Origin of the sequence: Lactobacillus kefiranofaciens (assembly GCF_014656585.1) — a bacterium.
Taxonomy (GTDB): domain Bacteria; phylum Bacillota; class Bacilli; order Lactobacillales; family Lactobacillaceae; genus Lactobacillus; species Lactobacillus kefiranofaciens.
Map to the genome: position 1 here is coordinate 1 of NZ_CP061341.1, position 57,671 is coordinate 57,671.

General features: G+C 37.9%; 53 protein-coding genes, 1 tRNA gene, 5 pseudogenes and 1 riboswitch (1 of these 60 running past the window's edge). Of the genes and pseudogenes, 40 read left to right on the top strand and 19 right to left on the bottom strand.

Annotated elements, in window-relative coordinates; all coding sequences use genetic code 11:
- Positions 1 to 115: 115 nt before the first annotated feature.
- From dnaA to dnaB, 12 genes are all read left to right on the top strand, one after another.
- On the top strand, positions 116 to 1,483 hold the full coding sequence (gene dnaA / locus ICI50_RS00005; RefSeq protein ID WP_095342227.1) for a chromosomal replication initiator protein DnaA: 1,368 nt from the start codon (positions 116 to 118) through the stop codon (positions 1,481 to 1,483).
- A gap of 169 nt (positions 1,484 to 1,652) precedes the next feature.
- On the top strand, positions 1,653 to 2,783 hold the full coding sequence (dnaN, locus tag ICI50_RS00010) for a DNA polymerase III subunit beta (RefSeq protein ID WP_056940918.1): 1,131 nt from the start codon (positions 1,653 to 1,655) through the stop codon (positions 2,781 to 2,783).
- A 224-nt stretch (positions 2,784 to 3,007) separates the two neighbouring features.
- Positions 3,008 to 3,232 carry a S4 domain-containing protein YaaA gene (gene yaaA, locus ICI50_RS00015; protein ID WP_013854927.1) on the top strand — a complete coding sequence of 75 codons (225 nt, stop codon included), beginning with the start codon at positions 3,008 to 3,010 and terminating at the stop codon, positions 3,230 to 3,232.
- On the top strand, positions 3,232 to 4,359 hold the full coding sequence (gene recF / locus ICI50_RS00020) for a DNA replication/repair protein RecF (RefSeq protein ID WP_013854926.1): 1,128 nt from the start codon (positions 3,232 to 3,234) through the stop codon (positions 4,357 to 4,359). The genes yaaA and recF overlap by 1 nt, the downstream gene beginning before the upstream one ends.
- Entirely contained in the window at positions 4,360 to 6,324 is a 1,965-nt protein-coding gene (gene gyrB, locus ICI50_RS00025) for a DNA topoisomerase (ATP-hydrolyzing) subunit B (RefSeq protein WP_095342224.1), read from the top strand.
- 10 nt (positions 6,325 to 6,334) lie between these two features.
- Positions 6,335 to 8,815: a DNA gyrase subunit A gene (gene gyrA, locus ICI50_RS00030; protein ID WP_188891699.1), complete on the top strand. Its 2,481-nt coding sequence runs from the start codon at positions 6,335 to 6,337 to the stop codon at positions 8,813 to 8,815.
- 217 nt (positions 8,816 to 9,032) lie between these two features.
- Positions 9,033 to 9,329, top strand: coding sequence for a 30S ribosomal protein S6 (gene rpsF, locus ICI50_RS00035; protein ID WP_188891701.1), 297 nt, complete (start codon positions 9,033 to 9,035; stop codon positions 9,327 to 9,329).
- A 55-nt stretch (positions 9,330 to 9,384) separates the two neighbouring features.
- Positions 9,385 to 9,912 (top strand): single-stranded DNA-binding protein, encoded by a 528-nt coding sequence (ssb, locus tag ICI50_RS00040; RefSeq protein ID WP_188891702.1) that lies wholly within the window; start codon positions 9,385 to 9,387, stop codon positions 9,910 to 9,912.
- A gap of 25 nt (positions 9,913 to 9,937) precedes the next feature.
- Positions 9,938 to 10,174: a 30S ribosomal protein S18 gene (gene rpsR, locus ICI50_RS00045; RefSeq protein ID WP_013854921.1), complete on the top strand. Its 237-nt coding sequence runs from the start codon at positions 9,938 to 9,940 to the stop codon at positions 10,172 to 10,174.
- 131 nt (positions 10,175 to 10,305) lie between these two features.
- Positions 10,306 to 12,327 (top strand): DHH family phosphoesterase, encoded by a 2,022-nt coding sequence (locus tag ICI50_RS00050; protein ID WP_188891704.1) that lies wholly within the window; start codon positions 10,306 to 10,308, stop codon positions 12,325 to 12,327.
- Between the two features lie 13 nt (positions 12,328 to 12,340).
- Entirely contained in the window at positions 12,341 to 12,796 is a 456-nt protein-coding gene (gene rplI, locus ICI50_RS00055; RefSeq protein ID WP_013854919.1) for a 50S ribosomal protein L9, read from the top strand.
- Between the two features lie 26 nt (positions 12,797 to 12,822).
- Entirely contained in the window at positions 12,823 to 14,217 is a 1,395-nt protein-coding gene (gene dnaB / locus ICI50_RS00060; RefSeq protein WP_013854918.1) for a replicative DNA helicase, read from the top strand.
- 332 nt (positions 14,218 to 14,549) lie between these two features.
- Here dnaB and ICI50_RS00065 read toward each other — a convergent pair whose 3' ends face one another.
- Complete coding sequence (locus ICI50_RS00065; protein WP_188891706.1) at positions 14,550 to 14,711, bottom strand: hypothetical protein; 162 nt, start codon at positions 14,709 to 14,711, stop codon at positions 14,550 to 14,552.
- A 354-nt stretch (positions 14,712 to 15,065) separates the two neighbouring features.
- Entirely contained in the window at positions 15,066 to 15,653 is a 588-nt protein-coding gene (locus ICI50_RS00070) for an XRE family transcriptional regulator (protein WP_244964962.1), read from the bottom strand.
- 257 nt (positions 15,654 to 15,910) lie between these two features.
- Between ICI50_RS00070 and ICI50_RS00075 the strand changes: the two genes are divergently transcribed.
- The 5 genes and pseudogenes from ICI50_RS00075 to ICI50_RS00095 all read left to right on the top strand — a co-directional run bounded on the left by ICI50_RS00075 (position 15,911) and on the right by ICI50_RS00095 (position 19,550).
- A complete protein-coding gene (locus tag ICI50_RS00075; RefSeq protein ID WP_188892099.1) occupies positions 15,911 to 16,849 on the top strand; it encodes a phosphate/phosphite/phosphonate ABC transporter substrate-binding protein in 939 nt (312 codons plus the stop codon).
- 123 nt (positions 16,850 to 16,972) lie between these two features.
- Positions 16,973 to 17,912, top strand: a pseudogene (locus ICI50_RS00080) (DegV family protein).
- A 125-nt stretch (positions 17,913 to 18,037) separates the two neighbouring features.
- On the top strand, positions 18,038 to 18,916 hold the full coding sequence (locus ICI50_RS00085) for an ROK family protein (RefSeq protein WP_054640298.1): 879 nt from the start codon (positions 18,038 to 18,040) through the stop codon (positions 18,914 to 18,916).
- A gap of 157 nt (positions 18,917 to 19,073) precedes the next feature.
- Positions 19,074 to 19,241, top strand: coding sequence for a CsbD family protein (locus tag ICI50_RS00090; RefSeq protein WP_074484260.1), 168 nt, complete (start codon positions 19,074 to 19,076; stop codon positions 19,239 to 19,241).
- 48 nt (positions 19,242 to 19,289) lie between these two features.
- Positions 19,290 to 19,550: a GlsB/YeaQ/YmgE family stress response membrane protein gene (locus ICI50_RS00095; RefSeq protein WP_054640299.1), complete on the top strand. Its 261-nt coding sequence runs from the start codon at positions 19,290 to 19,292 to the stop codon at positions 19,548 to 19,550.
- 63 nt (positions 19,551 to 19,613) lie between these two features.
- Here ICI50_RS00095 and ICI50_RS00100 read toward each other — a convergent pair whose 3' ends face one another.
- The gene (locus ICI50_RS00100) at positions 19,614 to 20,837 is read right to left on the bottom strand and encodes a DUF2974 domain-containing protein (RefSeq protein WP_056940923.1); all 1,224 of its coding nucleotides are present in this window, start codon (positions 20,835 to 20,837) and stop codon (positions 19,614 to 19,616) included.
- Positions 20,838 to 20,930: 93 nt separating this feature from the next.
- The gene (locus ICI50_RS00105) at positions 20,931 to 21,632 is read right to left on the bottom strand and encodes an MgtC/SapB family protein (RefSeq protein WP_188891708.1); all 702 of its coding nucleotides are present in this window, start codon (positions 21,630 to 21,632) and stop codon (positions 20,931 to 20,933) included.
- A 169-nt stretch (positions 21,633 to 21,801) separates the two neighbouring features.
- On the opposite strand from ICI50_RS00105, the gene ICI50_RS00110 reads away from it, so the two are divergent.
- From ICI50_RS00110 to ICI50_RS00140, 7 genes are all read left to right on the top strand, one after another.
- Positions 21,802 to 21,874, top strand: a tRNA-Thr gene (locus tag ICI50_RS00110).
- A gap of 296 nt (positions 21,875 to 22,170) precedes the next feature.
- Complete coding sequence (locus ICI50_RS00115; protein ID WP_188891709.1) at positions 22,171 to 26,619, top strand: Eco57I restriction-modification methylase domain-containing protein; 4,449 nt, start codon at positions 22,171 to 22,173, stop codon at positions 26,617 to 26,619.
- Positions 26,619 to 27,542, top strand: a complete 924-nt coding sequence (locus tag ICI50_RS00120; protein WP_188891711.1) for a restriction endonuclease — start codon at positions 26,619 to 26,621, stop codon at positions 27,540 to 27,542. The genes ICI50_RS00115 and ICI50_RS00120 overlap by 1 nt, the downstream gene beginning before the upstream one ends.
- An 84-nt stretch (positions 27,543 to 27,626) precedes the next feature.
- Complete coding sequence (locus ICI50_RS00125; RefSeq protein WP_188891713.1) at positions 27,627 to 27,974, top strand: hypothetical protein; 348 nt, start codon at positions 27,627 to 27,629, stop codon at positions 27,972 to 27,974.
- 24 nt (positions 27,975 to 27,998) lie between these two features.
- Positions 27,999 to 28,331 (top strand): hypothetical protein, encoded by a 333-nt coding sequence (locus ICI50_RS00130; protein ID WP_188891715.1) that lies wholly within the window; start codon positions 27,999 to 28,001, stop codon positions 28,329 to 28,331.
- Between the two features lie 27 nt (positions 28,332 to 28,358).
- Complete coding sequence (locus ICI50_RS00135; protein WP_188891717.1) at positions 28,359 to 29,156, top strand: DUF2971 domain-containing protein; 798 nt, start codon at positions 28,359 to 28,361, stop codon at positions 29,154 to 29,156.
- 5 nt (positions 29,157 to 29,161) lie between these two features.
- The gene (locus tag ICI50_RS00140) at positions 29,162 to 29,845 is read left to right on the top strand and encodes a DNA methyltransferase family protein (protein ID WP_188891719.1); all 684 of its coding nucleotides are present in this window, start codon (positions 29,162 to 29,164) and stop codon (positions 29,843 to 29,845) included.
- Positions 29,846 to 29,853: 8 nt separating this feature from the next.
- Here the strand turns inward: ICI50_RS00140 and ICI50_RS00145 are convergent, their stop codons facing one another.
- Complete coding sequence (locus tag ICI50_RS00145; protein ID WP_188891721.1) at positions 29,854 to 30,042, bottom strand: hypothetical protein; 189 nt, start codon at positions 30,040 to 30,042, stop codon at positions 29,854 to 29,856.
- A gap of 185 nt (positions 30,043 to 30,227) precedes the next feature.
- Between ICI50_RS00145 and ICI50_RS00150 the strand changes: the two genes are divergently transcribed.
- A complete protein-coding gene (locus ICI50_RS00150; RefSeq protein ID WP_188891723.1) occupies positions 30,228 to 31,208 on the top strand; it encodes an IS30 family transposase in 981 nt (326 codons plus the stop codon).
- A 646-nt stretch (positions 31,209 to 31,854) separates the two neighbouring features.
- On the opposite strand, the gene ICI50_RS00155 is transcribed toward ICI50_RS00150, so the two are convergent.
- Positions 31,855 to 32,181: a hypothetical protein gene (locus ICI50_RS00155; protein ID WP_025084273.1), complete on the bottom strand. Its 327-nt coding sequence runs from the start codon at positions 32,179 to 32,181 to the stop codon at positions 31,855 to 31,857.
- A 58-nt stretch (positions 32,182 to 32,239) separates the two neighbouring features.
- Between ICI50_RS00155 and ICI50_RS00160 the strand changes: the two genes are divergently transcribed.
- A complete protein-coding gene (locus ICI50_RS00160) occupies positions 32,240 to 32,962 on the top strand; it encodes a hypothetical protein (protein WP_054640304.1) in 723 nt (240 codons plus the stop codon).
- Between the two features lie 632 nt (positions 32,963 to 33,594).
- Here ICI50_RS00160 and eno read toward each other — a convergent pair.
- From eno to ICI50_RS00175, 3 genes are all read right to left on the bottom strand, one after another.
- Positions 33,595 to 34,881: a phosphopyruvate hydratase gene (gene eno / locus ICI50_RS00165; RefSeq protein ID WP_013854899.1), complete on the bottom strand. Its 1,287-nt coding sequence runs from the start codon at positions 34,879 to 34,881 to the stop codon at positions 33,595 to 33,597.
- 72 nt (positions 34,882 to 34,953) lie between these two features.
- Positions 34,954 to 35,014, bottom strand: a riboswitch (Fluoride riboswitch).
- A gap of 96 nt (positions 35,015 to 35,110) precedes the next feature.
- Entirely contained in the window at positions 35,111 to 35,446 is a 336-nt protein-coding gene (locus tag ICI50_RS00170; protein WP_188891724.1) for a hypothetical protein, read from the bottom strand.
- Positions 35,433 to 35,831, bottom strand: coding sequence for a hypothetical protein (locus ICI50_RS00175; RefSeq protein WP_188891725.1), 399 nt, complete (start codon positions 35,829 to 35,831; stop codon positions 35,433 to 35,435). The genes ICI50_RS00170 and ICI50_RS00175 overlap by 14 nt, the downstream gene beginning before the upstream one ends.
- Before the next feature lie 223 nt (positions 35,832 to 36,054).
- On the opposite strand from ICI50_RS00175, the gene ICI50_RS00180 reads away from it, so the two are divergent.
- The 7 genes and pseudogenes from ICI50_RS00180 (at position 36,055) to ICI50_RS00210 (ending at position 43,097) form a co-directional block, all read left to right on the top strand.
- Positions 36,055 to 36,678 (top strand): hypothetical protein, encoded by a 624-nt coding sequence (locus ICI50_RS00180; protein ID WP_013854895.1) that lies wholly within the window; start codon positions 36,055 to 36,057, stop codon positions 36,676 to 36,678.
- 45 nt (positions 36,679 to 36,723) lie between these two features.
- Positions 36,724 to 37,140 (top strand): annotated as a pseudogene (locus ICI50_RS00185) (C69 family dipeptidase); the annotation flags it as partial.
- Between the two features lie 88 nt (positions 37,141 to 37,228).
- Positions 37,229 to 37,879: an IS607-like element ISLhe9 family transposase gene (locus ICI50_RS00190; protein ID WP_023062122.1), complete on the top strand. Its 651-nt coding sequence runs from the start codon at positions 37,229 to 37,231 to the stop codon at positions 37,877 to 37,879.
- The gene (locus tag ICI50_RS00195; RefSeq protein ID WP_244964963.1) at positions 37,833 to 39,395 is read left to right on the top strand and encodes an RNA-guided endonuclease TnpB family protein; all 1,563 of its coding nucleotides are present in this window, start codon (positions 37,833 to 37,835) and stop codon (positions 39,393 to 39,395) included. The genes ICI50_RS00190 and ICI50_RS00195 overlap by 47 nt, the downstream gene beginning before the upstream one ends.
- Before the next feature lie 346 nt (positions 39,396 to 39,741).
- The gene (locus tag ICI50_RS00200) at positions 39,742 to 40,728 is read left to right on the top strand and encodes a C69 family dipeptidase (RefSeq protein WP_244040393.1); all 987 of its coding nucleotides are present in this window, start codon (positions 39,742 to 39,744) and stop codon (positions 40,726 to 40,728) included.
- 141 nt (positions 40,729 to 40,869) lie between these two features.
- Positions 40,870 to 42,228, top strand: coding sequence for an Ig-like domain-containing protein (locus ICI50_RS00205; protein WP_188891727.1), 1,359 nt, complete (start codon positions 40,870 to 40,872; stop codon positions 42,226 to 42,228).
- A gap of 95 nt (positions 42,229 to 42,323) precedes the next feature.
- Positions 42,324 to 43,097, top strand: a complete 774-nt coding sequence (locus tag ICI50_RS00210; RefSeq protein ID WP_013854893.1) for a putative ABC transporter permease — start codon at positions 42,324 to 42,326, stop codon at positions 43,095 to 43,097.
- 47 nt (positions 43,098 to 43,144) lie between these two features.
- On the opposite strand, the gene ICI50_RS00215 is transcribed toward ICI50_RS00210, so the two are convergent.
- From ICI50_RS00215 to nrdJ, 4 genes and pseudogenes are all read right to left on the bottom strand, one after another.
- On the bottom strand, positions 43,145 to 43,705 hold the full coding sequence (locus ICI50_RS00215) for a cob(I)yrinic acid a,c-diamide adenosyltransferase (protein WP_056940993.1): 561 nt from the start codon (positions 43,703 to 43,705) through the stop codon (positions 43,145 to 43,147).
- Positions 43,705 to 44,155, bottom strand: a pseudogene (locus tag ICI50_RS00220) (ECF transporter S component). The gene ICI50_RS00215 and the pseudogene ICI50_RS00220 overlap by 1 nt, the downstream one beginning before the upstream one ends.
- A 3-nt stretch (positions 44,156 to 44,158) precedes the next feature.
- Positions 44,159 to 44,553 (bottom strand): annotated as a pseudogene (locus tag ICI50_RS00225) (DUF4430 domain-containing protein).
- Positions 44,554 to 44,574: 21 nt separating this feature from the next.
- Positions 44,575 to 46,809 carry a ribonucleoside-triphosphate reductase, adenosylcobalamin-dependent gene (nrdJ, locus tag ICI50_RS00230; protein WP_054640643.1) on the bottom strand — a complete coding sequence of 745 codons (2,235 nt, stop codon included), beginning with the start codon at positions 46,807 to 46,809 and terminating at the stop codon, positions 44,575 to 44,577.
- Positions 46,810 to 47,068: 259 nt separating this feature from the next.
- Between nrdJ and ICI50_RS00235 the strand changes: the two genes are divergently transcribed.
- Positions 47,069 to 48,106 carry an AI-2E family transporter gene (locus ICI50_RS00235; RefSeq protein WP_013854887.1) on the top strand — a complete coding sequence of 346 codons (1,038 nt, stop codon included), beginning with the start codon at positions 47,069 to 47,071 and terminating at the stop codon, positions 48,104 to 48,106.
- Positions 48,103 to 48,666, top strand: coding sequence for an SGNH/GDSL hydrolase family protein (locus ICI50_RS00240; RefSeq protein WP_013854886.1), 564 nt, complete (start codon positions 48,103 to 48,105; stop codon positions 48,664 to 48,666). Before ICI50_RS00235 ends, ICI50_RS00240 begins: the two co-directional genes overlap by 4 nt.
- Before the next feature lie 44 nt (positions 48,667 to 48,710).
- Here the strand turns inward: ICI50_RS00240 and ICI50_RS10685 are convergent, their stop codons facing one another.
- The 5 genes from ICI50_RS10685 to trpX form a co-directional block, all read right to left on the bottom strand.
- Complete coding sequence (locus ICI50_RS10685; RefSeq protein ID WP_074484274.1) at positions 48,711 to 48,893, bottom strand: hypothetical protein; 183 nt, start codon at positions 48,891 to 48,893, stop codon at positions 48,711 to 48,713.
- Between the two features lie 185 nt (positions 48,894 to 49,078).
- Positions 49,079 to 49,423, bottom strand: a complete 345-nt coding sequence (locus ICI50_RS00250; RefSeq protein ID WP_188891728.1) for a hypothetical protein — start codon at positions 49,421 to 49,423, stop codon at positions 49,079 to 49,081.
- A gap of 373 nt (positions 49,424 to 49,796) precedes the next feature.
- The gene (locus ICI50_RS00255; RefSeq protein ID WP_188891729.1) at positions 49,797 to 50,558 is read right to left on the bottom strand and encodes an ABC transporter ATP-binding protein; all 762 of its coding nucleotides are present in this window, start codon (positions 50,556 to 50,558) and stop codon (positions 49,797 to 49,799) included.
- Positions 50,555 to 51,451, bottom strand: a complete 897-nt coding sequence (locus tag ICI50_RS00260; RefSeq protein ID WP_013855067.1) for an ABC transporter permease — start codon at positions 51,449 to 51,451, stop codon at positions 50,555 to 50,557. Before ICI50_RS00260 ends, ICI50_RS00255 begins: the two co-directional genes overlap by 4 nt.
- Entirely contained in the window at positions 51,448 to 52,440 is a 993-nt protein-coding gene (trpX, locus tag ICI50_RS00265) for a tryptophan ABC transporter substrate-binding protein (RefSeq protein ID WP_054640489.1), read from the bottom strand. The genes ICI50_RS00260 and trpX overlap by 4 nt, the downstream gene beginning before the upstream one ends.
- Positions 52,441 to 52,787: 347 nt before the next feature.
- Here trpX and ICI50_RS00270 point away from each other — a divergent pair, with 347 nt between their 5' ends.
- Positions 52,788 to 53,495: a YjjG family noncanonical pyrimidine nucleotidase gene (locus tag ICI50_RS00270; protein WP_014562811.1), complete on the top strand. Its 708-nt coding sequence runs from the start codon at positions 52,788 to 52,790 to the stop codon at positions 53,493 to 53,495.
- Here ICI50_RS00270 and ICI50_RS00275 read toward each other — a convergent pair.
- Positions 53,492 to 53,743 (bottom strand): annotated as a pseudogene (locus tag ICI50_RS00275) (CorA family divalent cation transporter); the annotation flags it as partial. The gene ICI50_RS00270 and the pseudogene ICI50_RS00275 sit on opposite strands and share 4 nt — an antisense overlap.
- 47 nt (positions 53,744 to 53,790) lie before the next feature.
- On the opposite strand from ICI50_RS00275, the gene ICI50_RS00280 reads away from it, so the two are divergent.
- The 4 genes from ICI50_RS00280 to ICI50_RS00300 all read left to right on the top strand — a co-directional run.
- Positions 53,791 to 54,240 (top strand): helveticin J family class III bacteriocin, encoded by a 450-nt coding sequence (locus tag ICI50_RS00280; protein ID WP_250825618.1) that lies wholly within the window; start codon positions 53,791 to 53,793, stop codon positions 54,238 to 54,240.
- A 328-nt stretch (positions 54,241 to 54,568) separates the two neighbouring features.
- A complete protein-coding gene (locus ICI50_RS00290; protein WP_095342297.1) occupies positions 54,569 to 55,690 on the top strand; it encodes an SLAP domain-containing protein in 1,122 nt (373 codons plus the stop codon).
- 167 nt (positions 55,691 to 55,857) lie between these two features.
- On the top strand, positions 55,858 to 56,715 hold the full coding sequence (locus tag ICI50_RS00295; protein WP_188891730.1) for an aldo/keto reductase: 858 nt from the start codon (positions 55,858 to 55,860) through the stop codon (positions 56,713 to 56,715).
- 349 nt (positions 56,716 to 57,064) lie between these two features.
- A protein-coding gene (locus tag ICI50_RS00300; RefSeq protein WP_056940946.1) for a GTP-binding protein crosses the window boundary here: on the top strand, positions 57,065 to 57,671 show its beginning. The gene runs 1,319 nt beyond the window's last position; 607 of the gene's 1,926 nt are visible here — the first part of the coding sequence; it begins with the start codon at positions 57,065 to 57,067; its stop codon lies off the right edge, out of view.

Genomic DNA, 57,671 nt, shown 5'->3' on the forward strand with positions numbered 1-57,671 from the left:
TTCCATTTGTAAATATCCACAGGCTGTAGATACTGTTAATTTATTTTTCTCCTGTGGAAAACTTCTTCATCTCATGCTAAAATAAATATGCTTTTTATCAATGGGGGGATGCAATTTGTTCGACATCGAAAAATTTTGGCAGCATTTTAACGACGAAATGCGCGCTCGTTTTAATGAAGTAGCCTATAATGCATGGTTCAAAAACACCAAACCTATTTCTTACGATAAAAATACGCGTGAATTAAAAATCTTAGTACAAAATCCTGTTGCTAAAGGTTACTGGGAAAAAAATCTATCTTCTCAATTAATTCAATCCGCATATGGCTATGCTGGAATTGAACTATTACCTGTATTTCAAATAAGTGAAGATGGAGATAGTCCTGAACGGCTCGTTACTCCGCAACCGCAGCATGATATTCGAATTCAACGTGAAAAAAAGGAACAAGCAGCATTCACCAAGGACCTGAAATTAAATGAAAAATATACTTTCAATAATTTCGTTCAAGGTGAAGGCAATAAATTAGCCGCCGGTGCAGCATTGGCTGTCGCAGATAGTCCCGGTAGTTTTTATAATCCTTTATTTATTTTCGGTGGAGTAGGCTTAGGAAAAACTCACTTAATGCAAGCTATTGGACATCAGATGTTGGTTGAAAGACCTAACGCAAAAGTAGTTTATATACAGAGTGAGACTTTCGTTAATGACTTTATTAATTCAATCAAAAACAAAACGCAGGACCAATTCCGCGAGAAATACAGAACTTGTGACCTGCTTTTAGTTGATGATATTCAATTCTTTGCTAAAAAAGAGGGAATTCAAGAAGAATTCTTCCATACTTTCGAAACGCTCTATAACGATCAAAAACAAATCGTGATGACCAGTGACCGCTTGCCAACTGAGATACCCGATTTATCGGAGCGCTTAGTTTCGCGTTTCACTTGGGGCCTGCAAGTAGAAATTACGCCGCCAGATCTAGAAACCCGAATTGCTATTTTGCGCAGAAAAGCAGAAGCAGAAGGTCTCACAATTGACGATGATACGCTCGACTATATTGCGTCTCAAGTAGACACTAATATTAGAGAACTTGAAGGTGCACTAGTTAAAGTTCAGGCATATGCCACGATCGAAAAAGCAGATATTGATGTAAATTTGGCACGTGAAGCTTTAGTCGACTTAAAACTAGTACAAAAAAATAGGGGACTTCAAATATCCAAAATTCAGGAAGTAGTTGCTAACTACTTCCAAACTTCAACTGCTGAATTACGAGGTAAAAAACGGGTACGGCAAATAGTAGTGCCGCGGCAAATTGCAATGTTCCTTTCAAGAGAACTAACAGATGCCAGTCTACCTAAAATCGGTCAAGAATTCGGGGGCAAAGATCATACAACTGTAATGCATGCTTGTGATAAAATCAATAAGCAAATGAAAACTGATGCAGATATCAAAACTGCAGTCTTCGATTTGAAACAAATTCTCGAGCACTAAAAGTTTTCCACTGTGGATAACTCCACAAGTTTTTACACAAGTTTTTAACCGTTACAATTCCGTTATTTTAAGCTTCTTAGGAGTTTTCAACAAAAATCACAGGCCCTACTACTACTAATTAAATATATAATTAAAATAAATAAAGCTCACACAACCTTAGGAGGAAAAAATGAAGTTCACAATTAATCGTAATCTATTTATCGAGAACTTAAACAATGTAATGAGAGCCATCTCATCTAGAGCTACCATTCCTATTCTTAGTGGCATCAAATTAGCTCTAAGTGAAGATGAGTTAATCTTAACTGGAAGCGACACTGATATTTCTATCGAAATTAAAATTCCAGTAAATGAAGATTTGAATGTAGAATCTACTGGATCCATCGTCTTACCGGCTAGATTTTTTAGTGAAATCGTAAAAAAATTACCTGGTAAAGACTTTTCTTTTGAAGTTAAAGAAAGCTTTCAGACGCAAATTATTTCTGAAAACAGTGAATTCACCATTAATGGACTGGATGCCAATAATTATCCACGTTTACCCGAAATTTCAGATGCTGCCTCATTTAATATTTCAGGTAAAACGTTCCGTGAAATCATTAATGAAACGCAATTTGCTACATCCAATGATCAAACTAGAGCGATTCTAACCGGTGTTCGCTTCTTCTTTAACCCAGATCATATTAAGGCTGTAGCGACCGACTCACACCGTCTGTCACAAAGAAGTATTGCATTAGAAAACGGACCGCAAGCTGAGACTGATTTGATTATTCCAGGCAAGAGTCTGCAAGAACTATCCAGAATTATCGCTGAAACTGACCCTGAAGTTAAAATTTGCCCTGGGGAAAATCAGGCATTGTTTGTAATTGGCAACCTCTCATTCTATTCACGCTTACTTGATGGGAACTACCCAGATACTGATCGTTTAATCCCAACCGAAAAAACTACTAGCGTTGAGTTTGATATTCCTGAATTGTCTAGCGCATTGGAGCGTGCAAGTTTGTTAACCCATGCGGGTCGTAGCAATGTCGTTACCTTGACGTTGAATGTGGAAAACCAAACCGCGAAATTATCAGGTAAGTCAGCCGAAATTGGTAATGTGGAAGAAGATGTTAGTTTCAGAAATCTGGAAGGAAATGATCTAGAAATTTCTTTCAACCCAGATTATATGCGTGATGCGTTAAGAGCTTCAGTAACTGATTTCGTAATTATGAACTTTACTAAGCCGCTACGTCCACTCATTATCAATCCTGATAAGGAAGATGTTGATTTTGTTCAATTAATCACACCAGTAAGAACTTATTAATTCACGTGCATTATTTTTAGTTATTTAAAAAGTCGCTCTCTTGGGCGGCTTTTCTGTTTGCCTTTAGCTCTTAAGTCCATAAAATTGTCTCTCTATTATTTTGAGGCTAAATAGTGTGAAAAGACATGATGACCAAAAAAAGCTTAAATGGCGTTAAATAGCGTTTTAAGTTTGTTATTTACTTAAAAAACTAATATAATTAAATAGTAAAAAGAGTATTGAAGGTGAGCAGTATCAAGTATTTTATAATTAAGGGCGATTACATTACCTTAGGGCAATTCCTGAAAGAAGAGAGCATCATCTCATCTGGTGGACAGGCAAAATTTTATTTGCAAGACAGCCCCGTTTCTTTAAATGGAGCACCTGAAGATCGCAGAGGTAAAAAATTGCATGTCGGTGATCGTTTGGAAATTAACGGTCAAAAATATGAGTTTCGGCAGGAAAGCTAATGTATCTTGATCATTTGACGGTACAAAACTTTCGTAATCTGAAAAAGCTAGACATTGATTTTGATCCTAACGTGAATATCTTCATTGGCAAAAACGCTCAAGGCAAGACTAATCTGCTAGAAGCAATTTATTTTTTGGCATTGACTCGTTCTAATAGAACTAGCAGTGATCGAGAGCTGATTGGTTTTGGTGGGGAATACACCAATTTACTTGGGCATGTGCAAAAGAGTCAGGTAGATCTGACTTTGCGAGTGTTAATCACCAAGAAGGGCAAAAAAGTGTGGATAAATCGAGTGGAGCAGGCCAAACTCTCCAGATATGTGGGCCAAATGAATGCCATTTTATTTTCGCCTGAGGATCTGGAATTGATTAAAGGCGCGCCTGCGCTGCGTCGCCGTTTCATGGATCAAGAATTTGGCCAGATTAATGCGGAATATTTGTACTTTGTCAGTAAGTATCGTCAGGTCTTGTTGCAAAAGAATAATTATTTAAAGCAGCTTGCTAAGAAGCAGGCGAAAGACCTGGTTTTCTTGGATGTCCTTTCAGATCAATTAGCTGGAATCGCGGCGGAGGTTATTTCTCGCCGTTTTAAATTTCTAACTTATTTGAGTCATTATGCTAGTGATACTTATGCGCATATTAGCCTAGGCAGTGAAAGATTGACCATTGCTTATCATCCGTCAGTAAGCGACATTGAAGCTGGTGATACTACTGAAGAAATCTATCAAAAGATTTTAGCTAGTTTTCAGCGCAACAAGCAATCTGAAATACGCAAAGGAACTACAACTTCGGGGCCTCATCGAGATGATATTGAGTTCAAGCTTGATGATAAAAATGCTCATTTGTACGCCTCGCAAGGACAGCAGCGAACAATTGCCTTGAGTATTAAGCTAGCTGAAATTCAACTGGTTCATCAGTTAACTGATGAATATCCGCTGCTCTTATTAGATGACGTGATGAGTGAGCTTGATCATGGTCGCCAGAGTGCGCTGCTTAATTATATTCATGGTAAAACGCAGACTTTTATTACTACCACGGATTTGGCTGGAATTTCTTGGGAAATAATCAAGAAGCCGCGCGTGTATCACATTCAATCAGGCAAAATTAGTTTGGAGAAGGAGAATTAAATGGCTGATAATTCAAAAGAAAATCTTGAAAAGGTCAAAAAATATGAAAAAGAGGCCGACAAGTATAATGCCAGTCAAATTCAGGTCTTAGGAGGCCTAGAGGCGGTTCGTAAGCGTCCTGGTATGTATATCGGTTCGACTAGTTCTCAAGGCTTGCACCATTTGGTGTGGGAAATTATTGATAACAGTATCGATGAACGCTTGGCTTGTTTTGCCACCAAAATTGAGGTTACTGTTAATGAAGATGGCAGCGTAACTGTGCAAGATGATGGTCGTGGAATTCCTGTGGATATTCAAGCAAAAACCGGACGCCCTGCATTGGAGACTGTCTTTACTGTGCTACATGCCGGCGGTAAATTTGGCGGTGGCGGATACAAAGTATCTGGTGGTTTGCACGGTGTTGGTGCTTCAGTTGTTAACGCTTTGTCCACTAAGCTTGATGTTACCGTAATGCGCGATGGCAAGAAGTATTTTATCGATTTCGATCATGGCCGCGTTAAGGATGAAATGAAACAAATTGGTACAGTTCCTCTTGATGAGCATGGGACTATTGTGCATTTCTATCCGGACCCAGACATTTTTACCGAAACTACCACTTTCGATGACAAGATTCTGAAGAAGAGAATTCGTGAACTGGCCTTTTTGAACAAGGGATTAAAACTCACCTTTACTGACAAGCGCAAAGACAGTGCGGAAACTGATGTGTATAAGTTCGAAGGCGGGATTAAAGAATATGTTGCCTTTTTGAACAAGGGCCAAGAAGTATTATTTGACGATCCAATCTATGTAGAAAGCACTTATAACGGCATCGATGTTGAAGTGGCTTTGCAATATACTAATGGCTACAAGACGACTTTAATGACTTTTGCCAACAATATTCACACTTATGAAGGTGGGATGCACGAAGCTGGCTTTAAGACTGCGTTAACTCGTGTAGTGAATGATTATGCTCACAAAGCTAAGATCTTGAAGGACAAGGATGACAACCTTTCTGGGGAAGATATCCGTGAAGGGATGACTGCAGTTGTTTCAGTTAAACACCCTAATCCACAGTTTGAAGGACAGACTAAGACTAAGCTAGGCAACTCCGATGCTAGAACTGCTGTTGATAAGTCTTTCTCTGAAACTTTCGGTCGCTTCTTGATGGAAAATCCGTCAGTTGGGCGCAAGATTGTGGAAAAGGGCCAACTTGCTGAACGTGCTAGAACCGCTGCTAAACGTGCACGTGAAGTCACGCGGAAAAAGTCTGGTTTGGAAATTGCTAATTTGCCAGGTAAATTAGCTGATAATACTAGTAACGACCCAAGCATTTCAGAATTGTTCATCGTTGAGGGTAATTCAGCCGGTGGTTCTGCTAAGCAAGGACGTTCTCGTTTGACGCAAGCTATTTTGCCAATTCGAGGCAAGATATTGAATGTGGAAAAAGCTTCGATGGATCGAATTTTGGCTAACCAAGAAATCAGATCGTTATTCACAGCTTTAGGCACAGGCTTTGGTGCAGACTTTGATGTTTCTAAGGCTCGTTACCACAAGTTAATTATCATGACTGATGCCGATGTCGATGGTGCTCACATTAGAACGCTGCTCCTCACGCTGTTCTACAATTACATGCGTCCGATGATTGAAAAAGGATATGTTTACATCGCTCGTCCGCCTCTGTACCAAGTTCGTCAAGGCAAGGTAGTTAAATATCTTGATACTGATGAAGAATTGCATGATTATTTGGGCAGTTTGCAACCAAGTCCTAAACCGGTTGTTCAGCGTTACAAGGGGTTAGGTGAAATGGATCCAGAGCAATTGTGGGAAACTACCATGAATCCTGAAAATAGACGTCTCGACCGGGTCAGCCCAGAATATGCCAAGGATGCAGATGCTGTATTTGAATTGCTAATGGGCAATGAGGTTGCACCAAGACGCAACTTTATCCAAAAGAACGCTAAGTATGTTGAAAACTTGGATGCATAGGAGGTTTTAGATGGACGATAATCAAACTCAAGATCGTAGAATTAGAAACGTCGATCTGACCAGTATGATGCGTAGCTCCTTTTTGGACTACGCGATGTCAGTTATTGTTGCGCGTGCTTTGCCTGATGTTCGTGACGGCTTAAAGCCAGTGCAGCGTCGTATTCTTTATGGAATGAGTGAATTAGGCGTTACGCCTGACAAGCCATACAAGAAGAGTGCTAGAATCGTGGGGGAAGTTATGGGTAAATTTCACCCACACGGCGACTCCTCAATTTACTTAGCTATGGCCCATATGGCTCAAGATTTCTCATACCGTTACATGCTAGTAGATGGGCACGGCAACTTTGGTTCTGTCGATGGGGATGAACCAGCCGCAATGCGTTATACCGAAGCAAGAACGAGCAAAATCGCTGTGGAAATGTTGCGGGATATCAACAAAAACACCATTGATTGGCAAAGAAACTACGACGATACCGAAAATGAACCGGTTGTTTTGCCAGCTAGAATTCCTAACCTGTTGGTTAACGGTGCAAATGGTATTGCCGTTGGGATGACGACCAATATTCCGCCGCACAACTTAACTGAAGTAATTAGCGGTTTGCACATGTTGATGAAAAATCCGGATGCGACAACTAAGGATTTGATGAAAGTTATCCCCGGTCCAGACTTCCCAACCGGTGGTATTATTATGGGCCGCGGTGGCATTTACCGTGCTTATGAAACTGGAAAGGGCAACATTGTAGTTCGCGCTAAAACCAATATTGAAACCGAAAAGAGCGGCCGTGAACGGATTATTGTCAGTGAAATTCCGTACATGGTTAACAAGGCTGAATTGGTTAAAAAGATCGCGGATTTAGCCAGAGAGAAAATTATTGATGGTATTACCGGCGTGCGGGACGAATCTGACCAGACTGGTATGCGGATCACCATTGACATTCGTAGGGATGCCAGTGCCAGCGTGGTGCTAAATAATTTGTTCAAGCAAACGCAAATGCAAGCCAATTTTGGCATGAACATGGTTGCCATCGTTGACGGTGCGCCACACTTCTTAACCTTGAAGCAAATGCTGCAATACTACTTGGATCACCAAGAAGACGTAGTAACGCGCAGAACCAAGTTTGAATTGGCTAAGGCTGAAGCCAGAGCACATATTCTGGAAGGTTTAAGAATCGCGCTGGACAATATTGACGAAATTGTCCACATTATTCGTAGCAGTCATTCTAGTGATATTGCCAAGGCAACTTTAATTAGTCGCTTCGGGCTTGATGATAAGCAGTCTCAAGCTATTTTGGACATGCGCCTTGTTCGTCTGACAGGTTTGGAACGTGACAAGGTTGAAGCAGAATACCATGACTTACAAGTTAAAATCGCAGATTACAAGGATATTTTGGCTAAACCAGAAAGAATCAACCAAATCATCTATGATGAATTGCTTGATATTCAAAAGCGTTTTGGCGACAAACGTAGAACCGAGATCGGTGCTAGCGAGGTCGTTTCGATTGAGGATGAAGATTTAATCGAAAAGCAAAACGTTTTGCTAACGGTAACGCATAATGGCTACATCAAGAGAATGCCAATTCAAGAATTTAAGACCCAAAACCGTGGTGGTAAAGGGATTAAAGGAATGGGCGTACAAGATGACGACTTTATTGAACATTTGATTTATTCAAGTACGCATGACACGCTCTTGTTCTTTACCAATGCCGGTAAGGTTTATTCCAAGAAGGCCTATGAAATTCCTGAATATGGCAGAACTGCTAAAGGATTGCCTGTAGTCAACTTGCTCCAGCTGGAAAAGGGTGAAAAGATTCAAACTGTAATCAATATTCCAGAAGGAGCAGAAGACAATTATCTGTTCTTCATTACCAAGATGGGAACGGTCAAGCGCACCCACGTCAGCGAATTTTCTAATATTAGAAATAGTGGTTTGATTGCTTTAACCCTGCGTGATGGGAATGAATTGAGCAATGTTTTGACTACTGACGGTAAGCAGAATATCTTGATTGGTACTCATTTAGGCTATGCCGTTACTTTCAATGAAAATGATGTCCGAGCTATGGGTAGAACTGCAGCCGGTGTTCGCGGTATTAACCTGCGTGAACACGACTATGTTGTTGGTTCCGGCGTGTTAGGCAGTGATGACCAGGTATTGGTAATTTCAGAAAAGGGTTACGGCAAACGTACTTCTGCCGCTGAATATTCAGTCAAAGGTCGTGGCGGTAAAGGCATTAAGACCGCCAATATCACCGAAAAGAACGGTCCACTGGCTGGCGTAATTGTAATTGAAAAGGGTAAGGACATTATGGTCATTACCACGGATGGAATTATGATTCGCTTCCACACCAAGGATGTTTCTCAAACTGGTAGAAGCACCATGGGTGTACGTTTGATCAAAGTCAACAAGGGCAGTCAAGTTGCTAGCTTAACTATTGTTCCAACTGAAGAAGAACAAGATCAAACTGGCGATGATGACAACGAAAACAATGAGTAAATAATTAAATTTACAAAAAATTTGAACTTTTGAAAAAATTATCAAACTTTTTTGCGTAATAAATAGTGAGTGGTAAAAAACACTTGGATCACGTGAAAAACTGTTTGGTAATTTTTTATTTATATGCTAGAATTAGAAAGTGCGAGTAATATTTTCAATTACTCCTTGTTCTTGATTTTAGCAAGAACCATATAGTCCAAAAGGAGGTGCAATAGTCATGGCAACTACAAAGTACGAAGTAACTTACATTATCAAGCCTGATGTCGATGAAGACAGCAAGAAGGCCCTCGTAGAAAACTACGACAAGGTTATCGCTGATAACGGTGGTACTATGGTAGAATCCAAAGACTGGGGCAAGCGTCGTTTCGCATATGAAATCGAAAAGTATCGTGAAGGTACTTATCACATTATGACTTTCACTGCTGACAACGCTGACGCAGTTAACGAATTTGGCCGTTTGTCCAAGATTGACAACGCCATCTTACGTTCAATGGCCGTTAAGTTAGATAAGTAATTTTTAATTTATTATCTTGAATGATATGTGATTTAGGAAAGGAAGGTACATAAGTATGATTAATAGAGTTGTACTTGTTGGCCGTTTAACACGTGATCCTGAATTGCGTACTACTGGGAGTGGAATCTCGGTTGCTACGTTTACTCTTGCTGTTGACCGTCAATTTGCGAATAGCCAAGGCGAGAGAGGCGCAGACTTTATTAGCTGTGTAATTTGGAGAAAGGCCGCAGAGAACTTCTGCAACTTTACTTCCAAGGGTTCACTAGTTGGTATTGATGGCCGAATTCAGACCAGAAGTTATGATAATAAAGATGGGCAACGAGTATATGTCACCGAAGTTATTGTTGATAACTTCTCATTGCTCGAATCACGCAAGGATCGTGAAGCCCGCGGTCAAAATGGTGGTTACACACCGAATACTGGAAATAATAATGGTGCACCAAGCACTAATAATTTCCAAAATAATGGTGGATCGCAAAATAATAATCCACAGAATAATAACAATCAACAACATAAGGCGCAAGATCCATTTGCTGGTTCTGGCGATACGATTGATATTTCTGATGATGATCTTCCATTCTAATTTAATTAAGAAAGGATTCTAGAACATGGCTCAACAAAGAAGAGGTGGCCGTCGTCGTCGTAAGGTTGACTACATTGCAGCTAACCACATCGACTACGTTGACTACAAAGATGTCGATCTGTTGAAACGTTTTATCTCAGAAAGAGGTAAGATTTTACCACGTCGTGTTACTGGCACTAGTGCTAAGAACCAACGTAAAGTAGCTAATGCAATTAAGAGAGCTCGTATCATGGGCTTATTGCCATTCGTTGCTGAAGGCTAATTTAGATCGAATTTAACCAAGGGACAGGACATTAAGTTCTGTCCTTTTTTCGTATCTACTTTTTCAATCCCAGCACGTTATAAGGTATAATTGAAACTGATGTATTTCACCTTGTAATAGGAAGGATCTTCATGAAAGATTTTATACACAAGCTAGTATTGCCTGAATTTATCAAGGATTCCAGATTAACGGCTTCTGTAGCGATAATCTTAGCGCTGTCTTTGCTGGGCAGCATTATCGCGATGATCATGAATCCGTTATTCGGTTTAGCTATGGTGTTAATTTTCATTTTAACTGTAGCATTTGCAATTTATGGAACCTATATCTTAGCAGGCAATACAACCAACTTTGCAGTTAACCTGTCTTACAGGATAAAGCGTAGTGAGCAAGAAGCCATGATTAAGATGCCATTGGGGATCTTATTGTATGACTCAGATCACCAAATTCAGTGGGTGAACCCTTACTTGCAGCTTTATTTAAAAGATGATGATCTGGTTGGCCATACTATTGAGGCAGTTGACCCTAATTTAAACAAATTGCTTAATGAGGTACTGGCAGCTAAAACTTTAGAAAATCACCTTGTTGACTGGGACGGCCACCGCTTTGAGATGGTAGTTCAAGATGACTTGGGCGTCATTTATTTATTGGATATTACGCGCTATGCCAAAATTGAGGATAAATACAAGGCAGAGCGTCTGGCTATTGGGCAGATCTTTATCGATAATTACGATGAGTTAAGTGAAACAATGCATGACCAAGAATTGACTAGCATGAGTTCGTATGTGCAAAACACGTTGAGTAATTATGCTAAGAAATTTAAGGCTTATCTGAAGCGAATTGATGAAGACCATTTTTTGATCTTAGTGCATATGCAGGATCTAGCTGAGATGGAAAAAGATAAGTTTTCCGTCTTGGATAAAGTTCGTCAAGAAACGAGTCGTAATAACACGCCGCTTACCTTATCCATGGGTATTGCCTTTGGTAGCGACTCCTTGTCAGAGATTGCCAACCAGGCGCAGTCTAACTTGGATTTGGCCTTAGGTCGAGGCGGCGACCAGGTAGTTTTGCGTCAGCCGGGCAAGGATGCTCGCTTTTATGGCGGTAAGTCCAATCCGATGGAAAAACGAACTCGAGTCAGAGCTAGAATGGTTTCACAAGCAGTTAGCGAATTGTTCAAGGATGCCGATCGCGTCTTCGTTGTAGGGCATCAGCGTCCCGATATGGACTCAGTTGGTAGCGGAATCGGAATGGTAAAATTGGCGCGTCTGCATGGCGTGAAAGCTAATTTTGTCTTGGATACTAACAAGACGAATTATGATGTTGGCCGGTTAGTTACCCGAATGCAGCAGAAAAATCAGGATAAGGATATTTTTATCGATCCTGAGGTTGCGTTAGCGGAAGTATCGGATAAGTCGATGCTGGTCATGGTGGACCACTCTAAATATTCCATTACTTATTCGCAGAAATTGTACGAGCGGTTGAAAAATCGGATTATCGTAATTGACCACCACAGACGAGGTGAAGAATTCCCGGAGAATCCAATGCTGACGTATGTGGAGCCGTACGCTTCCTCAGCCTGTGAATTAGTTACGGAAATGATTGAGTATCAACAGCCAGCTAATGGCAAGCGGGTATTAACTGACCTAGAAGCCACGGCGATGCTGGCTGGGATTGTGGTTGACTCGAAGGAATTTTCACTTAGAACTGGTACCAGAACATTCGATGCGGCTAGCTACTTGCGCTCGATTGGAGCTGATTCAGCTGTGGTCAGCCTGCTCTTAAAAGAAGATATCGACAGCTTCCTTGAAAAGACGCATTTGGTAGCTACATTGAAGATGGTCAAACCTCATATGGCCGTTTTATGTGGACCGGATGATAAGATCATTGATCCGATTATTACCGCCCAGGCTGCTGATACGGCGCTTGATTTGGAAAATGTGGGTGCCAGTTTTGCCATTACGCGGCGCAGCTCTGATACAATTGGTATCTCAGCGCGGTCAATGGGCAAGATCAACGTCCAGATTATCATGGAAAAGCTTGGCGGTGGTGGACATCTTTCTAATGCGGCAACGCAGATCAAAGATGTTACTATTGAAGAAGCGAGAGCAAAATTGCTGCAGGCAATTGATGAATATGAACAAGAAAACGATTAGGAGGAAAAGAAATATGAAGGTTATTTTTACACAAGACGTTAGAGGTCGCGGCAAGCGTGGACAAGTTAAGAACGTGCCAGATGGTTATGCACAAAACTACTTGATCAAGCGTGGTTTAGCTAAGGCAGCCACTAAGGTCAATATGAACACCTTGAAGCGTGTAGAAGCTAATGAAAAGGCCGCTTATGAAGCTGAAAAAGCTGAAGCCGAGAAGATCAAGGCAGAACTCGAAAAAGACGAGACAATCGTTAACTTCAAGTCAAAGGCTGGTACTGACTCACGTTTATTTGGCTCAATCTCTAGCAAGAAGATTGTTGAAGGCCTTGAGAAGCAATACGGCATTAAGGTTGATAAGCGTAAGCTTAACTTGCCTGAACCAATTAAGACATTAGGCTACACCAACGTTCACGCTAAGTTGTTCAAGGGCGTTGAAGCAACTATTCGTGTTCACGTTACTGAACAAGATTAATTTAATTAAAAAAGTGGTTGTGATTGATGGATAATATCGTTTCTCAACAAATTCCGCATGATTCTGATGCTGAAAAAGCTGTTCTGGGTGCGATTTTTATCGATCCAGAAGCAATTGCCGATGCTAGTGCGGTAGTTCAGCCGGAAGATTTTTATGAGCGGGCTAATCAGATTGTCTTTCAAGCAATGCTGGAATTGTCTGATCGCGGGGATGCAATTGATCCGCTGACTCTGCAGGATGAATTAAAAAAGCGTAATCAGTTAGATGATATTGGTGGGATTGGCTATGTTTCAGAATTAGCCATGGCCACGCCAACGGCGGCGCATGTAACATATTATGCACAGATTGTGCACAGAAAGGCTTTGCTTAGGAGATTAATTTCTGCCAGTCAAAAAATTATTTCCACGGCAATAGACGGTTCAGATGATGTGACTGATATTCTTGATGACGCCGAAAGCGAGATCATGAATGTCTCTTCTGAAAATAATACAGGTGGCTTCAGGACGATCAAGGATGTCGTTAATTCTACATTAAGCGAGATCAACAGTATCCCTAATGATGGCAATGCAGTTACCGGGTTAGCAACGGGCTTTACTGAACTGGATAAGATGACTACCGGATTTCATGATGATGAACTGATTATTATCGCGGCTCGTCCTGGTGTAGGTAAGACTTCATTTGCGCTAAATGTGGCGCAATATGTAGGGCTGCATACTGAAAATACAGTAGCCATGTTTTCTCTAGAAATGAGTGGCGAGCAGTTGGTGCAGAGAATGCTGGCCTCTGAAGGGCTAATTGATTCTCAGCACTTGCGGACTGGTCAACTAGATGAAGATGAGTGGAAAAAGTTGGTTGTTGCAGCTGGGTCGTTAGCTAATACCAGTATTTTTATTGATGATACGCCAGGAATTAAGATGAGTGAGATCCGGGCAAAATCGCGGCGGTTGGCTAAGGAAAAGGGCAATTTAGGCTTGATCGTAATCGACTACTTGCAGCTGATTGAAGGACCAAGAAGCGAATCACGGCAGCAAGAAGTTTCCGCAATTTCGCGTCAGTTAAAGAAGCTGGCTAAGGAACTTCACGTGCCCGTTATTGCCCTTTCTCAGTTATCACGGTCAGTAGAGCAGAGACAAGATAAACGGCCTGTATTGTCCGATATTCGTGAATCTGGATCAATTGAACAGGATGCCGATATCGTCTCCTTCTTATATCGTGATGACTATTATCGTGATGAGCCAGAAGACGGTGAAAATAGTGGCAGTCAAGATGAAGTAGGTGCCGAAGACGATAATGGCGAAGTGGAAGTCATTATCGAAAAGAACCGTTCAGGTAGTCGGGGCACTGTTAAATTGATGTTCTCTAAGCCGTTTAACCGATTCTCAAATCTGGATTATGCGCATGATGATCCGAATGGTAATTAAATATTTAGGGGTGTTCAGTAAAATGAACGCCTTTTTTGATATGAAAATAAAAAGACTTGCAATAAAAAATTACTGCAAATCTTTTTAAAAGTTTAATCTAAGAGTGTTTGTGAAATTTTATTATTATCCAGTTAATTAGATAAAAAGTTGAAATTAAAATAAATTGAATTTTTAATTCCAAAATAAATAGTGGAAAGCAAAACAAAACGGAAAATAATAAGATAATTGCGTAGATTCCTTCTAGTGTTAGAAAAAACCTATTTCTTTTTCTATTTTTTAATATTGCTAGTACTGTTTTTTCATTCACAAGATCACTCCTAACAATTATGAAACTAAGACCAAGTTAAATAGGGAATGGTCCATCTAATTGGAACACCCAAAAGCCAATGGTCAGGGTTAATGACATTTTCCTTTAATACGACAGTTGCCACTATTGCAATAGTGGCAAATACTACTAATAAAATTAATAATGTGCTTTGTTTGATTTTTAACATAATTAATTATCTTCCTGATAGTTTTCAAAGCTTTTAGTTCTCAGCTGGGATGAGAATAGGTAATTGCCACCACATTACTGTGCAACCTCCTTTCTTATTACTACATGCTTAAATACTACTCCCAATGTTTTGAATAAATTATCTTTGTATCATATAGTGTACAAATTATTTTGGCCAAGTTTGAATTAAATCCTCGTAACCATATTTTTTCATTTCATTTCTAATATTCTGTGCGCCTTCTCGGTTACCTGAAAGTAAGTTTTTTAAGTATAGGCAGGCAATTTTATAAAGTAAAAAATGAATAGTAGGTTTCGAATCCATAATGAAGTCGATTATTTCTTTAATATGTGCTGTTTAAAATTGTTTTGGGGTAAGTTTTCTATCATAGCAGATGGATAAATAATTTTCGAAAATACGTAGATATCTTTCTTGCTCTAATTCAGAAGGATTTTTATTATTTTTAGCTCTAGCAAGTAGTCTATTGATGAAAAATGCTAAGCTTTCTTGATGCCATAATGGCATTGTATTCGTGAAGAGACGTAGTGATTCAGGATTAGTCATCCAATTTTGCTCGTCATTAAATTCAACGAGTAAATCTGCTTTTATTTGAGGATCAACTTGCTTTAATTCGTCTTTTAGATTAGCTACGGATATCATGGCTCTCAATTTCAAAATTTTGGAATGAGACTGCGATAAAATTTCTTGGTAGCATGATTCTATTTCGTCAATTTTTCCTCTATTAAAAGCTTGTTCCATTTTACTATTTAAATTTGATTCGATCTTTTTTTGCTTTGAAATATAGGTTGGTCGTAATAGTTGATAAAAGTAAGCGACATCAACATCATGTTCAAAAAGAATTTTTGCTAATTTGTCTGCACTAATTCTGCTTTTTCCTGCTTCAACTTTGGCATAAAAAGGACGAGTGACAATATCAGCCGCCATTTGTTTTTGAGTAAGATATAATTCTTATCTAATTTTGTGTAATGCTTGTCCTATAGTCATAAAAAATCCTTTCTAATCTATATTGATCATTATAAGCAATAAAATTATTTTTTATTTATCAATCCAGTATATATGAATATTTAAAGCAAAAATAATTATAATTGTTTGTATTTTATATTGAATAATACCAATTTTTCTGCTATACTTATTAGTATAAAATGTAATTCACGAATATACTTATGGAGGGAAAATAAGTGGTGAAATTCAAAAAAGTATTAGTTGGTGCGTTGGCAGTGTTAGCTACCGTTTCGCTTGCCGCATGTTCAAACAATAAGAAGAGTTCATCTTCATCAAATGAACCTAAAGAATTGAATGTTGAATTCGTACCAAGTACGCAAGCCAACAAGATGGAAGCCAAAGCCAAGCCATTAGGTACGCTGCTCCAAAAGCAACTTCATATTCCAGTCCACGTCACGGTCTCTACCGACTATAGCGGTCTAGTTGAAGCAATGTCATCTAAGAAGGTAGACGTTGGTTTCATGCCACCATATTCATATATTTTGGCGCATAAGCGTGGGATTGCAGATGTGCTTTTGCAAGCAGAACGTTACGGCTACGATGAACCATCAGGCAAGATGAACCATACTTTAATGCACAAATATCGCGGCATGATCGTTGTTAAGAAGGGCTCAAAGATTAAGTCCTGGAAAGATCTAAAGGGCAAAAAGATTGCCATCGGCGATCCAAGTTCTTCATCCGGTTATGTTTACCCAGTTGCGGAACTTTACAAGAAGGGTTTGAATGTCACCAAAGACTGCAAGCTCGTCAACATTAAGGGTGACGATCAGGAAGTTCTTTCAGTCTTAAACGGTGATGTCGATGCCGCATTTATCTTCTCTGATGCACGTAATATTGCTGCTAAGGATGACAAGAAGGCAATGACGGACGTTGTGCCAATCTACTTCACCCAGTGGATCCCTAATGACACTATTGCGGTTAGAAAAGATATGCCTGAAAAATTCAGAAAGAAGTTAGCTAAGGCATTTAAGAATATCGCTAAGTCGAAGAAAGGCAACAAGATTATTGAAAGTATCTACAACCACTACGGTTATGTTGATGCTAAGGATTCAGACTTTGATGGCTTGCGTGAATACCAAAAGATTGTCAACAAGGCTACCGGCACTAATAACAAATAAAAAACTGATTTGAAGTTAAAAGCCACTTTTTAGATCTATTCTAGAAAGTGGTTTTTGCAATCCTCTTTTTTCTTTACTAACTATCAAGTAGAATAGGTATAACGATCGAAGGGGGACTTATTTATGAAGATTGCCGTTTTAACAGATAGTTCGGCTTACTTAACCAAAGAGCAACAAGAAAAATACCAGATCGATGTTTTGCCAATTCCAATTATCTGGGACGGTAAAACTTATCGCGATTTGATCGATATTGGCTATGAGGAGTTTTATCAAAAACTAGCTCAAGCAACCAATTTGCCTACTACTTCTCAACCAGCAATTGGTGACTTAAAAAAGAAAATTGATGAGTATGTTGATCAAGGTTACACCGATGTGATTATTGTTAGCATTTCTAGTGGACTTTCAAGCTATTACTCTACTGTGATGAGCGTGGCTAGAGAAGAAAACAGAATTAAGATTCACCCATTTGATAGCAAGATTACCTGTGCTGGCGAAGCAGATTTTGCGATGCTAGCAGGGCGACTAGTTGAGGCAGGAGCGGACGTAGATCTGATTATGCATGATCTTATATCTTATCGATTTGCAAAAAACGATGGATGTGCGCTTTATGGTAGATGATTTGAGTCACTTGAAACGCACTGGCCGCTTATCTAATGCCGCTAGCTTTGTTGGAACCTTGTTCAAGATTAAGCCAATTTTATCAATGGACGTGCAGGGAGAAGGTCATATCTCTGCAATTGCCAAGGAACGCCAAACTAAGCGAGCTTATAAGCATATTCAAGATGACTTTGATAATCTGACTAAGAACATGCCCTATGAGATTCAATGCACGATCTTTGATTCGCTTGATCCAGAGCAAAAGAAAAAATGGGTTGAAGACTATAGTGCCAAGTCTCCGAAGTATAAGTTTGATAACAGCATCATTGGCCCAGTGGTCGGTGTACACGTGGGCCAAGGTACAATGGCGATGATCTGGTGCCGCGACCTCGATGATTATTTTGATGAAAATGGTCAACCTGTTAAAGATATTAAGTCAAAAGAAGTTGTGGATGAAACAAAATAAATTATAAGTAAACAAATCTAGTTACATACACATGAAAGCCCTTACACCTAAGGACTTTTTTCTTTATAATAAGTGCAGCACAAAAACTATTTGGAGAAAGAAACTTACAAGAAAAGGATGAGAATATGGCAGAAAAGAAATATGTCGGCAGTATTGAAGCCGGCGGTACCAAATTTATTGTAGCAGTACAAGATGTGGAAAGTGGCAAGGAAGTTGCCCGCGACAGAATTCCTACTACCACCAATAAGGAAACCTTGCAAAAGTCTGCAGACTTCTTTAAAAAGCACCCGGTAGATGCATTAGGCATCGGTACCTTTGGTCCCATTGACATCAACCCTAAGTCTCGTACTTTTGGTTATATTTTGGACACTCCAAAGCCAGGCTGGTCTGGGACTAATGTCAAAGGTTTCTTTGAAAAAGGACTCGGCATTCCTGTAGTAATGACTACCGACGTTAATGCATCTTGCTACGGTGAATATGTTGCCCGCGGCCGCGATGATTCTAAGAGCTACTTCTACGCAACTGTTGGTACTGGCGTAGGTGCCGGGATTGTACAAGCAGGCAAGCTTTTAGGTCTAAACAATCACCCTGAGATGGGCCACATGTTAGTGCGTCGCTACCCTGGCGATGACTACAAGGGTGCTTGTCCATTCCACAATTATGCTTGTGTTGAAGGAATGGCTGCGGGTCCAAGTCTTGAAGGCAGAACTGGTATCCCTGGTGAAAAATTATCTCGCGACAACAAGGTCTTCACTTACTCCGCATATTACATTGCTCAAATGCTTTTTAATGTTTACATGGCAGCACGTCCTGATGTAATGATTGTTGGTGGTTCAGTTTTAAACGAAGATGATCTGGTTAAGGTAAGAGAATTTTTCAATAAATTCAACAATAACTATGTAGCAACCCCAGATTTGAATGACCTGATCGTACGTCCAGCCGTTGCTCACAACGGATCTGCTACCTTGGGCGACTTTGAGCTTGCTAAGAATTTGCTTAAGTAAAGATATATAAGAACTAACTAAGTATACAATAGAAAGACTCCACTTATTAAGAAAGACGTAAGGGAGTCTTTTTTTATATCCTTTTTTGACTTAATCCTGTAGTATAGACTATACAAAGCTAATAGATTTATCTGAATTATAGAAAGAAATCATGACAATGAATAAGACAGATAATGGCTTAAAAGATAAAGTTGTCGGCAAAGTGAAAGAAGTCGAAGGTAAGGTTACCGGCGACAAGATTCGCGAAGCCCAAGGCAAAGCTCAACAGGCAAAAGGCAAGATCAAAGATAAGGCTAAGAGGCTGAAGGAAGATCTTGAACATTAAAACATTGACAAACTAACAGAGCTATTAGAAAGAAAAAAGGTGATCCTCATGTTACACTGGATTTGGGTTTTAATTGTAGGAGCTATTATTGGCACTATTGCTGGTGCTATCACTGGCAGAGGCGGTGCAATGGGTTGGCTTGCTAATATTTTAGCTGGTTTAATCGGCTCATCTCTTGGTCAAGCAATCTTTGGCGAATGGGGACCAAACGTAGCAGGTATGGCAATCGTGCCATCGCTGCTAGGAGCAATTATTTTAGTGCTGGTTGTTTCATTCGTATTAGGGATGCTCAATAGAAGAACTGACTAAGAACTAAAATTGAATAATAAAAAAGGGCACGCAATGTGTCCTTTTTGTGTTTCATGTGAAACTTTACTTCTTTTTCTCTGCTTCTTTTTCTGCTATAAATCGTCTTTTGATCTCGTCAGGCAAAATGCTTGGCACCGTAGTGTCATAAAATTCAAAGAAAATCGGTGCCTTCTTTGAATCATTGCTCTTGGGATACATGGCAAAATCCGTCTCAGAAAATGGCAAACTAATGTTGCCACGAATGGCGTTGATAATTTCGCCGAGCATATGCAAAAAGTATTTTTGCGTTTCCGGTGGCAGCGACATAATTACTCGGCTGAAGCGAACGGTACCCAATAATTTGTGCGCAGTGATTTGAAAGACATCGGTAATGTTCAATTCATCGAAGGCTTGAAAAAGTGCGTCCCATAATTCACCGCGCTGCTTATCAGGAATAGTATGGTTAAAATCAATAAAGGAATGACGCAAAGAACGAGCTCCTGAAGATAAACTATCAGCTAAAACGAAGCTATCTCGACCCATGCTCCATCTGCGCGGATCGTGTTGCTGTACCATTGGTGCCGTGCTTTTAACAATAATTACGCGTTCAGGATGATCCAGCATGGTACCGATGATAGAGCTTTCTGGCAGATAAGTCTTCATCTTGGCTTCAGCGCGCACGAAGCCGGGGGCCTTCCAGACCTGGTGAAAAAATCCGGGTCCGTCAAAACTGAGTGCACGAATGATGCGGTCTTGCAACTCCGGTTCAGCCACGCTTAATGCATATTCGGCATAGTTGCCACCTTTAGAGTGACCAGCTAAGTAGATTTTGTCATTAGGATATTTTTGTGCGATTTCTCTCAGGTAATCAGCCGCCACGTCTTGACCGTAGACCTTAGGCATATAGTTCATGTTCATGTCTTCATTCCAACCGATCAATGAGCTGTCAGTACCGCGGTAGACAATGATGATCATATCGGCAGTTAAGCGAAAAGTGGCCGCGGTAAATTGAAGAGGATAAGGATCTGTCTCTAAGCGATTGGTCCAGTTTAAAATCTGGAGTTCGCCTAAACGAGGACTTTGAGGTAAAAGCAAGACTTGTGAGCCGGCTAAATCTTGCATTTGAACCTGAAATGAAGGTAAGATGCGTAGCTTTTCCGCTACTTCTTTTAAAGTGTGTCCCTTAGCCGTTCGATCTACTGGAAGGTAGATAATTGAGCAGAGCAAAGATGCGTCGACACTGTTGAAGGGCCTTTCAGCAAATGATAAGTCGCCGCGCCAACGCAAATAATCAAGAGTTCCTGCCATAATTTCATCCTTTCGAAAAGTTAATAATACTATTTTACAGGGGTTAAGAGAAAAAGAAAAATCTCGCATCTAATAAGAAACGAGATTTGATAATTATCTACCGCCACGCGTGTAACTGATTCGATCGATATCAGGGTACTTTCTTAAAGACATGACGATCTTATTTTCATCAAGCTTATTATTGATTACGCCGTCTACATAGAATACAATCCATTTTTCACTAACATCGAGAATCTTAATTGAGATATTCTCAACATGACTGTTCTCTAATTCTTTTTGAATACGAGAAAGAATCCGTGGTGTATTCGCGGCTTCAATCTGGATGTTGAAGCGAATGTGCGGGGTAATCTTGCTAATGATCACATCATCGTGGAAGAGCATCTGGATTAAGAAAAGCAGAGCCGTTGAAAGAATGCCCATGAAGTACATCCCAGCACCGATGGCCATCCCGATTGCGGCAGTGGCCCAGACGCCGGCAGCTGTAGTTAGACCAGAAATTTGTTCTTTTCTCACCAAAATCGTGCCGGCACCGATAAAGGAAATACCGGTAACGATCTGGGCGGCGATTCTTGATGGGTCCAGCGCGATATCTCGCATGTTCAATATGTCATTGAAGCCGTACTTAGAAACAATCATAAAAAGTGCGGATGCAATCGCTACTACAATGTGGGTTCGGATACCGGCGCTTTTTCTCTGAATTGCCCGTTCGTAACCAATCACGCCACCACAGAGGGCGGCAACAACAATTCTAAGTAGCCAATCCAATTCAGTAGAAATTGGAGCTAATGTCTGCATCAAATCACTCCTTATTTGGATAATCTATAAATGTTACATTATAATTCTAACGTAAATAAGTTGATTTGACAGTTTTCCAAACTTTTTTAACTTTTTTTGCAAAAAGACTTGCACAAGTCTAGCTCATATGGTTTAATAAATACTGTTGTTGATGAAGCAACACAGAGTTGCTGACTTAGCTCAGTTGGCAGAGCACCTCACTAGTAATGAGGAGGTCGGAAGTTCGAGCCTTCTAGTCAGCATTTTTTTGATGCATAAAATTATTCAAAGCCTTTCAAACAGTTTCAAAGAATACTGATTTGAAGGCTTTTTGCTTACTTTGAAGAATTATGTAATTTAAAGAAATAATGTGAAATAAACACACAAAAACACATAAATAGTATTTTTGGCAAGAAATTTATAATTTTAGAGAGTGTCAAATTGGTTTAATGGCGGGCAATAAAGCCCGCTTTTTTGTGTGTTTGTTAAAAGAAAACTGTGTGTTGTGTATCTTGTCTAGTATAATTAAAGTATATGAGTAAGCAGACAAGGTATAAAAATGCATAGTAACTTTGAATTTTTGAACAAGGATATCTTAACCGAACAGTTTTATAAACGTGCCTCAGAAGCAGAATTAAGCTACGTTATGGGACTTTATTCCAATGTCTTAGTGTCTGTCCGTGCTGTGGCTGAAAACATCGCTAAGGATGTTGCTGACCAAAACTACTTAAAAGTTGGTGAACGAGAAACTTTTGACGATATTCTTCAGCGCTTAAAACAAGGACAATATATTTCAAAGTATGCCTTGCAATTCTTTTATGATATTAAAGGTTCGGGTAATGTAGCAGCTCATAGTTTGCAAGATGCTACGCAACAAGAAGGTTTATTGGCCTTGAAACATCTTTACGCTTTGGCTGTATGGTTTGTAAATGATTATTACGATGGTAAGGTTGATCCAACTGATTTTAGGGAGCCACAAAAAGAGGAGTATTTATATCAAACCACGACCCAGCCGGTTTCTAAGGCAGAAAAAAATCTTATTTATATTCAGACTGCTGATGATTCGTCTGGTAAGTTTGCCGTTTACGAAGGTAATCAAAAAGTAGGTAAGACCGGTGTTGGTGATCTAGCCCAAGATAATTCAGATAATAGTCCTTATTTGCGAGCCTGGGCTAAAAAGAGAATCAGCCAATATATGAAGACATCAGGCGTGCCAGCAAAATTAGAATGGGCTGAACTAGCTTACCGTAAATCTGATGGCTGGTGGTTCTCTGATCATGATGTTCATTATGTTTTAGAAAGATCAGGGATAAAGCATAGTGAAGGCTTAGCTGGTAACGAATGGTTTGAGACAGATTTACCCACTGCTAAGAGAGCAATTAAAGCTGTTAAAGAAGGCAAAGATTCTCTTGATAAGGTAAATAGTTCCGTAAAAATTAAAATCGATTTACGACCTGAACAAAAAGATGCAGTAAAGAAGACAAAACAAGGTTTTAGAACAGGTAAGAAAATGCTATGGAACGCCAAGATGCGGTTTGGTAAAACCTTGACTGCCTTGAAATTAATTAAAGAAGAGAAATACCAAAAAGTTTTAATTATGACCCATCGTCCAGTTGTCGATGAAGGTTGGTTTGATGATTTTAATAAAATAGGGATGCCGGATGCTGGTTATATTTATGGATCAAAGAAGCAAGGCCATAAGAACATTAAAGATTTGGAAGATTCGGGTAAGCCTTATGTTTATTTTGCTAGTATTCAAGACTTAGCTGGTTCTGAAATTGCTGGGGGTAAGGTTTCAGATAAGAACCGAGATCTATTTAATGTAGATTGGGACTTGGTTATTGTTGATGAAGCTCACGAAGGAACCCAGACGGAATTAACACAAAATGTTTTAAAACTTGTTCTAAAAAAGAAGACTAAAGAACTTGATTTGTCCGGGACTCCTTTTAATATCTTATCGGATTACGATGAGGACCATGTTTTTACGTGGGATTATACGATGGAGCAGGAAGCCAAAAATGATTGGTCAAAAAATAACCCTGGTAAGGCTAATCCTTATGCAAGCTTACCTAAAGTGTCTATGTTTACTTTTGAAATGAATAAACATTTCAATGATCCTCGCTTTACGGGTGAAGGCTTTGACAAATATAGTTTTAATTTCAAGGAATTCTTTAGAACTGATGACCAGGGTAAATTCGTTTATGAAAATGATGTAAGACGTTTCTTGGATAACATCACTAATCCGGGTCCAACTAACTATCCTTTCTCAACGCGTGCATTTAGGAACAGGTTACGTCACACTTTATGGGTTATGCCGGGTATTAAAGAGTGTAATGCCTTAGAGGAATTATTAAAGCAGCATCCCGTTTTTGGCAAAGAATATAAGATTCTGAATGTGGTAAGAGGAGATAAGTCGGATACCGAACTGGGTACGGATAATGATGCAGAAGCAGAAAACAAGGAGATTGCTGAAGCTGACAGGGAAGGTAAGAAGACCATTACTCTGACAGTCAGAAAGCTCACCACCGGAACAACTATTCCGGAATGGACAGGAGTTTTATTCTTGTCTAATACCAACAGCGCTATGCAATATTTACAAGCAGCTTTTAGAGCGCAAACACCTTATTCATCTCCAGAATTTGGCAAAAAAGAGAACTGTTATATCTTTGATTTTGCTCCAGACCGTGCCTTAACAGTGATGGCAGAATCAACTAGTTTAGCTACTGGTGTTGGTAAGATTCAGACTAAAGAGCAGCGTCACCGCATGGCTAAGTTAATGAATTTTCTGCCTATTATCGGTGAGAGTAATCAGGAAATGAAGCCTTATAAGGTTGATCGGTTACTGTCTAAGATTAAAAGAGCTTACGCTGAAAAAGCCGTTCGAACTGGCTTTGACGATGATTCTATCTATAGTGATCAATTGCTTATGATCAGGGATGCTGATCTTGATGACTTCAATAATCTCAAAGGAATCATAGGTACCACTAAGAAAGAAAAAGCTGAGATGAAGGTTGATGTTAACCATCAAGGATTGACCGAGGATGAGTATGATAAGGCAGAAAAAGGTAGAAAGAAACCACCAAAGCAGAGGACGCCAGAAGAGCAAGCAGCAATTGACAAAGTTAAGAAATTAAAGAAGCAGCGGCGTACCATGATTTCTATTCTGCGAGGTATTTCCATCAGAATACCGATGATGATTTACGGGATGGACATTAAATTCGACGAGGATGTTTCTATTCACAAATTTGTTAATAATATTGATGATGTTTCTTGGAAGGAATTCATGCCGAAAGGTGTTACAAAAGAGCTATTCAATAAATTTATTAAGTATTATGATGCTGATGTCTTTATTGAAGCGGGCAAAATTATCCGCCGGAAAATCAAAGAGTTGGATAAATCTGATCCGCTTGATCGTGTAGAAAAAATTGCTGACATATTCGGTACATTTAGGAATCCGGATAAAGAGACGGTTTTAACTCCATGGCGAGTAGTTAATATGCACTTAGGTAAAACTATTGGTGGCTTGTCTTTCTTTGATAAAGATTATCAATATTCTTATGAAGATGGTAAAGTAGTCAGCCGGTGGATTAATACCGAATATACTAGTAGAACTCTAACTAGAAAGTCTCATATTCTTGAAATTAATTCTAAAACTGGCCTTTATCCTTTGTATGTCGCTACGTCTATTTATTGGCGAGAATTTCAAAAAATGAACGATCAGATGGCCGGAAAATTTAGCTTTGAAGATGAATTATTGCTTTGGCAGTCAATCTTGAGAGAAAATGTCTTCTTGGTCGCCAAAACACCGATGGCTAGAGAAATAGCTAGAAGGACATTAGCTGGCTACCATTCTGATTGGAATGTCAATGCCGTATACGTAGAGAATATCGTAAAAGATGCTAAGGTTAATGTTAAAAAAGAAGCCCAAAAAATTGAAGGGATGTTTGGCAAGATGAAATTTGATGTTGTGATCGGGAACCCACCTTATCAAGATCAAGCTCATGGTGATCAAAGTAATTTTACGGCACCTATTTATAACGAATTTATGGATTTATCTTATAAATTATCTGATTTAGTAACTCTTATTACTCCTGCTCGGTTTTTATTTGGTGCTGGAAGTACGCCAAAAGAATGGACGAGTAAAATATTGCATGACAATCATTTTAAAGTAATAGATTTTGAACAAAACAGCGATAAAATCTTCCCGCATACTGAAATAAAGGGAGGAATTGCAATTAGCTTGAGAGATATTAATCAAAATTTTGGATCTATTGCGAATAATTTTGCACCAGCAGGAATTTATATTGCTTCTAAACCTCTCATTGGGATTATGAGGAAAGTTACTAAAAATAACTTCAAAAGTTTTAGTTCCATCATATATGCTCGTAATATTTACAGATTTACTGATGTAATGCACGCTGAACATCCCAAGGCTATAGAAAAACTTAGTAAGGGACATGCTTATGATTTATCTTCTAATATTTTTAGAAGATTGCCAAATTTGTTTCTTGCTGAAAAGCCAAAAAATCATATTTCTAATTATGTTGGTATATTAGGCAGGTTAAATAATCAAAGGGTTATTAAATATATTAAAAGAAAATATATTAAACCAGTAGAAAATTTGGACAAATACAAAGTTTTCGTCCCTAAAGCGAATGGGACAGGAGCCTTAGGAGAAGTATTAAGTACACCCCTGGTTGGGGAACCTCTGATTGGGAGTACTGAAACCTTTATTAGCATCGGGGCTTTTAATAATAGATTAGAAGCAGAAAACGTTATGAAATATATAAAAACGAAATTTACAAGGACTTTGTTAGGAATTTTAAAAATTACGCAAGATAATACTTCAGAAAAATGGCGCTTAGTACCAATGCAAGATTTCACAGATAAATCAGATATTGACTGGTCTAAATCTGTTCCTGAAATTGACGCTCAGTTATATAAAAAATATGATCTTTCACCAGATGAAATTAGTTTTATTGAAACGAAAGTTCAGGAAATGGAATAATGAAAAATTATAATGACTTGAATCAATCAGACCAAGAATCATTTTTGATGTTACCTATCATTGATGAACTTAAAAAAATTGGCGGACAATCGTCTACGAAGGAATTGAAACGTTCAGTGGTAGCAAATAATGATGAAATTCCAGATAACATGCTTACTGATTTTAGAACCTCAAAGACGACGGGTGCAAAATATTTACCATTTGATTATGATTTTAATTTTTCTGTAAAACATTTAATCTTGGCAGGAATGCTTGAACGGCCACATATTGGGTTAGTAAGATTAACTGAGAAGGCAAGAAATTTTAAGGGAACTGGTTCTGAACTGAGCCGCGCGGTTTATAAAGTATCAATACCAATTTTTAAAGCTAATGCTAAGCAGAAAAAGAAACACAAAACTACTAAAGAAAAAGTAGAAGTAGATGATACTGAAGACATAGATAATTCTTCAGAAGAAGTAGGTTGGCGTAGTGAGTTATTGAATGCTCTTATGAATTTATCTTCGGCTAAATTTGAATTATTCTGTCGCGCATTAGTTAAGAAGATGAACGTTGATATTGATGAAACCATTGGTACTAAGTTAACTGGTGACGGAGGATTAGATGGTTATGGATATATTACTACCGATGACTTTAGAACTGCGAGGGTAGCTATTCAAGCTAAGCGATGGTCTTTATCTAACTCGGTTTCATCCCCTGAAATAGATAAATTTAGAGGAGCAATGGATAAATTCCGTGCTGAATATGGAATTTTTATTACGACATCTACCTTTACTAAAGATGCGGTTCGGACTTCTAGAACAGGGTCGCGTGTAATTACTTTAATAGATGGCGATCGCTTACTTGATTTGATAGCTAAATATCAACTTTATGTTACCCCGGTTACTACTTATAAATTGGATAAATTCTTTAAAGAGAAAGATTAATTTTAGAAAAGATAGTAAAATTGTTGATCGACTAAAGAATGTTGGTATGGCACGCACAGTTAAAGTGAAAGTAAAGGCTATAAAATGGCGAATAATTCGATAAATCCAAATACAATTGTAGTACTTTTCAAATTTATTCAAAATAAAGCTGAATATTTAAGGGATTTTAAGAATGGCAACTTGTATTTTAGCTCATTGCAATATTTTATAAAGCTAGAAGAAAATAACGGAAATCATAAAACCGGTGACATATATGAAGGAAATATTCATCAAAATATTAATGATTTAAGGCATCTTCATGTTGCAGATTTTGAAATTCCGGTTACAGATGTTAAGAGTATGTCTGTTGATCATGAAATGCCAAAAAGTCAAAAAGAAAATCTTGGAATTTGTAGTTTTTTTGCTGTGCAATTTAAAGATTTAGAAAAATAAAATAAAAATTCAAATAAATATAGATTGAAGTTTAACGTATTAAAGGATCTTTATAAAACTAAAGACGGAAACAGGGTATTGTTTGCTGTAAATAATGTTGCAAGACTTCAAAAAGAGTGCAGAGAAAATAGATTAGGCTATGGACTAATAAAATATTATGATCCTAATAATATTAATAATTTAATAGATCTACAGAAGCATAAAGAATTTTATAAATTGAAGAGGTATAGTTTCCAACATGAGTTTAGAATAGAGAAAAATCTTGCAGATGGAGGAAATTTTGAACATTTAGATTCTATTAGGGATGAAGGTTTCATGTGGAACATATTGAAGAATTATAAAAATAAAAGTAATTAAAAAAGCAAAACTACAGGGAATGAATTAATGAATCAAAATAAAAGACTATATCACTATACTTCTGTAGATGCTACTTTAAAAATATTGCAAACACAAAAATTAAGGTTGAATAATTTAACCGCCATGGATGATCCCGAAGAGGCTAAATCAGAAGACTCTTATAATGCAGGACGATGGGTTTTTACTTCGAGTTGGACTACTCTTAGAGATAACAAAAAAATGTTTCAAGCTTACGGGATGAGTGGGGAAGGTGTTTGTATTTCTTTGCCGGAATACCCCTTTTATACAATGTTTGGTAATCCCTTACAAAAAAATAAACTATTTATGCAATCAATTGGTGTGATAGAGCCAGTTTATTTTACAAGAGGTACAGAAATTTATACTGAAAAATATAATTTAATGTTCTTACCAGCAAAAGTTGAACAAATTTCTGTTATTTATACAGATTATGAAGATTTGTTGTATCCTAAGGTTTCTAATAAAACAAGTAAGGGTTTAAGCTACTTTGATGGATTGCTTGGTAAGTATAAAGATCTTAAATGGAGCTATCAAAAGGAAATCAGATATCGGCTTAGACCTACATTAATAAACAACATGCATCGACCATTAAATGAAAATGATTATGAACAAATGATGAGTGGGGTTATTTATGCTAAGATTAGTGAAAATTGTCCTGTAGATTATATTGATATTCCAATAAATTTAAGAAATATTGAAATTATTTTAGGCAGTAGAGTGGACAATGTCCAAAAATCAAAAATTCAAAAAGTGGCTAAAAGATATTGCCCTAATCCAATTTTTTTGAATAGTAATATTAATTGGTAATTAAAATGTCAGAAAAAATAATAAAGTCAGCTGATCGAGTAAAGGATATTGGTGAAGTCTTCACACCTAAGAAAACTGTAGACTTCATGTTAGATCAGCCAGAAATCAAAGCTAAAGTTAATTCATTAACGGCCACCTTTCTTGAACCTTCTGCTGGTGAGGGTGCTTTCCTGGTAGAACTATTACGGAGAAAATTAGTCTACGCCAAAAAGGCTAGTAAAAGTATTGCTGAAATGCAAAATAATTTTTTACTAGCTTTATCAACGTTATACGGTATCGAGCTTATGGAAGACAATGTGGAAATGTTGGTTATGAACATGAACAATGTCTTTCGTGACACCTATTTCAAAGCTTTCAATCCTAAAGAACGAAACAATAAGATTCTAAAGAGTGCCCAAACAATTATTTCTGCAAATATGGCCCAAGGGGATGCCTTGACCAAAAAGACAAGTACCGGTGCAGATATAGTCTTTAGCGAATGGAAATCTATTGGCAAAGATAAAGTTCAAAGAACAGAATACAGCTTTGCTGCTATTGCTAAAGGTGAAACTGCTTCAGGGACAGTACGCCCCCACTATGAGCAGCTTAGTTTGTTGGAACCTTCTCCTGATCAAACAGAATCTAAGCCACTAGAAAAGCATTATAAGCTTGTAAAATGGGAAGACATCTATAAGCAAATAACAGAATAGCTTTTGATCTAAAGAACTGAAATGAGTCCGATTAGCATGACTTGTTCCAGTTCTTTTTTGTTTGCTTGGTCAAGACTAAGGTCTGAGCGTAATTCGTTCATTAGCCGCTTAATAAGGGGAGAGCCTGATTTTATTTGATCAAGCCATTTTTCAAAATATGCCATAATGTCAATTTGTTTGAGATTGTTGCTGATCATTATCTTGTCTTTTTGCTGAAATTCCAATAAGGCAGTAAGAATCCAAGTAAGTTTTTTAATAGTTGTTTTTGAGTTGTTAATTCCATTTCCCGGATTTAAAATTGAAGTGCAACGCTAAGTGTTAAACAAAAAGGCCATGAAGACCTAAACTTGAAGTGACCAAAAATCAAGGAAGGTGAATCTTCATGACCAATTCAAATTCTAGCATCTCTAGACATTATCATCAATTAAATAGTGAACAACGAGGACAAATACAAGCTCTGCTTGATTCAGGCATAACTTCCTGTTCCGCTATTGCTCGAGAAGTTGGCTGTCACAAATCGACAATTAGCCGTGAAATCAGACGTGGCAGCGTCCTGCAAAGAGATCATAACTATCTGCTCTATGAGCATTACTATGCCGATACTGCGCAGATCTATCATGATAAGCGACGCAAGAACTGCTATAAGCGTGATCCGTTAAAACATTATGCTGTTTTTCTGAGAATGCTGTCTAAGCGGTTTAAAGCTAAATTTGATGCTACCAGCATTGATGAGTTTGTGGGTGAGTTCAAGCAGACGATGCCAGGCTATCCCTGCCCCAGCACGCCTACCGTTTATCGCTATATTGATCGCGGTTTGCTAGATATAAGCAATATTGATCTGCCAATGAAGCTTAAAAGACGCAGAAACAAACGGCATCATAGTCATGGTGGGCATGCTTTACACAAAAAGAATCTTGGCAATTCAATTGAGCAGTGGCCTAAAGAAGTTGAAGACAGGGCAACTCCTCTTCACTGGGAAGGAGATTTGGTTAAAGGCGTTAGACGTAAAAATCAACCTGCTTTGATGACTCTGACAGAAAGAACTACTCGTTTTGAGGTTGTCATCAAAATACCAGATTATCGAACAAGTACTTGTCAAAGACTGCTTCAAAAAGGAATAGACCAGCATCCTGATTGGTTCAAGACTATTACTTTTGATAACGGCTCTGAGTTTGCAGATATGACTAAAATCAAGAACTGTCAGATCTACTTTGCTCATCCATATTCACCTTGGGAAAGAGGCACAAATGAAAACTGCAACGGTCTTCTGCATCAATTCTTCCCTAAAGGCAAAAGCATGAAAGATAAGACAGCTGCATATGTTCAACAGGCAACTAATGCCATTAACCACAAACATCGCTGAATCCTCCAATATCACACAGCAGAAGAACTCTTCAAGCAATATATCTCTTCATAACCTAACTGTTGCACTTAAATTGACAATTCAGGAATTAAAAAAATCAATCTACGAGAAAGATTTATTTACACAAAAGATTTGACAGTTTCGGCCAATAATAGACCCTATGAAAAATGGTATGTTCAACAATATGAAAAATGGCTAGAAGAGTATACTAAGTAAAAATATTTGTAGCAAGTAACCTTGGTTTATCAGTATTATTTTTATGAATGTAAGTTATTTTGAGTAAGGACCAATATTTTTTTAATAAAAGTGCCTGAGTTATTTCTTCAGACACTTTCTTTGTTTTATTTACTGCTGATCTCACTAATATTCCTATTTAAAAGTAATCATATTGACCAACTCTAACGGTTTAAAGGCTCAGTCAATCCCGTTACATAACTCTTTAATTAGCTAAAGCCAAATTACTTAATATAGTTTTATTATCACGATTATTTGTGCAACCACACTTATAGCAAATATATTTATTATAATTGCTATGCAAAGTAACCTTTTCTTGACCAGTGTTAACATAACCAAAAGTAGTACATCTTTGTGTTGATTGATATGTTTTAGTAATAACTGTTTTTTCGGATTTTCATTTAGAAAGAGCTTATTGCCCTTTCTGAATGAAGATAGATTTAAGTTTTATTTTTCCATTACTTTTTATATATGTTACATCGAAATAATTATCATTAATTTTTTCAACGTAATATAGAGTATTACCGGATCCTTGATTGTCACTGACAATATCAATTTTTGGTTTATTTATTCGTTTTAAATAAACTAAAGTTTTTTTATTAGATGTAAATTCATTTTCTCGAATTTGTGTTTGTGTGATTTTTTTAAGGTTATATTCTGTGTATATTGTTTTACAGAAAAAACTTATTAATAATAAAGAAAATAGAGCAATTATAAATATTACATATTTTTTAACCATAAGACTTACTCCTTTTTAATAAATGTATTATAATACTCTCATAAATTAGGAATGAATCATGCATATTAAGCAAATTAAATTTTCAATTAGTCTTTTTCTTTTCACATTTGTAATTTTCCTTTTTACTTTAAAAGGTTTCACTACTACTGTATTGGCTGATGAAGATACTACGGTTGAAACTGTAGCTACTTATAATTATAATAAAGTGCCTGCTGATACATTGGCTACTATAAAAGATATAGTAGCTAATGATAACACTATTAGTATGAAAGTTAAGGATGGATACTTAATTCTTACAAAAGTTTATTCCAATTCTCCAGAGTTAGAAAATAATCTATTAGAAGCTTCACTTGTACAATTACCGGGTCATTCTGCTAATGTAAAAGTAGTTAATTTTAATCTTGCTTTAGCAAAAATGGATGCAGGAAATGCGTTAGAGAACATTCCTAATGGTTCACCACTGTTTATTTATGGACAAGAAGCATATGCTGGTCAAAGAAATGGTCAACATGTATCTGTAGGTACTCATGTACATTGTAATAGATTTAATGGTAAACATTCTGATCATAAATATTGGAAACATAGTGATCCACGTTCTTGGGTAGATTTCATTGGTAGTGACTGTGATTACCATGCACCAAAATATAATTGTAATATGTATGGACGCAATGTAAAGTGTGATGGACTTAATACTAAAGGTCACGGTGTACATAATTGTTCAAGTTGGAAAGGCGGTAGAGCACATAAAAACTGGCCTAAAACTTGCTGGTATAGAAACTAGTTAAGTTTTATATATCATATATTTTTTTAAAATTATATCAAGTGATATATTGTGAAATTGATTTCCTGATGTTTTATAAATTTGCTAAATAAAAATTTATTAAATAAGTAATAAAAAATGTTTTTTTGGAAATTCTGTTCTCATAATTTTTTACTAGTTCTTATTTGATAAAGAAATAATATCATGTTTATTTGACTTTTTATGCAAGAAATTAATCTTTTACCACAATATTTACCACAGTATTCTTACATGGAGGTTAAAAATCTTCGTTATAATACAGTTTGTTAATTTAGGGTTCTCTGCTTCTAGTCAGCATATATTTATGCTCATATTTAATTAAAGCCTATCAAATCACTTCTTAAAATGTTGATTTGGTAGGTTTTTTCTTTGTTTTAAACTGGAATGAAATGGTTTGAAATATAAAGAAATAAAATGAAATTAAGTGAAACAAACACATAGAAACACACAATAAGTTTTTATTGAGTAAATTTAGTATTTTAGAGAGTGTCAAAATGGCGTAAGAGCAGGCTTTAGGCTTGATTTTTTGTGTGTTTGAGGGATATAAAAAGGATTATCTTCAGTCTCGGAGATAATCCTTTCTTTGTGTTCGAGTTTTTTTGATGTTTTATTAATTAGTCCATATCTATATTATTTGGAAAGTGGGCTAAGCGTTCATCTTCAACGCCGATTTCATTTTCGATTTCAAGCAAACGATTGTACTTTTCAACACGTTCTGAACGAGCTGGAGCACCCGACTTAAGTTCGGCAGCATTAGTAGCTACAGTGAAGTCAGCAATGAAGGTGTCACCAGTTTCACCTGAACGGTGAGAAACCATTGTAGTGAAGTTGTTCTTTCTAGCTAAACGGATAGTTTCAAGAGTTTCAGTAATAGTACCAATTTGGTTTACCTTAATCAAAACAGCGTTGCAAAGCTTATCCTTAATTGCCTTACGTACAAGCTTTGGATTAGTACATACGTTATCATCAGCAACAACTTGAATGTTCTTACCAAATCTTGCAGTAAACTTCTCAAAGTTGTTCCAGTCATTTTCATCAAATGGATCTTCAGCGGAAATAATTTCTGGGAATTCCTTCAAAAGCTTGTCGTAGTAATCAAGCATTTGATCGCCATCCCATACATGACCTTCAAAGTGGTACTTGCCATCTTCTTTGTTATAGAAGGATGAGGCAGCTGCGTCAAAAGCAATAGCAATATCTTCACCTGGTTTGTACCCGGCTTTTTCAATAGCTTCATGAAGCATCTTAAGGGCTTCTTCTGAACTCTTTAAGTTAGGAGCAAAACCACCTTCATCACCTAAGCCAGTTTCAAAGCCTGCTTCTTCAATAACTTTCTTCAAGGTATGGTAAGTATTAACAATCTTTTCAAAACCATCTCTAAAGCTAGTCTTTTTAACAGGAGTAATCATGAATTCTTGGATATCGATACCATTGTCAGCATGCTTACCACCGTTAATAACGTTATGGAAGGTTTGTGGTAATTCTAAGTCGCAACCACCAAGGTAACGATATAGTGGTTCATGTTTTGAATGGGCAGCGACACGAGCTACAGCCATTGATACACCTAAGATGGCATTAGCACCTAATTTAGCTTTGTTAGGTGTACCATCCAATTCGATCATCGTACGGTCAATTTTAGCTTGATTATAAGGACTCATACCCTTTAAAGCATCGTTAATTGCACCATTAACATTTGCGACAGCCTTGGTAACACCTTTCCCACTTAAGTGAGAGCCACCATCACGTAATTCAACTGCTTCTTTTTCACCAGTTGAAGCACCTGATGGAACTTCTGCCTTGGCAACCGTACCATCAGATAAATATGCATGAACTTCTACAGTTGGATTGCCACGAGAATCAAAAATTTCCATCGCTCTAACTTGTTCAATATAAACTGTCATAATTTTTACCTCCTAAAGCAAAAAAGAGCAAAATTAAAAACGCCTACTATCAATACACACTAATTGTGTAGGTAAATAGTAGACGTCATTAGATTTTGCTCATTTAATGGCGAACGTCATCGCCTATTCATTTGACACTTTTAGTATACCGCTTTTTTAATTTTTGTAAAACTTTTTTGGGTATTACTATAAAAAATAAAGGCCTGAATTGTCAATTTAAGTGCAACAGTTAGGTTATGAAGAGATATATTGCTTGAAGAGTTCTTCTGCTGTAAGCTCTATCTTTAGCGGTAATCTTGTGGACGCTAAAGCCATAACCAGGAAGAGTGGTAGATTTTTTATCTGACTTGCTTACGCATTTAAAGTTTCCTGTTTTCTTGTTAACAGTGTAGTAGACAGAGTTAGATGTATCATAGCTAGTTTGGTAACCGATAATGTCTTTAAATGTAGGATTAAGAAAAACGAAAGCCTTGTTCTTTCTATGCTTTTTCATGCTAGATTTAGAGAAGAATAAGTAAATCTTGCGTTGATTTAATTGCTTAGCAAGTTTCCTATTCTTTGCCACTCTTGCCGCAATTATTCCTGCCCACTTGATAGATTTCTTCTGATTTTTCCTCCTTAAATGAAATCGGCTTTGAGTTATCCACCTGTTGATTAATTTTAAAAGCAAGATGCTTAATGACATCCGCGTTATTGTGCAAAACTTCTGTGGTTAAATCTGGACTTTGCGTTAAAAACCAAACAGCTTGAGCTCCTGCTGAGCTAAACTTATAAGTCTTAGCTAGGTTAGCTAGCTTGTCAATAGTATGTTCAATTGTAAAAGTGGATAACTTGGGAATTAAATTATGCTGTTGCGAGGAAGAATTAGCACTTCCCTGAGGAATAAAAGAGCGGGCAGTAGTATTTGAATAGCATGGTTTAATGTTGATCAAATTATTTTTTCTACTCATCATATTGCCTCTTTTCTGAAAAATACCAGAAGCTAATTTGTTCTGATAAAAGCATGATAGCACCAGAAAGGTAGCTTTGTTATTGAATTTATGGTAGTTTGAACGGCTTAGCTAAATAATTAATATTGGTGTTTTAGTCAGAACTTTTTTATTCAAAAATGAATAGCAATATTCAATTTATAAGTTTATAATAATCGATAAACTATTAGGGAAGAGGAAAAATATGACATATGACACAAATAATCGACTTAAACATGGTCTGATTAAAGCTTTAACTCTTAAACCCCTGTATGAGTTGAAAGACTTAGATGTGATTAACTGTGCAGAAGTGGCACCAGCGACTTTTTATAAGTATTATGCGAATAGAAAAGAGATATTAGACGACGTTGAAGAGTCACTAATTGCTGATTTTAAAAAAGCGGTTAGCGAAGATCTAAAAGTATGGTATGAATTGAAACATTCGCCATCTAAAAAAGATGTTGATCGTCTATTACGTGATAATATTACTAGTACATTAGACTTCTTTGCCAAGAATTCCGAGGATATTGTTATTTTAGTATCCAATAATGGCGACCCACTGTTGCGGAATAAAATGGTGGAAATATTATCCACACGTTTATCACATTTGTTCATTTATTACTTCAAAATTTATCAACAGGAAAAGATGCTTCAAAGCAAGCCAGTCCTCTTTCACTTCTTGTCCTATCGTGAAGCTAATGACATTGTCAACACGTTAATCTACTGGGTCAGATACAAGGATCAAATTACGATTAATGATGCTAGAGAGTATTTGCTGTTCACTTTGACTAAGTCTGCCTATGAAATTACAGCGCATGGTTTTAATTAAAAAACGTTACAATAGAGCTAAAGAAAAAATTAGGAGGATAAATTAATGCCATGTACAACAATTTTAGCCGGTAAAAAAGCTACGGCTGACGGTTCAACTTTAATTGCCAGAAACGAAGATTATGGTCATGCCTTTAACCCTAAGCGTTTCATCGTTGTTACGCCTGATCAGCAACCTAAGGATTATCAATCAGTAACTTCAAAATGCAAGGTGGATCTGCCCGATAATCCAATGCGTTACACCGCAATGCCTGAACTGGAAGCAACCGTGAAAAAAATGGGCTGGTGGGGCGAAGCTGGCATCAACGCCGCCAACGTTGCTATGTCTGCTACCGAAACCAGCACGACTAATTCACGCATTTTAGGCGTCGATTCGATGAATAAAAAGGGCATTGGTGAAGAAGACTTTGTCACAATTGTTTTGCCTTATATTTATTCTGCTCGTGAGGGTTATCAGCAGTTAACAAGATAAATACTAAAAAATGATATTATCTGTTAATTTATGTCAATAAGTGATATAATCTCCTTAACGAAAGTTGAGGAGTTTTTTTATGGCATCCAATAAACAATTACCCAAGTATTTATCTATCGGACAAGCTTCTAAATATTTAAATATCGCAATTCCTACTCTAAGGCTGTGGGAAAGAAAAGGAATTATTAAGCCAATCAGAACTGCTGGAAATCAAAGAAGATATACCCCGCAAATGCTGGATGATGCACTAGCAGGGAAAAAGCCTGCCAAGCCAGTATCCAAAGATAAATTGATAATTGGCTATTGTCGTGTCTCTTCTGCCGGACAAAAAAACGATTTAAAGCGTCAAATAGCAGTAGTTACTAATTTCTGTGAAATGCAAGGCAAGCCGTTTAAAATTATTTCTGATATTGGTTCAGGGCTTAATTATCACAAAAAAGGCTTAAAAGAGCTGATTCATCTGATCTGCACCCAGCAATGCAGTCAAGTAGTAGTCAATTATCAGGATCGTTTAGTTAGATTTGGTTTTGAATTAATTGAAGACATATGCCAAGAAAACGATGTTGAAATAACAGTTATTAATCAAACCAAAGCCGAAAGCTCTAATGAAGAGCTAGTAGACGATGTGCTTTCAGTTATTACTGTTTATTCTGCTAAGCTTTATGGAAAGAGAAGCCATCATAATGAAAAGATCATCAAAACCAATCAAGAGCTATTCAAAGACCGTTAGAGCATACTCGCTTAAGCTTGATGAAGATACTTATACTAAATTAGATCAGCTTTTTATAAATTATGGCAAATGTCGCAATATGTTTCTAAATCAATATTGTGGCATCAGTCATATGCTTGATGTTAAGCAGTATCGCAAATTACGTGATCAAATTAAAGGCTCTAAGCAAAACAAAAAGTATGTAGCCAAATACAATTTCTTAGATAAACATTGGTGTTACGCATTAAGCGATGCTTGTGCCAACATCAATTCGATGTGGAGTAATTTAGCTAACCAAATTCGTAGAGTCGTGCAAGCAAATGAGGCAATAGATAAAGATGAAAGACACTTGATCTACTATCTGCTTTCCATTAGAGAGTTGTGGTATTATGCCTTAACCAACAATCAAGCAGTACTTTTAGATTTGTCTCACGGATTGCAAAAGCACCTAGCAGAATTAGAAGAAGCTGTTACGCCTAAACAAAGAAAACATGCTTATTCATATTTAAGCAGATTAACTAGACGCTATAAATATACTCCTCGAAAGCATCATAGCTTAAATAAATCTATGACTTATGATGAAAGCATGTACAAGTTTACCGGCGATCAGCTAGAAGAGCTTGCCATTTCATCGCATGTATCAAGAAAGAGATTTAGTTTAAAGCTGACAAGTCCATGGCATTATCGTTTAAATGGCAATTTACAAATTATCTTAGATCGCGATAAAAAGCGGATTGAAATTCATAAGGTAATTAAAGTTAGACAAAAGAAAGAATATCAAGCAGGCACTAAACTCGGTATTGATAAAGGGCTTGCCACGCTGGTTTCTTGCAGTAGTGGTCGTGAATATGGCAAAGGTTTTAGCCAGTTTACTAGACCTGAAATTGAACAGGAAAGCCAATACTTAGCTAGACGCAATCCTTATTACGGTTATCGCTATCAATTAAAGAAAAAGCTTAATCAGCTAAAAAACGCCAATATACCTAAACAAATTATCAAGAAAAAGCAATTAACTAGGCAATTAAACAAGTTGAACGCTAATAATATTGGTCATAAGCGCAAAGATAAGCGCCACGCATCTTATCATGCTTGTCTTGAAAGCAAAATTAACCATGCAATTAAAACAATGATTAAGCTGGAAACACCAAGTTTGATTGTTAAAGAAGATTTGACCTTTACTAAGGAAAAAATAGCTAAGAAAGGCAGTAAATATGAACGCCAAGTTAGACGCAATCTTTCCTCATGGACTAAAGGAGTATTAAATGAACGTTTAGAGTATTATTGCCAGCAATATGGCATTGACTTTAAAGACGTTAACCCAGCCTACACTTCCCAATATTGTCCAAATTGCGGACGGCACTTTATCGTAAGATTTGGCAAGCACAATGAAAAGACCTTATGTCCTAATTGTGGAGAAATGGACTGTAATATCGCTGCATCAAAGAATATCCTAGCAAGAGCCACAGATAAAGAAATTACGCTTTATACGCCATATAAAAAAGTAAAAGCAATTCTTGATCAAAGAATTGCCAGTTAAGAAGAATTATTAAATAAGTCGACTGCCACAAAGCGAAAGGCGGAATGCCTCTCCTTTTATCAGCTAAGCTGAGGACATGTCGCAAAGGACTTTAAGTCCATTCTTAGAGCTAGGGAATGTTCCTAGGCTAAAGAAAAACAAGAATCGAAGAACCTTCATGTGGGGCAGATCAAAGCCAGTCCCTATTAATAGGGTAATAGAAATATTAACCGCGCCGCGTTCAACCGTACCCACAGAGCTTAACGCTTAAAAAAATCGCTCTAGCAAAAGCTAGGGTGAGTGAGACATGATAAAAGCTATTAGGAATATTAGTTTTTATTAGGTTTTATAATTCGGCGTGAAACTATTGGGCAAATATTTAGAAAAATATGGCACCTATGAATCTAACGGCGTCGCCTTCTCTGACAAAGATGAAGTCTGGTATATGGAAACGATTGGTGGACACCACTGGGCAGCTCAAAGAGTGCCGGATGATTGCTATGTTGCAGCACCAAACTGGTTTAGCATTACCGATTTTGACTTTGATAGCGATGATACGATGGCTTCAGCCGACTTGGAAAAGATGATCAAGAATTACCATCTAGATATTGATGGTACTGGCAATCCATACAATTTCCGTCATATCTTCGGTAGTCATGATGATTCAGATTATGAATACAATATCCCGCGGCAATGGTATATTCAGAAGCTTTTCAATCCAAGTGAAGAGCATGAGCCTGATGATCTTGAACTACCATTTGCTAAAAAGCCAGAGCATCTATTAACTATTGAAGATTTCAAGTATGCTTTATCTTCACGTTATCAACACACCAAGTATGATCCATATGGTCAAGAAGGTACAGACGCTGATCATCATGCCTTTCGTCCAATTGGTTTCCAACGTAATCAAGAATTGTCTATTTTACAAATTAGAAATGATGTTCCAGCTAAAATTGCTGGTGTGCAATGGCTGTCGTTGGGACCAAATGCCTTCAATGGTAGTGCGCCATATTACACGAACGTGCTTGACACGCCAGCAGCTTACCGCGATACGCATGAGCATTTCAGCATCCAAGATATGTATTGGTTAACTCATGTTATTGCTACAATTGTCGATGAGCATCCCTTCCGTTACAATGCCTCTATTGAAGCGATGAAGCAAAGTACGTTGGCTGCAGGTCGTCACATCTTGTTAGAAACAGATAAGGCTGTTCAAGACCTGGATGGCAAGCAATTACAGGAGAAACTCCAAACAGCTAATAACCAAATCGCTAAATCTACGTACGATAAAGCAATGAAATGCTTTGGCGAGTGCGTTGAAACAGGAGCTTTACAAATTAGATTAAATTATTAATGAAGCAAAAATGCATTTTTGTCGCTAGTCGAAAAAACAAAAGCGATGAAGTGCATTTTTATTTTGTCAAAATTCTGTTTTTCTTATTTCTTTTTCCGTAAAATTCTGATTAACAATTTGAAAATAAGAAAGGAAAGAAGAATGAAGAGATTCTTAGCTGGTTTAGCATTTTTGACTGTATTATTTTTAAATGCAGGGCTTAAGACAGTGCTGGCGGATGCAGTAGATCGCAGCGACAATTTTACTAAAATCTACATTGAGCAATCCGATCAACTTTTGCAGAATAATCAATTGCTAACGATCACCGCTGAATTTAATGATGGACGGCACAAATTCAAAAGCGGCGATACAATGACGATCTCTTGGCAGTCGCGTGCTAAAAAGGCTGACTTAGAAGCGATTGAGCAAGAAAAGGATCTTATTATAAAGGAGGTGAAAGTAGGAACATATACGGTTAAAAGTCATCAAGTTTTGGTTAAATTCAATGATAATGTGGAAAAGCTGAAAGACGTTTCTGGCAAGTTGGATTTTTATGCTCAAGTTCATAACTTAACACCGCAAAAACAAGAATTAGTGCTTCAAGCAGGTAAGAGGGAAGCAAAATTAATGCTTGCACCACGGCCTGAGAATAAGCTGCTTGCAGAATTTAATGGGCGCTTAAATATGACTGGCGATTCTATTGCCTGGGAAATCAAATTAAATCCGGATCAAAAAGAATTCGTTAATTCATTGATTCTGGCTACAGAGCTTCCTGAAGGGATGGAATTTGACGCACAACTTAAGGTGCTGGCCGATGGCAAGTTGGTAAATCTAGATCAATCCGATGTCCAATATAAAAACAATGGAGTAGCAATTCGTTTTAACAGTAAAAATTATTCTGGTAAAGCAATCACGGTATATCTCCAAACTAATATCCTTGATAAAAAAGCACTTAAACATTCCAATCAATTCTTACTAACTTATCAGCTTGCGAATAATCAACCAGCTAGAAAAGATATTTATGAAGGTACGATTACTAATGATCGGCAGGGAATAGAAGAAAAAGAAAACGTGGAAGGGACGCGTAAATACCGATCAGAGCGAGTAATTAAAGCCTTATCGAACTTAATCGAGTTAATTTTTGGCAAACGAGAAAAAGAAAAGGATTCAAAGCCTCAAGTTAAAACTGTCGCAGACACATACACACCAACTATCAATACGAAGACGGCAGAACAAGTTAATCCTAAGGGATCTAAGGGATTGACCGGCTTTGATAAGAATACACATAATGCTAAAAATTCAACCATTAAAGTAGCTAAGACAGCTAATTCTGACCCGATTGAAAAAGACGCGCCTAGTGAGACGCTTGCTAAAGCAAATTACCATGATTCTAAAGACGATACGCATCGTCGTGTAGATCATTTGCCTAAAACTGGAGAGACTAAATTAATAATTCTTAGTGTAGCAGGCTTGGGCATTTTATTTGTTGGAAGTATTCTTTGGAAGAAATCAATCAAATAGGTATATTTGGGCAGGAAATTCAGTTTTTTGATAGCTAAAATGTTTTCTTTCACGTATGATGTAGATATAGATTTGCATGATGAAAGAGACATGAGATGCCTTATACTATTTCAGAAATTATCATTTTATTTTTTACATATTCATTTATTGGATGGCTCTGGGAAACGTTTTATTGTTCACTCAAGGATCATCATTTCGATTATCGTGGCTTTTTATTTGGACCATATTGTCCTGTGTATGGCTTCGCGGCAACAACGATTCTGCTTTTAACGCGAAAAATTCAGAATAATCTATTCTTGCTTTTCTTAATAGGAATCGTTGTTGCTACAATATTTGAATTTGTTGCGAGTTTATTTCTTGAGAAGTTTTTTCATGTGAAGCTGTGGGATTATTTCAAATTATGGGGAAATATCCAAGGACGTGTTGCTCCAGCAATCTCGTTATTCTGGGACGTTGGCACAGTACTTTTAGTTAAGTTCGTTCAACCATTGTTGCAACGCCTAATTGATCTCGAAGAGCGCCAAACTCATGGCTGGTTGGCCGTTGGAATTACGCTTGTGATGGGAATCGATACAGTCTTGTCGATGATTAGTGTTGAGATATTCCATATGACAGCTAAGAAATGGGATAAGCATATCAATCGCTTCATTGAACGCGTAAGAGTCAGGGTCGAGAGCAGAATGCCAGAGAAGGGAAAGCTAAAAGTAGGAGACTGGCACCACTCAGTCATGCAGCATTTTAATGAATTAAGGCCCCAGCCTTTAAGCTGGAATCACAAACGGCTGCTTAAGAGTTTTCCTAAACTAAAGGTACTAGATGCTCCTAAATTTATGGAAATCAAAAAAGAGATCCTTAAAAAAGAAAGATAGAAAATCCATTGCAAAAGGGATGATCGCTTAATGATCATCCCTTTTCTTTAACCGTTTATTCGATTTTTAGCTCGTTTTTTGCTTTTTACTTCAGTGTAGCCATCTAATACATTGGCATATCGTCCTAGAGTGAATAGATAATCCGAGAGTCGATTCATGTATTCTAAATCGGCATCTGCTAGGTCCTGTTCGGTAGATAATTTAACTAAAGAGCGTTCGGCGCGTCTAGCTACTGTACGGGCATATTGCAGATTTGCTCCCGTAATTTTGCCACCAAGTAAAATAAATTCAGGAATATACGGAATCTTTGGTGTCAGTTCATCTATTCGCCGTTCGAGTTTAGTTACATTTTCCTGTTTAATCGTCTGGTGATGTTTAACCACGATATCTGCCTGTAATTCATAAAGATCACGTTGTACGTCCTGCAATTCTTTACTTAAGTTTTTACAAGCAGTAGATAGATTGGCGATTGTTACGCCTAAGTAAGACTGCAATTCATCAACGTTGCCTAAAGCCTCAATCTGGCTATTAAACTTAGGCACCATTTTACCAGTAACCTGCTTGGTTAAGCCCTTGTCACCAACTTTAGTATAAATTTTAATCGTCATTAGGCACTTCTCCTTTGATAATTCTTAAGAGCTAACGTAACTGGTTTGTACAAAACGAGGTAGAAGGCAAAATTGCCGATTGCGTGATAGGTATCAAAAGCAAAACTAGAAACTAGGTAGGCAATAAAGGCAGGCCAACCGCCAAAAATGTTCCCGCAAAGGCAAAACTTTAGCCAATAATGCTACTGTTAATACGCAGCCAGCATAAGCTAAAATCTGTGGGATAGTCCAAATGCCAAAACCGAGATAAATGTTAGAAATAAACATTGTCAGTGCGGCTAGAGTAATGCCTGAGCTAATTCCCATGTTTAAGGTCACAATCATCAAAATATCAGTGACTGGCTGAACATTGGGAATCGGAATAATTTTAAAAACACGCAGGACCACGCACATTGCTGTGAGCATGGCCATTAAGGCAATCTGCCTAATTTGTACTCGTTCAGTGACCATAAATTACTTCACCTTGTCTAACGTAAATTTTACCTTGTCTTTATTAGCAACTGCTTGTTTATCGGCACCTTTGGTTGCCCACTTGCCGTTAATAGTGTAAGTCCAATAGATCTTTTTCTTCGGATTTTGCTTTTTGCCGTCAATGGCAGTAATAAAACCTTTGTTTTCTTGCACTTTCCATGCTTTCTTCAAGCCAGTCATTACTTTAGCTTTCTTGGACATTTTTACTGTTTTAGAATCTACTGTTTTCTTACCTTCTTTTAGGGGGTATAATTTACTGCAATTTGCTTAGGAGCAGCTTTTTTAGCAGTGGAATTATTGGTAGAACACCCAGTTAAGGCTAATGTGAAAAATGCAATAATTGCGAAAAATAAGCTGAATCTGTTTTTGTTTTTCAATTTAATATTCCTCGTAAATAATTATTTGATTGGGCAAGCTCCGCCTTCACAGTCGGTTTGACCAACTAATTCTAGTCCCTTTTGATCATCATTTTGAGCTTCGAAGACTGCCTCAACATCGCCACTAATCATGGCTGCACGTTCTTCATAAGTCTTCTTGTCGATTGGCTCCTTGGGTGCTTGCTTGAGTGAACCGCCATAGTAAGGCAGCAGGGAAGTCGATTTAATGGTGTGTCTGTATTGACGCAAAAGTGGTGCAATTTGCTTGCTTTCATCAGATTGGAAGGTAACGGTACAACTAACTGCGTTGTCTGACCAGTAGGTTTGCAGAAATGCTTGGGTAGCAAATTGTTCACCAATAGAAACCGTTCCGGCTGAAGCAAAGTTTTTGCTGTCAGCATGAGCTGCACGTAGTGGAAATTCTACACAAATAGTGTTCTTAGTGTAAATATCAGGCTCAGTGTGGTAACCGCATTCTTTTAATGCTGGTAAAAGCGGATCACTAGCTTGGAAACGAATTCGTTGAATTAAGTAGCCGGCGTAGTGGAAGTGCATCCCTTCAGACACTCCAGCCAATTTAGCAACCGTACCAGAAGGTTTAACCGTGGTGTGCTTAATTGATGGATTAACGCCTAATTCCTTACTGTAGGCTTTATCAGCAGCCACAACAGCCTTATAAAGACCATCGACCATCTTGATTCCTTTTGGATCATAGATTGGTTTTTGGATCTTTTTACCAGTTTCCTGATCAGTAGCATCTTCAAAACCAGTTACGACTCTATGACCAAGATCGTTTAACAGCCAGTCTTGAATACCGGACATGGACACGCCGATCCGGCGATTCTTAGCAATTATCTTGCGTGATACTTCCCAATCATAGTGGCTAAAGGTAACGCGCTTAGTATAGCGAGCGGCTAAACTAAAGGCTTCTTTTAAATCCCAGTCTTGCATTTCGGCGATATATGGGAAGACTTCGAATAAGTTGCATGGTTCACCGTTAGCTAAAGAAATTTCACCACAAGGATTAGTTCCCTCGACATCGTCATCAATGCCTGGTTGGTAACCGTCGGCGATTCGGCCGTAATTGCGTGACAATTCCAAGTTAACGATGCCAGGTTCACCATTATGCAAAATACCATCGGCGATTGGACCATAGTCATTAAATTTAGAATTAATAGCTACACTGTTGTTAGAAGCCCAACGGTGGTGGTAAAGCTTTTCTTTATCTTGCTTCATCTTGATAAAGTCTTGATCATCACTTGAACCTAAGGCTAGTTCGGCTGAGCGACGGACGTTGCCGGCAACGACGGTTTTGCCGATCAAGTTGCAGATATCAGTTGCATCAACAGCAGTTAAGTTTTGACCAACGCGAGCGTTAATCACGTTGTTGATATCGATAAACATTTCAACCAATGGCATTGGACCTGAAGCAGTACCGCCAAAACCATGAATCTTAGCGCCATATGGACGGATGTCACTGATATCAAGAACTAATTTGGTCTTTTGATCTGGATTAAGTTCATTGAAATGCATATCGATCAACCGAGCATTGGCAAGTACCCAGCCTTCGCGGGTATCTGGCAATCTGTAGTAGATAATATTGCTTTGATCGGGATTTTGTTTTGCCCATTCATCTTTATCAACTGCACCGACCTTAATTGAGGCGTCGTGGGATTTGCTCTTCTTGTCGATGACGACAGTTAGGTCGATCTTGTCGTCAACCTTAGGAATTTGCTTAATGTTGTCATTAACAACAGAAAAACCAACGCCGCCACCTTTCATTAATTGGTCAAATAAGAATGAGAAAGGCATAGAAACGGCTTTTTGACGCTTGTCAATATAAGATGGCACAATGTGACTATCGCCATATGCTTGCGGGCGAATAGCGATGAACCAGCAGTTGTTTAATGAATCACCGTTGCGTTTTTGATAGTCGGTGCCTGAAATCCATAAGTTACGTCCGGATGGCGTAGCAGATAAACCATAAACAAGGCGGAAAAGCTTCTTGGCTTCATTAGATAGTTCATTAACTACTTCATCAGAAGGATTATCCTGCAAACGTGGATCGAGGTTGATGTTGCCTTCGATTACGCGCTTGACGGTTTCATCCCAGTTCTCGAATCTATTCTTCTCTGGCAGCCAACGTGCGTAGGTTCTCTTGTAAGTAACCCAACCAAGCTCGCCCCAGTGAGGTTTAATTTCATGTTTCACTTGATCGATAAAAGTTTGATCAAGGTTAATTCTAGTAGTTGGCATAATTTTCTCACTCCTGAATAAATTTCATTGTTTCACAAAACCACATCATGTGTGAATGCATATTTAAATGTACCACAATATCTTGTGGTTTGAAAACTTTTTATTGTAAATAGGTTTGACTTGTAAATTACAAGTAGCATCAGAGTGGGCTTAAGCAAAAAGAAAAATTTTTGAAAACTAAACGATATAGAAAATTTCTAGGAAAAGAATTTGAGCATGGTACAATTAAACTATGTGTTAGAAAAAACGAGGTTGATTTATGGATACGGCTTGGCAAAGATTTAAGAATAATATTCCTTTACGTAGGTTCGTGGTTCTTTTATTAGTTATTGCTTGTCTGTATGAAATGCGGGCAATGATGAATACGATCCTGTTAACGTTTATTTTTACTTATGTGATCGTGCATTTAATTCATTTGGTGCAGCGTTATGTTCCTAAGATGCCCACGGGTGTCATTGTAGTAGTCACGTATCTGATTATTATCGCGCTACTGTATTTTGTCATTACGGTTTACCTACCAATGTTGGTAGGACAGATTTCCAAGATGGTGAAGTCCGTCATGGCGTTTTATGAGTCGAATGAATCATTGCGCTTAATGTCATATGCGACGCATTATATTAGTAAAGCGGAGTTAATCACGCAAGCTAAGCGTGCTATGACCTTTGCCTTTCACACGGTAACTAATATTGGCACATTAACGGTGGCCACATTTATGTCGTTAATCTTGAGCTTCTTTTACACGATTGAATTAGAAAAGATGAAGGAATTTTCTAATTTATTTGTTAAGAGTGGCTACTTCAAATGGCTTTTTGAAGATTTGCGCTATTTTGGCAAAAAATTTACTAATACTTTCGGTGTAGTCTTAGAAGCTCAGTTTTTCATTGCAATCTGCAACACTGCATTAATGATGATCGGACTAGCTATTATGAAAATGCCACAGATTATTGCTTTAGGATTAATGGTTTTCATCTTAAGCTTAGTACCAGTGGCCGGGGTAATTATTTCACTAATTCCTTTGAGCATCATTGGCTATTCAGTAGGTGGTATTCGTTACGTGATCTATATTTTTGTGATGATCATGATTATTCATGCAATTGAAGCCTATGTTTTAAATCCAAAATTTATGGCCAGCAAGACGGAATTGCCTATCTTTTATACCTTTTTGGTGTTACTGGTAGCAGAGCACTTCTGGGGCACATGGGGTCTGATTGTCGGCGTGCCGATCTTTACCTTCTTACTTGACGTATTGGACATTAAATCTGTGAAAAAGAAGTCTAAAAAAGAGGTTATTAAATGAGACTTTTACTTACAGGCGACAGCATTATTTCACGTGCTGAGGGCAAAAATGAACCTCATATAAATTGGAATTTAAAGCAGCTTTTGCCTGAAATTAAAATTGAAAATACAGCGGTGTCTGGGATTAATTCTGGAGCATTTTTCGCTCGTTTAGGTGAATTAGTGCTAAATGTGAAGCAATGCGATAACTTGGTTATTTTACTGGGAACTAATGATTTACCTACACATAAGCAGGTGCCACTAAAGCAATTTAAGCAGAATATGGAGTTGATTGCGTCTGCGGTAATTTGTCAATATTATCCGCCTCATGTATTGCTTGTCTCGCCACCAGCAGTTGATGAGAAAAAGCAACGCGTGCGCAGTAATGCTTTAGTTAAAAAATATGCCAGAGTAGTTCAAGAAGTAGCAGATGAATATCATTTTGGCTATGCCGATTTATGCCAGGCGATGATTGAAGCGGGAGATTTGTCTGAGATTTCCCGGGGAATTAAAAATGATGGTCTGCATTTTGGTAATTTAGGCTATGACATCTTGGCTAAGCTGATTGTAGAAAATTTGTAGAGCATTTAAAAAAGAGACCGAAAGGTCTCTTTTAGTTTTTTCTGTTAACGAATGACTGCCCGTACGAGTCCGCCGATTGCTAGTAATGCTAAAAATGGGATGAGCAAGTATGCGCAAAATACAAAGATTAATCCGGCTGCGATTAAGAAGCCGAGGACTTTGATAATGCCGACTCCTAGTTTGAAGAAGAGCCAGATCAAAAAGATGATTAATAATAATGAAAGCATAAATTCATACCTCCAATTCTATGATTAGTATTTTACTACTGAAAGGTTAAGGTAAGATTAATGTAGCAACTAATTTTAGAAAAACTGAAGAAAAAAAGACTGCATAGTATGAATTACTACACAGCTTTCTTCATGATATTCATTATGTAAGAATTGTTAATTGAATTTAAATTGATCTAGAAGAATTAGTCCTTGACAACGTCTTTAACGTTCAACCATTGGATCTTAACGATCTTCTTGCCATTGGCCTTCTTAACAGCCTTAGCAGTGAAGGTTGAACCCATTGAAACTTTCTTGTTGGTCTTCTTGCCGTTAGCGTTTAAAACGCTAACTTTTTGGTTCTTAGTATCCTTAACAGTAACAAAGATCTTGTCGCCTTTCTTGATTGAAGGGTTAGTAGGAGCAACTTCTGAAACACCAAGCTTTGGAGCGTTGAAGCTAGCAGCTTGAGCAACTGAGCTAACACCTAACAAACTCATTGAAGCAACTGCAACTGAAACAACTTTAACTAATTTCTTTGAATCAAACATAATGAATACCTCGTTTTTTCTATATCGCTTTAATTGATTGGAACTTTTTGTTCCCTCATTCCTTACATCTTTATTGCATAACATATGCTATTAATTGCAAGGGAAAATTGAAACTTTTTTAAAAAGAATTCAAATGGCTCAAAGCCTTGCTATGATAACAAGCATGACGATTTTTGCTTTAAAATAGTCAAAAAATAAAAAACAAATTCTTTTGTAATTTAAATAAAAAAAGACAGATACTCAATTTGAATATCTGTCTCTTGGAAAATCCTATTATGACCACAACTTAATTGTAACTGTCAGTAATTTGTTTGCCTAGTGCTAATATTACAGCTACCGGATATATTAGGACACAATCTTAAAATACAGTCACTTAGTCAGCAAAATATTGCAAAATGTCTTCTTCAGTTAATTTCTTTTTGTCTTTGCCTTTCACATCAAGCACGATTTCACCACTATTTAGAATAATCGTGCGGTTGCCATATTTGATCGTATCCTTTAATTGGTGGGTAATCATGATGCAGGTCAAATGCTCTTCGCGGACAACCTTGTCGGTTAACTCCAATAGCTCGCGGCTGGTATTAGGATCAAGTGCTGCCGTGTGTTCATCAAGTAAGAGCAGATCTGGCCGTTTAATCGTGGCCATTAAGAAACTTAAGGTTTGACGCTGACCACCAGAAAGGTTACCCACGAATGTATTAAGCCGTTCGTTTAAACCATTAGGAAGCTGTGATGTTTCCTTTTTAAAATCGTCTAGGTGCTTATCAAGTCCGCGCAAATGCAGTCCGCGGTGGTGGCCTCGCTTAGTAGCTAACAATAAATTCTCAGCCACAGTCATTCTCGGTGCCGTGCCCATCTTAGGGTCCTGAAAAACTTGCGCGATGTATTTTGCGCGTTTTACTTCAGAGTCATTAGTCAAGTTGCGCTTTTTTAAAAATATTTTTCCAGTGGTAGGAAACAGCGAGCCGTTGATGATGTTGAGCAGGGTAGATTTGCCCGCGCCGTTAGTTCCAAGGAGAGTAACAAAATTGCCATCTTCCAGTTTTAAATTGATGTTTTTGAGAATCTTTTTTTCTTCATTCGTACCTGCATTAACCGTAGTCGAAATGTTTTGTAAATCTAAAATTGTACTCATGGCTTTGTTACTCCTTTTTTCAATAATTTGCGCGTATGAAATTTCTTTTCAAATAAGGGAAGCATCATACAAATTGCTAAGATGATGGCCGAGATCAGTTTGAAATCGTTGGTGCTGAAGCCTAATTGCAAAACTAAGAGCAGGATTAGGCGATAGATGATACTGCCGATAACCACTGCGATCAATCGCGCGGTTAGGCTTAAATCACCATAGGCTACTTCACCGATGATAATGGCGGCTAACCCAATAACCATCGTCCCGATTCCCATGTTAACGTCGGCGTAGCCACCGTTTTGGGCTAACAATCCGCCGGCTAACCCGATCAAACCGTTGGAAATCATCAAGCCCAGGATTTTCATATTATCTGTGTTGATGCCTAAAGATCGAGCCATGTTTTCGTTATCACCGGTCGCAATGAAGCTTTGACCAAGATCGGTGTTAAGGAAAAGGGCTAACAATAAAATAATTAAGATTGCGGCTAAGAGTCCGATCACAATCGTAGGAAAGTTAGCCGGCAATTTTTGCAATAATTTGCCATTGAGCAAAGTTGCTTTATTGAGCAGACCCACATTGGCCTTGCCCAGGATTCGTAAGTTGATAGAATAGACGCCTGTCATGGTTAGGATTCCGGCCAGTAGTACTGGAATTTTACCCTTGGTATAAAGCAAGCCAGTCACTAGTCCGGTAAGCATCCCGCCTAAGAATGCTAAAATCGTGGCCAGCATGGGATCAACGCCGTGGACCAATGCACTGACGCAGATTGCTGCGCCGAAGGGGAAAGTGCCCTCGACCGTCATGTCGGGGAAGTTCAAAATTCTAAAGGTGAGGAAAAGCCCTAAGGCTAAGACGCCCCATAAGAGGCCTTGTCCGATGGTAGAAGTAATAAGACTCATTTGATGATCCGTCCTTTCTTGTGCGCTGCTTGCAATACCTGATTTGGAATATGAATATTTAGTTCATCGGCAGCTTTTTGATTGATGACTGTTTCGTAGCTAGTAACACGCTTAACTGGCGTAGTTGCTGGATTTTTGCCTTTTAAAATTTGTCCGGCCATTTTGCCAGTTAAGACGCCCATGTCGAATTGACTGACACAGCGCGTTGCTAAACCGCCTGACTTGACCATGGTGTCGGCAGCTGGGAAGACTGGAATCTTGGCTGCGTTCGTAGCTTTAAGCAAAGTAGCGATTCCGGAAGCTACGGTGTTGTCAGTTGGCACGTAGACCGCCTGCACCTTGCCGGCCATCGTTTGGGCAACCTGCTCGATATCGTTGGTTGAGGTGATGGTGTAAGGGCGAACCGTGATGCCTTGGGCTTCAGCTAGCTTTTTAAATTCATGGTATTCAGCAGTAGATGAGTCATCGCTTGAGGTATAGATGACGCCGATTTTTTTAGCTTTAGGCAAAATCGTTTGCAATAATTTTAGTTGAGCTGGAATTGGTTGCCTATCTTGCACGCCGGTAACCTTGCCGCCGGGACGTGTCATGCTTTTTACTAAATGTGCTCCAATCGGATCACTAACTGCACCCATGATGACCGGGATGTTGCCAGCTTGATTGGCCAATGATTGCACTGCTGGAGTCGCAATCCCAATTGTAAGGGCGGCATTTTCTTGTTTAAAATGATCGCTCATCGATTTCAAATTGCTTTGGTCGCCCTGCGCATTTTGAAAATCGATCTTCACGTTTTTATTTTCAACATAGCCTTCGTCTTTTAGCCCTTGAATGATTCCTTGATGGATCTGATCCAAGGCCGGATGACTCAGCGTTTGTAGAATTCCCACAGTTGGTCTCTTTTGCTCGGCCGTTTGCTTATTATTTTCAAAAACAAAAGCAGCAACCAGAAAAGCAAACAGAGCGATGATGGTTCCGATTAATCTTTTCATACTTAAACTCCTCTAACAAAAAAGGCATTTCCGTTTGACGGGAAATGCCTAAAACAAAAACCCGCACGTCTTATATTCCGTGCGGGTAATAATTCTTGAAGATTTATCATACCAGCACAGACGCGAAAAATTTGAGTCGCATCTGTGCCAATATAAGCGTGCAGAAACAACTCTAGTGCTGGTTTTGCCAACGATTGATTACTACATTCTTAAACATGATAAATTCTTCCTTTCTTTCAATTGATGATTGATTGACCTAAATTTTATTCGCTTGTTTAAAAGATGTCAATAGAAATTTTGAAATCTGCTATAATTAAGAATCCCAGAAAAATAGAAAGGACCTACTTATGCGCTATCAACAAATTATTTTTGACGTAGATGATACGATTATAGACTTTGCGGCTACAGAAGATTTCGCTTTACACAGCCTGTTTAATGCTCATCATTGGCCTTTATCACCGGAATTGCAGCGCCAATATCACTCCTATAATCAGGGCTTGTGGCGCAGGCTTGAGCAGGGTGAAATCACTTATGAAGAATTAAGTGAAATGACTTTCCACGACTTTATCAAAAAGAATCTTGGCTTAGAAATTGATGGCATGAAAGCGATGGATGAATATCGCTCTTACTTTGGCGAAGCCCATCAATTATTGCCTGGGGTTGAAGATACTTTGAAGTTTGCTAAAAAGCAGGGCTATAAGCTGACTATTTTGAGCAATGGTGAAAAGTTTATGCAAAATCACCGATTAGAGTTGGCTGGTGTGAAAAAATATTTCGATCTAATCGTTACCTCGGAAGAGGCACATTATTCTAAGCCGAATCCGCATGCCTTTGATTATTTCTTTAGCCGCACGGAAATTGGGCCAACCGAGACCGTCTTTTTTGGCGATGGCCTGCAATCAGATATTTTAGGTGCGGAAAAATATGGTTTCGACAGTATCTGGTATAATCACCGTCACCGTAAAAATACCTTGCATTTACATCCCAAGTTTGTGGTAGAGACTTATCCAGAATTGGTTAAATTAATGCAAAATGATTTTCAGAAGAAGTATTAATCATTGTATTTTTTTCTCTTCAAGAAAATACCCCAGCCAATAGTTAGGACACTAGCGACAATCATTAAGATTCAGAAACCATTTTTATCTTCTTTACCAGGTAAACCACCGACGTTCATGCCCCAGATGCCACTGATTAAAGCCGGAACAGCGATGACTAAGGCGGCTGAGTCAAGGTATTTCATTAAGTGGTTCAAATGGCTGTCCATCATGGCGGTAAAGAGGCCACTGATGGAATTGAGCAGGTCGGTGGTTTATTGGTGTCAAGCCAAATAAAAATCATTGGGCAAAACAAATTGCGCGTGTAGATTCTAAAGATTTTAGAACAAAGCCATATATTTCTAATACTTCCTTTCCACGTTTAGCATATTTAGATAGAGCAGGTAAGTTAAAAGATCAGTGTTCAAGTCCTTCTGATTTAAAAAGAGCTGAAGTAGCTTTATCTCCGGATTATAGTCAATTTTTGCTTGCAACAGTCGAATATGATGGCACTGGGCATTTTATTCTATATGATGCTGATGTTATTAATAACGAACTTGATAAAGTTGCAGCTGGTAAGGGATATGTTGATTTACGTAATGTATCATTTGAAGATAGTTTTACAATTCCAGGATTAACCTTAAATAAAGGTGGAATTTTGAATTCGGTTCAGGGATATGACTTAGATAATCAAGGTAATATTTATATTTCTAGTCAAAAATCACCTGACCTTGAGAAAAAAAGTATTATCATAAGGAGATTTTAAAGATACCATATTATTCTCGTGATATTAATACTTCTAGTCAATGGCCAAGAGTAAATCTTAGTCATCCACAAATTATTGATATTCATAATTTGCACTCAGAGGTAGAGGGTATTCAGATTATTGGTGAAAACCACTGTTATCTAACGGTAGCATATCATGGTTGGAGTGGTGAGAAACCTAAAACCACTTTAAATATGATTTATGAAATTGAATGGGATTAACCTAAGTTAGATAAAAAAGCATTGAATTTGATTCAATGCTTTTTATTGTTTAAAATTAGTATCAAGAAGATAGATTAAAGTATAGAAATTTTGAAAAGGATGATTAGATGAAACGTAAAATCATGCTAATTTCTACAGTTGCATTAATGACCGTAGTACCAATGATTGTTACATCAACTAATGAAGTTAGAGCTACAGTTAATTCAGCCAAAAAAACAGTAATGCATACTGCAATTGCTTATGATAGAGACGACAATAGTACAGGTCGGAAATACTATGCTTATGATGTAGTTACCGTTGATCCGAAAAAAGTAACTATAGATGGTAATCTATACTATAAGGTTTTTGGTAAGAACCAATATTTAAAAGCTACTAATATTGATGGTGTGACTAGACGGATGACTCATAATGCTTATATTTACAGATCATCTAATCGCCGTACTTCATTCAATGGTAAATGGAAATTATACAGAGGCCAAACTGTAACTACTTATGGTGGTTCTTATAAGTTTAAGAATGGCAAGCGTTACTTCAGAGTAGGTGGACCACATAAGCAATATATTAAATCATATAATTTAGGTCCAGTAATTAATACTAATACAGCTGCTTCAACAGATAGTGGTGAAGAAACTACAGTGACTGTAAAGTATGCTTATAATGTAAATATCTATGATAATCAAGGCAGGGTAATAAAAAAGAATATACCTAAGGGAACTAAGTTTGTAGTTGATCGTCTTGAAAAAACTTCTTTTGCTGACCAGTTCATTCCTGAATGGGCCAGTGATGGTTTCTATAGAATTAAGGGGACGACCCATTGGCTTGTCGCTGTTCTTGTAAAAGCAGATAAAAAATTGCCTTTGCGAGATCCACAGAGGGAAGAAAATTTGAATAAATATGCTTATATTACTTTTTCTAAAGATACAAATGTTTACAATGCAGATGGAACAATCCAAAATCATAATGGTCAAAAGATTGTAAAGCAAATGGGGCAATTTAAAGTAGATAAATTGATGTATATTTGGGTTCCAAGTGAAAAGAAAGCTAATTTATTCTATCATTTGGTTGGAACTAAATTCTATGCTACTAATACGGGAACAAGTTTTTTCGATAAAATCGATGTAGGACATGATGCTTATGTCAAAGCTGACGATGTGAAATTTGTTAATGGAGTACAATTAACTCCATTAAACACTGCCGCAGAAGCTCAAGTAGCTGCACAAAAAAAGTGAATATTGGATAAAGAAATTAATTTAGAGGGGAATCAAATTTAATTCGATTTGGTTCTCTTTTTCGATATAAACTTTGGTGGCAAACCTTTTTTCTCGCGTAAATCACCTAATCTAGCTTACAATTAAGAAAAAATATTTTTAGTAGCTATGATAGAAAGATGAAAAATATGGAATTACATTCACTTACTGATACTTATACTTTAAATAATGGCGTGAAAATCCCGGTGATTGGCTTCGGAACTTGGCAAACTCCAAATGGCGAAGTTGCGCAGGAATCTGTCGAAGCTGCATTGAACGCGGGCTATCGCCACATTGATACCGCTGCGGCTTATGGCAATGAGGAAAGCGTAGGCGAGGCAATTAAGAAGAGTGGCATTAACCGTCATGAATTATTTGTGACGACTAAATTGTGGAATGCCGATCACGGCTATGACAAGACTAAAAAGGCAATTGATACTAGCTTGGAAAAATTAGGTTTGGACTATCTTGATCTTTATTTAATTCACTGGCCTAACCCTGCAGCTATGCGGAACAATTGGGCAGAATTAAATGCCGAAAGCTGGCAAGCAATGGAAGAGGCAGTGAAAGCTGGTAAAATTCGCGCTATCGGTGTGTCCAACTTTAGAAAGCACCACCTGGATGAATTGATGAAGACGGCTGAGATTAAGCCGGTAGTTAATCAAAGTTACTTGAATCCGAGTGATTTGCAACCGGAAGTGACGACCGCAAGCAAAGAATATGATTTGCTTAATGAGGGCTATAGTCCTCTTGGTACTGGTGGTTTGCTCGGTAACGAAACAGTTGGTGAAGTGGCCGCAAACTATGGCAAGTCTCCAGCGCAAGTTTTGATTCGCTGGTCGCTGCAGCACGGCTTTTTGCCATTGCCTAAGTCAGTTCATCCTAAGTACATTGCTGCTAATGCAGATGTCTTTGACTTTGAGATTAGTCCGGAAGACATGAAGAAGCTAGATGGTTTGCGTGGAGCAAGCAAGTTGGCTAATGATCCGGATAAGGTTGATTTTTAAAATAAAAAAACCATCGACTCTACAACTGCCGATGACTCTGGTCGCGTCTATTGATGATAATTACTTATCAAGCAGGCTATTTAGTTCATGAAGAACTAAATGAAGTTCATGCAATAGAACTCAAAGTAGGAAAATTGTCATGTCGTTCAACGTCTCTCACCTCCTATGGGTAAGTTGATTAGGCTACCCTGGAATGTGCATGAATGACATGCTTTTTAATTTTATCATGTTATAATACTTATAGGAAAATTGTTGTCTCCAATGATCATGGATGCATGCGATGTAAGACGATAACTTACATACGCGCGGTGGCTCTGCTTATGCAGAGCTTTTTTATTAGGGTGAAATAATGAAGAAAATTACAACGGGTATTGTGGCTCACGTTGACGCGGGTAAAACAACTTTATCTGAAGCTTTGCTTTATACGGCGGGTAATCTGCGCAACTTAGGCAGAGTGGATGATGGGGATGCATTTTTAGATACGGATCAGCTGGAGAAAAAGCGTGGCATCACGATCTTTTCTCACGAAGCCAAGTTGAAAACTGATAATCTGGAGCTGACTTTGCTGGATACTCCGGGGCACGTCGATTTTGGCCAGCAGACCGAGGAGACGCTCAGCGTCTTAGATTACGCTATCTTAGTGATCTCGATTGCGGATGGCGTGACCAGTTATGCGAGAACTTTGTGGCATTTGCTTGAGCGAAATAATGTTCCAGTATTTATTTTTGTGAATAAAACTGATGCAGTTGGGGCAGATCGAGAAAAAGCGCTGGCCGATTTGCAAAAGAACTTGAGTGAAAACTGTGTAGATTTTACCCAAATTGATGATGATTTCTACGAGAACGTGGCAGCTTGCGATGATAAGCTGTTAGAGAAATATTTGGATAATGGCGAAATTAGTCCTAGCGATGTCCAACAGGCAATTGCTGCTAGAAAAACTTTCCCAGTTTATTACG

Excerpts from the sequence above, each read along its gene's own strand:
- rpsR (WP_013854921.1), top strand. The coding sequence starts at position 9,938 with ATGGCTCAACAAAGAAGAGGTGGCCGTCGTCGTCGTAAGGTTGACTAC.
- ICI50_RS00160 (WP_054640304.1), top strand. The coding sequence starts at position 32,240 with ATGCATATTAAGCAAATTAAATTTTCAATTAGTCTTTTTCTTTTCACA.
- ICI50_RS00140 (WP_188891719.1), top strand. The coding sequence starts at position 29,162 with ATGTCAGAAAAAATAATAAAGTCAGCTGATCGAGTAAAGGATATTGGT.
- ICI50_RS00260 (WP_013855067.1), bottom strand. The coding sequence starts at position 51,451 with ATGAGTCTTATTACTTCTACCATCGGACAAGGCCTCTTATGGGGCGTC.
- recF (WP_013854926.1), top strand. The coding sequence starts at position 3,232 with ATGTATCTTGATCATTTGACGGTACAAAACTTTCGTAATCTGAAAAAG.
- gyrA (WP_188891699.1), top strand. The coding sequence starts at position 6,335 with ATGGACGATAATCAAACTCAAGATCGTAGAATTAGAAACGTCGATCTG.
- ICI50_RS00235 (WP_013854887.1), top strand. The coding sequence starts at position 47,069 with ATGGATACGGCTTGGCAAAGATTTAAGAATAATATTCCTTTACGTAGG.
- ICI50_RS00085 (WP_054640298.1), top strand. The coding sequence starts at position 18,038 with ATGGCAGAAAAGAAATATGTCGGCAGTATTGAAGCCGGCGGTACCAAA.
- eno (WP_013854899.1), bottom strand. The coding sequence starts at position 34,881 with ATGACAGTTTATATTGAACAAGTTAGAGCGATGGAAATTTTTGATTCT.
- ICI50_RS00105 (WP_188891708.1), bottom strand. The coding sequence starts at position 21,632 with ATGCAGACATTAGCTCCAATTTCTACTGAATTGGATTGGCTACTTAGA.
- ICI50_RS00155 (WP_025084273.1), bottom strand. The coding sequence starts at position 32,181 with ATGGTTAAAAAATATGTAATATTTATAATTGCTCTATTTTCTTTATTA.
- dnaN (WP_056940918.1), top strand. The coding sequence starts at position 1,653 with ATGAAGTTCACAATTAATCGTAATCTATTTATCGAGAACTTAAACAAT.
- ICI50_RS00125 (WP_188891713.1), top strand. The coding sequence starts at position 27,627 with ATGGCGAATAATTCGATAAATCCAAATACAATTGTAGTACTTTTCAAA.
- nrdJ (WP_054640643.1), bottom strand. The coding sequence starts at position 46,809 with ATGCCAACTACTAGAATTAACCTTGATCAAACTTTTATCGATCAAGTG.
- ICI50_RS00210 (WP_013854893.1), top strand. The coding sequence starts at position 42,324 with ATGCCTTATACTATTTCAGAAATTATCATTTTATTTTTTACATATTCA.
- ICI50_RS00240 (WP_013854886.1), top strand. The coding sequence starts at position 48,103 with ATGAGACTTTTACTTACAGGCGACAGCATTATTTCACGTGCTGAGGGC.
- ICI50_RS00150 (WP_188891723.1), top strand. The coding sequence starts at position 30,228 with ATGACCAATTCAAATTCTAGCATCTCTAGACATTATCATCAATTAAAT.
- ICI50_RS00290 (WP_095342297.1), top strand. The coding sequence starts at position 54,569 with ATGAAACGTAAAATCATGCTAATTTCTACAGTTGCATTAATGACCGTA.
- ICI50_RS00070 (WP_244964962.1), bottom strand. The coding sequence starts at position 15,653 with ATGGCGGCTGATATTGTCACTCGTCCTTTTTATGCCAAAGTTGAAGCA.
- rpsF (WP_188891701.1), top strand. The coding sequence starts at position 9,033 with ATGGCAACTACAAAGTACGAAGTAACTTACATTATCAAGCCTGATGTC.
- ICI50_RS00195 (WP_244964963.1), top strand. The coding sequence starts at position 37,833 with ATGAAAAGATCATCAAAACCAATCAAGAGCTATTCAAAGACCGTTAGA.
- ssb (WP_188891702.1), top strand. The coding sequence starts at position 9,385 with ATGATTAATAGAGTTGTACTTGTTGGCCGTTTAACACGTGATCCTGAA.
- ICI50_RS00205 (WP_188891727.1), top strand. The coding sequence starts at position 40,870 with ATGAAGAGATTCTTAGCTGGTTTAGCATTTTTGACTGTATTATTTTTA.
- ICI50_RS00190 (WP_023062122.1), top strand. The coding sequence starts at position 37,229 with ATGGCATCCAATAAACAATTACCCAAGTATTTATCTATCGGACAAGCT.
- ICI50_RS00065 (WP_188891706.1), bottom strand. The coding sequence starts at position 14,711 with ATGTTAAAAATCAAACAAAGCACATTATTAATTTTATTAGTAGTATTT.
- ICI50_RS10685 (WP_074484274.1), bottom strand. The coding sequence starts at position 48,893 with ATGCTTTCATTATTATTAATCATCTTTTTGATCTGGCTCTTCTTCAAA.
- ICI50_RS00090 (WP_074484260.1), top strand. The coding sequence starts at position 19,074 with ATGAATAAGACAGATAATGGCTTAAAAGATAAAGTTGTCGGCAAAGTG.
- ICI50_RS00175 (WP_188891725.1), bottom strand. The coding sequence starts at position 35,831 with ATGAGTAGAAAAAATAATTTGATCAACATTAAACCATGCTATTCAAAT.
- ICI50_RS00255 (WP_188891729.1), bottom strand. The coding sequence starts at position 50,558 with ATGAGTACAATTTTAGATTTACAAAACATTTCGACTACGGTTAATGCA.
- ICI50_RS00270 (WP_014562811.1), top strand. The coding sequence starts at position 52,788 with ATGCGCTATCAACAAATTATTTTTGACGTAGATGATACGATTATAGAC.
- ICI50_RS00120 (WP_188891711.1), top strand. The coding sequence starts at position 26,619 with ATGAAAAATTATAATGACTTGAATCAATCAGACCAAGAATCATTTTTG.
- dnaB (WP_013854918.1), top strand. The coding sequence starts at position 12,823 with ATGGATAATATCGTTTCTCAACAAATTCCGCATGATTCTGATGCTGAA.
- trpX (WP_054640489.1), bottom strand. The coding sequence starts at position 52,440 with ATGAAAAGATTAATCGGAACCATCATCGCTCTGTTTGCTTTTCTGGTT.
- ICI50_RS00050 (WP_188891704.1), top strand. The coding sequence starts at position 10,306 with ATGAAAGATTTTATACACAAGCTAGTATTGCCTGAATTTATCAAGGAT.
- gyrB (WP_095342224.1), top strand. The coding sequence starts at position 4,360 with ATGGCTGATAATTCAAAAGAAAATCTTGAAAAGGTCAAAAAATATGAA.
- ICI50_RS00250 (WP_188891728.1), bottom strand. The coding sequence starts at position 49,423 with ATGTTTGATTCAAAGAAATTAGTTAAAGTTGTTTCAGTTGCAGTTGCT.
- ICI50_RS00215 (WP_056940993.1), bottom strand. The coding sequence starts at position 43,705 with ATGACGATTAAAATTTATACTAAAGTTGGTGACAAGGGCTTAACCAAG.
- ICI50_RS00180 (WP_013854895.1), top strand. The coding sequence starts at position 36,055 with ATGACATATGACACAAATAATCGACTTAAACATGGTCTGATTAAAGCT.
- ICI50_RS00295 (WP_188891730.1), top strand. The coding sequence starts at position 55,858 with ATGGAATTACATTCACTTACTGATACTTATACTTTAAATAATGGCGTG.
- rplI (WP_013854919.1), top strand. The coding sequence starts at position 12,341 with ATGAAGGTTATTTTTACACAAGACGTTAGAGGTCGCGGCAAGCGTGGA.
- ICI50_RS00095 (WP_054640299.1), top strand. The coding sequence starts at position 19,290 with ATGTTACACTGGATTTGGGTTTTAATTGTAGGAGCTATTATTGGCACT.
- ICI50_RS00115 (WP_188891709.1), top strand. The coding sequence starts at position 22,171 with ATGCATAGTAACTTTGAATTTTTGAACAAGGATATCTTAACCGAACAG.
- ICI50_RS00145 (WP_188891721.1), bottom strand. The coding sequence starts at position 30,042 with ATGATCAGCAACAATCTCAAACAAATTGACATTATGGCATATTTTGAA.
- ICI50_RS00100 (WP_056940923.1), bottom strand. The coding sequence starts at position 20,837 with ATGGCAGGAACTCTTGATTATTTGCGTTGGCGCGGCGACTTATCATTT.
- ICI50_RS00135 (WP_188891717.1), top strand. The coding sequence starts at position 28,359 with ATGAATCAAAATAAAAGACTATATCACTATACTTCTGTAGATGCTACT.